Below are 41,266 nucleotides of genomic sequence, written 5' to 3' on the forward strand. Positions count from 1 at the left end.
TGAGGGCTTGACCAAGAAACGCAGGTTAAGAATTGATTCAAGAAGTTTGATTAACCATCAACAAGCATGTATGTAGTTTTGAGAGTACAATGTAAAAGAATTTGTGGCCAACAGCCACTTTTTCTTGTATATAGGGGATTGGTCAAATGGTATGATAGGGGTCTCCAAAACCTTTGGTGGGAGTTCGATTCTCTCATCCCCTGCTATTAATGAGTCGGTAGAACTTTAAAATTAAAGTTTTCCGGCTCTTTTTTCATTATGTTAAAAAATAAAAATTTTTTAAAAATATTAAAACCAAATTCCTTTTTACATCGTCTATAATGTAGAAAGGGGGTAAAAGTAACTATAAGAAGGCACCGAAATAAGTATCGACAGTGAGTAAACAAAAATATGATGAAAAAATTATATCAATAAAACAAAGGAGAGAAAAATTATGTTAAGAGAAAAAGTTACAAAACTGACAAAACTTCTGTTTGCAGGAGCAACAATGGCACTGTGTGTAGCAACTGTCAATCCGGCAGTGCAGGTTCAGGCGGGAATGCTGGAAGAGAGTGAACCGAATAACAGACCTGGAACTGCAAATAGAATTTCTTTAAATACCTGGGTAACGGGAGAAATGACATATTCTGATGAAGACTGGTTTCAGTTTACAATTCCAGCAGGAAGAGGTTATACATGGTTTCAGATAAAACCAACGATGAATAATGTTTATGATGATTCAAACTGGTCTATTACCTTAAAAGATTCGGATAATCATACATTATTAGATGGTGTGTCTGGTCATTCATTCAATACATTAAAATATGGATGGAAACCAGGAAAGTATTATGTACAGATACGACATAGTTATACTAGCGAAAAAGATGATTACATGTTTATAACTCGCTATACAAAATCCAGTGACTGGGAGGCAGAGAACTATTGGGGAAATAAAAAATATGGCGATCCCAATTATATATATGTAAATAAACAATACACAGGAAATATATATTGCAACAATGATACTGACTACTATCGCGTGAAATTAAACGGAACAAATAAAGTTTCATTGAAATTTGATATAGATGACAGTGTTTCTCATCCGGGAAGCTGGAGAATAGCGTTTGCTGAGTGTAAAAGCAGAAAACCATTAGGTGAGTATACGGTTAATTCAAATGATACAGTGACAATTCCCAAATGTACGGGAGATCTGATGATAGAAATTAAAAATGATGGTTATAATTCTGCAACAGGTCAGATCTACCACATTAAGGCATCCGTAAAAACAAACACAATTGTAAAACCAATCGCAACAACAATCTCCTCAATCAAAGCCGGCAAGCGCCAGGCAACAGTTTACTGGAGAAAAGCCAACAATGCAACCGGTTACTATGTATACCGAAGCACAAATTCAAAGAGTGGATACAAAAAAATCGCAACAGTAACAGGAAAGACATATTATACAGACAAGAAATCTTTGACCAGCAAAAAAACATACTATTATAAAGTAGTTTCTATCCGTAAATCCGGTTCCAAGGTTTTGACAGCGAAATCTTCAGCTTGCAAGAGTGTAAAGATTAAATAAAATCGGATAGTGCTGTATAATGCCGGAACTTTTGTAACTGGGTTCCGGCATTATTAGTCAAGCGGATATTTGCAACTCTCGCAGGGGACTTCTTTAATTCGGTTAAACATTAAAATTATCAGAGAAGGAGATTATGAAAATGAATGAAATTAATAATATTTCTTCTGAAAAGAAGAAACTATCTGTTACAGTGAAAAATATAATACGAACACTGACATTTTGTTGCGTAATATTATTTTTTTGTCCGATGTTTATGGTTTCCTGTTCAGATTCAGACTGGGGTGTAGATACAGATCTGATAAAGGTATCAGCAGTAACAGCAATAAAAGGTATCTCAAGTTATGGTGAGACACTTGTATCTCCACAGCCTGTTATTGCATTATGTCTGTTGCTGCCTGTAGCTGTATTAGTGTTTCTTTTTATAAAGAAGTTTACAGATAAACAGACGTCAGCAGCTGTTTGTGGAATGACAGTGCTGGATCTTATTATATGGATCATTTTCAGAACATCTGCAAAGAAGTTTGCGGAGGATGCTCAGTGTCAGTTTAAAACAACAGGATGGTATGTCATCAATATAATAGCATTGCTTTTGATTCTTATATTTACAGTGTTAATACTGATAAATCGTTTACAGATGCAGACAGATTTAATGGATGTTTTTTCAAAAAAGGATATACATAATGCTATGGGGCAAATGTCAGATACAGTAGGGCATTTTTCCAATACAATGTCACAAATGGCGGGAAACGTAGCAGGTAATATTCGAAAAAGAACAATGAAAGAGGATATAATAGGTTATTGTGCAAAGTGCGGAAAACCGATTACATATGGACATAAATTCTGCATTTCATGCGGAACGCCTGTTCCGGAAAGTATGATTGCGGAAGCGGAAGCAGCGAGAAAAGCGGCAGAAGAAGCAAGAAGAGCAGAAGAAGCAAAGCGCGAGGCGGAAGCAGCAAGAAAAGCAGAAGAAACAAAGCGCAAAGAGGAAGCAAGAAGGGAAGAAGCGAAACGTATAGCGGAAGAACAGAGAAAATCCGCGGAATCGGTAGCAAAAACAGAAGAAATTGCAGAAAAGCAGACGAAAATGCAGGAAAAAACAGATGATACACCAGAATCTGCAGAACAGTACATGGAAACAGAGGATAAGGTTGTAAAATGCCCTCAGTGTGGTGCAGAAATAGAAGCAAATGCGAAATTCTGTAAATTTTGCGGGTTCAAACAGTGGTAATTTCGGGTAAGGCAGAAATTATCATAGTGTGCGAAGAAAAATAGAATACAGATGAATGATAGCCCTGTGTATATGTTCAAAACATATCCAGGGCTATTGTGGATTTTTCAACCGAATCAAGTAAGTCCCCTGCCTCTATTGCGGAAAGCAATAAGCTGTGAGTGGGGACTTGATCGTGAATATTCGCCTGATTTTTAAGGCGTTAAAGTTACTGATTTTCCATAAAAATATAAAACCGGCAGTAACTCTGAATCGTCTATAAAGTAGAAAGGGGAGAAAAAGATATGACAGAACATGACATTGGAAAAATGATTACCTGTACGATTGACAGTATGCCGGTTCCCTGGGAAAAACTGTGGACTGTGTTTCGAAAAATCCTTCAGTTGACACAGCGGGAAAATGAGAATAACATCATACCAAAAGAAGAAAACAGTGAAGTGGAAACAACGGGGGAAGAAGAATGAGATGCAGTAAATGTGGAAGTGAAATACCAGATCATGCAAATTTTTGCAGGAACTGTGGAAGTCCTACCAGAAACAATATGACATGGCTGGTTCAGCGGGCGAGGGCAAATGATCAGCAAGCGCTTGCGGAAATATATGAGATCAGCAGTCCGGCAGTGTATAAAGCCATAAGAGTACTTATTAAAGATGAAGATACTGTTTATGATATTTTGCAGGATACCTATGTAAAAGCATTCACCAGACTTGATCAGCTGCAGGATGCAGAGAAACTGATCCCGTGGCTGAAAATGATCGCGAATAATCGGGCAAAAGACTGGCTGAAAAAATCAAAACCCGTATTTTTTACAGATATTTCCGGTACAGAAGAAGAGGACAATGTGTCTTTCGAGGAATCAATAGAAGATGTCCGTTCTGATATGAATCCGGAAATGTCTATGGATGAAAAAGAAGTTCGTCGTCTGGTAATGGAAATCCTGGATCAGCTTCCGGAAGATCAGCGAATCGTGATCGGTATGTTTTACTATGAAGAGATGCCGGTAAAGGATATTGCGGCGGCACTGGAAGTCAGTGAAAATACGGTTAAAAGCAGATTGTCTTATGGTCGTAAAAAAATAAAAGAACAGGTCCTGGATCTGGAAAAGCATGGAACCAAACTTTACAATGTCGCGCCGTTTGTATTCTTCCTGTATCTGCTTCGCAGAGTGGATTCTGTGTCCGCAGAGCCGCTTGATCCAGATGCGTTGCAGGGAATCCTGAATTCCTGTTCTGGAGGAATATCCGGGAAACAACTTACATGGGGAAAACCCGATTCAGACAGTAATTTACAAAATGGCCAAAATGTTCAGGGAGGAACCGGTGCAGAAGGCAGTGCGGGTAACTCCTGGAATCGCACAGATGCATACGGAGATAATGGAAACAGCTGGAGTGATACAGGTATTTCAGAAAACAGAAGGAATCCGCAGAGCAGTACAGATGGATATGGAGATAAAAGAAATAACTGGGGTAATACAGGTGCATCAGGAAATGAGAGAAAAAGATGGAATGGAGCCAACACAGCCGGCAATGACAGAAAAGCAGCCGGGGCTGCTGCAAAGGCTGGGACTGCTAAAACTGCAGGTGGTGCGGCAGCCAAATTTGCGGGAATTAAAATTGCGGCACTGATTCTGGCAGGATCTCTGGGTGCCGGAGGTATTACATATGGTATTGTGAGAAATGCGGATACCTTGCCGTTTGTCCATGAGCAGAAAGTTAAAGATACTTCTGATTCTGCAAAAGGAAAAACGTCTTCCGGTTCAGAGAAGAAATCGGGTACAAAAACGACAACAGGAACTGAAAAAACGACTGACACAAAGAACTCAGCAGATTCAAATACTGCATCCAACGCAGATAAAACTTCAAATACAAAGAAGTCTGCGGATTCAAACGGAACACAGCAGAATGCCCAGAATCCACAGACAGAATCCGCAGTCACACCAGAACCAACGGCCATACCGGAACCAACGGCCACACCAGTGCCGGCAGAAAATCCAAGTAATTATCAGGATATGCCGGAATATGCCAAATATGCATCTTTTATCCAGAATCTCTGTGCAAATACAAATACAGCTGGAACTACAGAGATAGCATTGTACGATATTGATGGGGATGGAATCCGGGAACTGATATTTTCTCATGGAACCTGTGAGGCAGACTGGATCAATGATGTTTACACTTTGGAAAATGATACAAATGTAATTTCTATTGGAAGTATCGGAAGCCATGTAGGACTTTATACGGCACCGGACGGAAATGGAATTTATTCTCAGTTTGGACATATGGGATACGAGAAAATAGATCGTTTTACCAAAAACGGAAATGCACTTAATGAGGAAAACATTGCGACCACAGATGTTGGCTCAGGAGAATACACAACCTTTGACAGAGAAATCAAATTAATTCCTGTTTCGGAACTTGGTGGCAGTCAGCAGGATCAGAGTGGAGATTCGCAGGAAACCGAGGGACTGGATCTGATTGCAGGAACGTGGTATAGCCAGGGCGGAGTGCCGTATCATTATAAAAAAATAATTTCAGGAAATGCAATAGAGGAATATGGACCTGAAGCAACAGAACCTTCAGACGAAGAAACGATCAGTGAGGTTATAAAGACAGATTATGGATATTTCTTCAGACTGGAGAATAATGGTCACGGATTTAATCCTGCTTATCGTTTGGAATTGAGCAATCCGGAAACGTTGATAGCTGTCGATACTGCAGATCCGTATAGTATGGACGGATACAGTGGCACAGACAGCCTTGTCAGGAATAAAGATTTTAACTAAATCAAGTAAGCCCCTGAGGGGATGCAAAAAGCAACAGGCAGCAGTTAAATTCAAAATCAAAAGGCACATATAGGGAAGATTCTCCCCTGATATGTGCTTTTTTCAAAAAATTTCTTTTTTCTTAAAACCAGCACATCATGCGGATCGTCTATAAAGTGAAGGAGGTAAAAAGATAAAATCCGGGAAGATACTTAAAAACCATAACTATAACAGAAAAAGGAGCATTTTTATGAATAAGAAATGGAAAAGAACAACAGTACTTGGCGGGTTAGCAGTGATTGTGATGGTCATTTTGAGGAGAAGAAAAAAACAATTGAAATTGAGCGAAAACAATATTAAAATTGTACGTGAAAAGAAGAAAAAACGACAATAAAACAGAAAAATGAGGCATATTCGACAATATAAACGACATAATTGTAGAAACCCCAATTATGAAAAAAGTAAATTCGTAAGATATTTATAATATCATATAAGACTTGCTTCATTTAACCAAATCAAGTAAGTCCCCTGCGGGGTTGTGAGAAGCAACAAGCAGTGGGTGGGGACTTGTTAAACAGAATTTTTCATATAAAAATGAACGGAAGAACAACGGGAGGAGAAATATGAGGTGCGTGAAATGTGGACAGGAACTTCCCGATGATGCAAATTTTTGCAGAAGATGTGGAAGTCCTACCATAAGAAATATGTCTTACCTGGTTCAGAAGGCGAGGGAGAATGACCAGGAAGCGCTTACAGAAATATATAAGATCAGCAGTCCGGCAGTTTATAAAACGATACGGGTTTTAATCAAAGATGAAGATACAGTTTATGATATCCTGCAGGATACATATGTAAAGGCATTTACCAGGTTGAATCAGCTTCAGAATCCGGATAAACTGATTCCCTGGCTGAAAATGATTGCCAACAATCTTGCAAAAGATTGGCTGAAGAAATCAAAACCGGTGTTTTTTACAGATATATACGGTGGAGAAGAGCTAGAAGATATCCCTTTTGAGGAGTCCATAGAGGATGTCAGGTCAGAGCTGAATCCTGAGATGGCTATGGATCAGCAGGAAGCGAAGCGTCTTGTAATGGAGATTCTGGACCATCTGCCAGAAGATCAGCGAGTGGTTATCGGTATGTTTTACTACGAAGAGATGTCTGTAAAAGATATTGCGCAAACTCTCGGAGTCAGTGAAAATACTGTAAAAAGCCGGCTGTCCTATGGACGAAAAAAAATAAAAGAGCAGGTCATGGATCTGGAAAAACGTGGAACGAAGCTTTACAGTGTTGCACCGTTTGTATTCTTCCTGTATCTGCTTGGAAAAGCCGACAAAGTATCTGCAGAACCAATGGTGCAGAAAGCTCTGCCGGATATTATGCAATCTTATTTCCGGGAGGCATCCGGGCGTACTGCATTCCAGGCAGGGGTTGCAGGAAATAGTTGGGGAAATAATAGCAGAAATCCAAATAACAGGTTATCAGGAGGTGCTGAAAGTTCAGGACAGACCGGACGTAGTTCAACAGGTCCAACGGGATATGATGGATCAACAGGGAGACCACCGGGGATAGGAAGTCCTGGTCCGGGTGCTGCAGGGTCAAATACAAACGGATGGGCATCCAATGCGGCACATACAGCGGCCTCGACATCGTCAAAGGCAACAGGGACCATAGCAGGAACTGCTGCGAAACATGCAGGGGTGAAAATTGCGGCAGTGATCCTGGCTGGTTCTCTGGGGGCAGGCGGTATCACCTATGGAGTTGTAAGAAATATAGATAAACTGCCATTTGTTCATCAACAGGAAGAGGAAACGCAGGAAAAAGAAACAGCAGAGACTCAGAAAGAAAAAACGACGGAAGCTGAAGAAACTCCAAAAGTAACCCAGGCAGTACCCAGGACAGTGAAAGCCACCGGTAAGAAGGAAGAGAAGTCCTCTGAAAAAAAGGAGAAAAAGCTTTCAGAGGAAGAACTTTACCGGACATTTTATGATGGATATGTAGAAGATGAGAATCTTCAGGTGATCCAGGATGGTTATGTGGCGGATTATGATTTCAATACAGGTTATGCAAATGATCTGCTGTTAAGCGCTGCGATGGAAGATTTCGGAGGAAATGGAAATAAAGAACTGCTTCTGATCCGGACCAGGGCGAAGGAAAAAGATGAGAACAGCAGTAATTATACAGATGTAAAACGACCGTTATATATGGAACTTTATGGGATTGATGATCAAAAAGTAACCTTGAGGAAGGAACTGGAGATCCCGGATACAGATCTGAATACCTATGAAGATAGCATTGAAGAGAAACTTGAACTGCGAAAAAAAGAAGGTTCCTATTATTTATACAGATCCGGACGATGGTCACCGGCTCATGGGGCAAGTGATTATCTGGACACTTTTATAAAAATGTCAGAGACCGACATGGTACAGGAGTGTAACCTCAGATGGTGTTTTGGAGCTACTTATGGAACATGCCAGATTAATGGACGGGATTTTTATACCGGTAATAAAGATTCGGATATGCAGCAGATTGAGAATCAGCTTGAAGTTTATGGGATGAATGGCGGGCAGGAATTAACAGGCCCATATTTGCTGGATTTTAACAGAGGAGCAGATCTGGATGCACAGACATACAGCCAGCGAGACAATGTAATATTACAGAACTGTTTCGCCGTACAGCCTGCAGTCATCTCACCGACATTTACCCCGATACCAACCATTGAGATACCGCAGGAAGAGACTGGGGGTACGGAGTATTATTCAACAAATCTGAGTCGTGAAACAGGAGGCCCAGATGGCAATAGTGGTTATTATGTACCAGGAACAACACAGGTAGAATATAATGCGGACAATGATACGCTTACATTTTATGCGTCATTTGTGAAGTCAAATGAAATCCCAATAGATTTTACGCAGGAGAATTTTGTTGAGTACGGGCAGAAAACGTTTCAATTAACAGCGGATACAAAGTATTATGGAAATGAGCAGGATGATTATTTCCCATGGACAAAAGAATCTGCGATACAAACGTGTGTATCTGTAGGTTACCTTGGAGTAGTTCTTAAAGTAACAGACGGAAAAGTTGAAACAATAACTTTTTATTCATAAAAAACAAAAATTTTTTTCATCTCCCTAAAACCTTCCCCTTCCCTGAATCGTCTAATAATCAGAAAGGGGGGAAAACAGGCGGGGAATTGCAGCATACAGGGAAAGCTGCCAGAAGAGGATATGATAAAAAAATCATATACATTAAAAAAGAGAAAAGGAGAGAGAAACTATGGTATGTAAACATTGTGGAACTCAGAATCCGGACAGTTCTACATTCTGCCAGGGATGTGGAGCGAAACTTGGAGGCTCCGGTACAGCCGGAAGCAATGGCGCCGGAGGAAATAATTCTTACGGCGGAAACACAGCAGGCTTTAATGGAAGCACCGGAGGTTATGCAGGAAATAACGGAGGATTCCAGGGAGGCAATTACAATCAGAACAGTAATTTCAACAGATCACAGTTACCGAACACCGCTTCTATCCCGGAAGAATATCAGCCAATTTCCATGTGGGGATATTTTGGATATGAACTTCTGTTTTCTATCCCGCTGGTAGGATTTATCCTTCTTCTGGTATTTTCGTTTGGCGGAACAAAGAATAAGAACCTGAAGAATTTTGCCCGTTCTTATTTCTGCTTTATGATTGTGATCATTGTTCTTTCCATTATTTTCCTGGGAAGTACGATAGGCACTGCATTGAGTTATATGTAATTAATATGAAATAATATAAAATCTGGTGTAATGTCGGTGGTTAACTGGAGGTGGGCGAATTCTCCTGCCTGCAAACCCCCGACATGTGCCAGATAAGATTTCCGTAGACAGAATAAAGGACACATACATATGAACGGTGAATTAAAAGATTTTGTCCTGAGAAAACAGGATGAACATACAAAAAACCTGGCATTATTTAAAACATTTGAAAGAATACGGTATTTTGGAAAAAACGTATTCATCATAGGTGGCATAGACGATCCGGATGACAGTGACTTAAGCGGACCAATTGAAAAGGTCATACATGTGGCTATCCTGCTGGCCTGTCTGTTACTGATCGGTGGAAAGTATTGGATCATAAAGGCACTTATCGTATATGCATTGATTCATTATATTCTGCAGAAACTGGGAAAATATTTCATTGATACTTATAAAGAAAAGCTGGATGAAATTGCAAAAGAATGTCAGGAAAGACTGAACAGTTTCTGTCAGGAACAATATCAGAAATATGAAATTGTATGGGGCAATGAATATGGTGAAATTTTATTTGATGGTCTGATGATAAAAAACGGATGTTTTGAAGCAGACCTGGGAGTGGAATGTGGCCCAATTGATATTTATTGCTTAAGTGATACAGTTGCCGGTGAGCGATATAAAGCAGAAAAAGCACAGAAATATCCAAATGGAAATAATGTGTACATTGATATGAAAAGGAATATTGCATCAACAGAGTTTAATAAAAAAATGGGTGTTCTTACATTACCGGAAAAAGAACATGAATGCATGAAATTTTTATCGACATCCTGTCAGCTTGCTATCGTGCAGGCAGCAGGAAATAATATAGTGAGAGAAATCCATATCTGGCAGGGAAAACTTCATATAACGATGATGCAGGCTTTTGGGCGTGCGGATGCAAATATTGCAGTATATGCAGAAAATGCGATCGTAAATGCATTTGGAGCAGTTGAGTATTCCTGCAGCCAGATACAGCATCAGGAAGAACTGGTACGCTCCTGTTATCAAAGCTTAACTGAATAAACTGCGGAGCAGTTATTTGGCCATGCAGTGAATGCATATGATTTTATCTGCCTGATACAGGAAGTAAATACATGAATACAAAGCGGAATAAGAATAATATCTGCTTTATAAATAAAAGAAAAGGGAGGATCTATGATGTATTTTTTAATTATTGTCGCTGCGATCGCAGTATACGTTATCATGACAAGAAACAAATTTAATGAGCTTCAGCAGATGATCAAAAACGGAGTATCTGATATTGGAGTACAGAGTGAAGCATTGGACAGAACTCTGGATAAACTGATCGATATTGCCAGAAACGGTTATCAGAAAGAAATCGAAGGTATTGCACAGCTGACAGCAAAAGACAAACTTGACAGACTGTTATTCCTCGGACAGAAATATCCGGATCTGAAAAGTATTGGAGAATATTCCGCGATTGCCAGAAAGTCGGAAATGCTGGATAAGAACCTCACCGCAGCCCGTCAGCTGGTAAACGGAAATATCCGTGAATATAATACAGCGATCAATAACTTCCCTGGAACCATTGTTGCATCTATGTTTGGTTTCAAAGAAGAAGCGTTCATTGATGCGGAAAATTACGAAAAGAATAAATCACTTGAAAGAAGAAACCTGGATCTTACAAAATAATTTTGACCGAATCAATCAGTCAGACAGCGAATATGGATGCGTTTATATGTCTGACTGGCACAGGAGAGAAATATGAATTGCAAAAAGTGTGGTGCAGAAAATGTTGATGGCGCAAAATTTTGCTGCAAATGTGGAAGTCCGTTAGACACCCCTGAAAAGAACACAAAGATAAATTTTTCAGATATAAATGTAGAAAAAATATTATCCAATGATAAGATACCGAAACAGGTAAAGGACATTATAAATAAAATCATGCAGCTTCCCAGAAAGGTTCTGATCGGAGCAGTAGCAGGAATTGTTGTTCTGATCGTACTGATCGGAGCTGTTCGCAGTCACGGCAGGACAATAGATCTGAATAAATATCTGACCATTAATACCAGCGGTTATAATGGATATGGATCAGTCACGGCAGAGGTTGACTGGGATTCTTTTGAGGAAAAGTATGACTCTAAAATTTCATACAAAAAGAAAAACCTCCTGAATAAGCTGGAAAGGTTCTTATGGGATGACCGTTCTCCAATGAATTTTCTGGAAGGAAACGTAAGTGTAAGTATCGAGAATGATGGAACTTATTTTTCCAACGGAGATAAGGTGGCATATACATGGAATGTCAGTGATGATCTTCAGGGAGCTCTGAATTATAAGCTCAAATATAAAGATGGTACCATAAAGGTTTCCGGACTTGAAGATGCGAAAAAAGTTGATGTTTTTGACGATGTATCTGTGGATTTTGAAGGACAGGAACCGGAAGGCACGGCTACCATGACTTATCAGGGAAATGAACTGGATGATTCTTATTTTCAGTATGAGCCTTCAGAGGGCCTAAGTAATGGAGATAAAGTTACCGTAACACTGAGCGAGGAAGGAGTTGCAAGCCTGACCCGGGATTATGGTGAAGTGCCGGAGGAGACAGCGAAAGAATATACAGTTTCCGGTCTTGTATGTCCACTTAAGAGCCTGAATCAGATTGACGATGATTCCATGAAAACTTTAAAGAAGCAGGCAGAAGATGTTTACGCTTCTTATATGGGACAAAACTGGGATGAGACATCTACTCTGGAATCTCTTACATATCTTGGAGATTATCTGCTGACAGACAAAAATGACAGTGATGGAAATATTTTGTATCTGGTATATAAGGCAGAGATAAGAAGCCAGTATTCTGACGAAGAAGATGGTGATACAGATACTACTGATGATATTTACTGGTACATCAGCTACAGCAATGTGATGCTAAGTGACGAGGGCTTACAGCTGGATCTTGTGGATTACAGAACGCCAGGCGAAACTACGGAAGTAGAAGGCAAGGGATATAACTGGAGTTATTATGGATATGATTCTCTGGATTCCCTCTATAAAGATGTAGTCACATCAAATATGGATGTATATAATCATGAAGATAACGTAGAAGACAAATAACAGACAAAAATCAGGGGATTGCTTAAATGCAATCCCCTGAAATCGTATATATTGAAAATTATTTCGCTTCTGTCTCAGCGCCTTCAGCATCCTCGTCTTCTTCAGGAGCAGCTTCGTACTCACCGATGTGAACAACAACCGCATCCTCAGGTGTGATGAAATGAACCTGTTTGCCTTCCGGAATCGGGAGATCTTTTACATGGATGTCACGGACATCAGCAGGATAGCCATTGAAGTCGATGACGATGGTATCCAGCAGGTTGGCTGGATCTGCTTTATAGTGGATTTCCTCCATCTCCTGTTCAACAATACCCTGAACCAGTTCTGTATGCTCCAGTTTGACAGCTACGGTTGTGGATACTTTTTCACCGGCAACCAGTGCCTGGAAGTCCAGAGCCATCAGCTGCTTCTCAATTGGATTATAATCGATATTCTTTACCAGGGCATCTACTTTTTCGCCTTCGATGTCCAGATAAATCTGAGTTCCTTCTTTATTTGCTTTAATGAATTTCGCAGCCTCGGCAGCGTCAAACTGAAGTGCTACCGGCTCTTTCATTTCTTTTCCACTAAGAATTCCTGTGACGTAACCCTCACGTCTTAATTTTTTAGCCTTTACATTTGGGTTTCTCTTCTCTGCTTTCAATGTGATCATGTCAAATTCCTCCTCCTGATGCATGGATTCCGGTAATGTTGCTGTTCGCGCTGTTCGCAGTAACACGAATTCTGCATTTCTTTTTTGACTGTGATTATTATAGCATTTCTCGACCGAAGTGGCTAACAAAAAGTTAGAAAATTTAAGAGAAATATTTTGTATTGTTTGACTTATACACGAAACTTCAATAGTAAAATTAGACAAAAACATAGCTGAGATTTGAGATTTTACAGAAAAAATTAAAACAACATGAAAAATTGCACAAATCAAGCGGCGATGAAAGCCCCCAAATTGCCATTTATTTTGTATAGAAATGAGTGATGAATACAAAATCTGATTTATTTTCTGACTCAGGAATGGAAAAATGAGGCGAGAGTCCATGTTTCGGACATGATTGGCGAGAATTGTTCTAATTAATGCAATAGACCAGTACAGATCAGGAACAGGATTCTGAAGAATACGGTCGAAATTTTACCCAGGAGAAAGAATTTAACGGAATTGCATATAATTCCCGAAATAATTTAACACACAATTCACAAACCCTTAGCGCAGCTACGATATCTGAACATCCGGAAAACTTCTATACTAAGAACCATGCGAGCGAGGAGAGAAGAGAAAGGAGATAAGTGATGTCAGAAATTGCACTTAGAAATGTATGTAAGCAATTTGATTCGGAACATTACGGTATAAAGGATTTTAATCTTGATATACATGACAAGGAATTTGTAATCTTCGTAGGTCCGTCCGGATGCGGAAAATCCACAACTTTGCGGATTATTGCAGGCCTGGAGGAAATCACAGACGGTGAACTGTGGATCGACGGAGAACTTTCCAATTATCTGGAACCAAAGGAAAGAGGAATGTCCATGGTGTTCCAGAACTATGCCTTATATCCAAACATGACTGTTTATGGAAATATGGCATACGCCCTGAAGATCCGCAAAATGCCAAAAGATGAGATTGATAAAAAAGTCCATGAGGTGGCAAAGATCCTGGAGATCGAGCAGCTTCTTGACCGGAAACCGGCAGCTCTTTCCGGTGGTCAGAAACAGAGAGTTGCCATCGGAAGTGCCATTATCCGGAAGCCGAAAGCTTTCCTGATGGATGAACCTCTTTCCAACCTGGATGCGAAACTCCGTGCACAGATGCGTGTGGAGCTCGTGAAATTACATAAACAGCTGGATACCACCATTATTTACGTAACACACGACCAGACAGAGGCCATGACTCTTGGGACTAAGATCGTGGTCATGAAAGATGGTCTGATCCAGCAGGTGGGTGCACCACAGAGTATTTATGACAATCCGGTAAATCTTTTTGTAGCAGGCTTCCTTGGTTCCCCATCCATGAACTTTTTCCAGTGTACCGTAAAAGCAGAAGAAAACAACCGCACAGCCCTTCTTCTGGATGACGCAAAAACTGTGAAAAAAGTTTATCTGGATGGCACCAGAGGAAAACAGATCGCAGACAGATATAACGGCAGACACGTGATCCTGGGAATCCGTCCGGAAGATATCTACGAAATTGAAGAGGCGAAAAAACTCGGAATTGAAAATGACAGCGTAGATGTGGACGAACCTGTAGTAAACCGGGAAATGCTTGGAGCGGAAGTGATCCTCTATTTTGATGAGCAGGGCAAAACCCTGGCAGTTCGCCTGAATCCGGAGAACCAGACCAAGGTCGGCGAAAAAGTTTCCTTATATTTTGACATGGATAAAGCCCATGTGTTTGATCCGGAAACCGAAGAGAATCTTTTTTACAGGGAGGAAAAATAATCATGGGAAACAACAGCAAAAGTAAGATCACACCGTACTTATACCTGGTACCCTGTATGCTGATCTTCGGAATTTTCCTGTTTTATCCGTTTGTAAAAACAATCTATTTAAGTCTTTACAAAACAAACAAAATGGGACAGGCAAAACTGTACGTTGGCCTGGACAACTATAAGGAACTGCTTCAGTCCGAATCCTTTATCAACAGTCTGAAAGTGACACTGATCTTTGTTCTGATCGTGGTGATCGGCGGCATGCTTCTTGGCCTGATCGCTGCAGTACTCTGTAACAAAGCATTTCCGGGAATCCGGGTGTTCAGTACTTCCTATGCGCTTCCAATGGCCATCGCATCCAGCTCTGCGGCAATGATCTTCCAGATCATGCTTCATCCGGCAGTTGGTATTGTAAACAAGCTTCTGGGACTTGATATCAACTGGCTGAACGATCCGAAGACCGCACTGATCTGTGTGGCAATTCTTACAGCCTGGCTGAACAGCGGAATCAATTTCCTGTATTTTTCCGCAGGTCTTGGAAACATTGACGAGACCATTTATGAGAGAGCTTCTGTAGATGGAGCCAGCAGTGTGCAGCAGTTTTTCAGCCTGACACTTCCAGGGCTTTCTCCGATCATGTTTTATACACTGGTAGTAAATATTATTCAGGCCTTCCAGTCTTTTGGACAGATCAAGATCCTCACAGAAGGCGGACCTAATGAATCCACCAATGTTATTGTCTATTCCATTTACAGGGACGCATTTTTCAACTACCGGTTCGGAAGTGCGGCAGCCCAGTCTGTAATCCTGTTTATAATCATTATGATCATCACACTGATCATGTTCCGTATTGAAAAGAAGGGAGTAAATTACTGATGAGTCAGATGGAAAATGTGGCAGTTCCCGCTGTGGGAAATCTGTCAAAAGAAGAACTTCTGAAGCTGAAAGAAGCCATGAATGCAAAAGCACTCACAAAGAGAAGAGCAAGAACCGCCCTTCGTGTGGCTGCCAATGTGGTGTTCGCGATTCTGATCCTGCTTCCTTTGCTTTATGCGATCAGTATTGCGATGATGCCTTCCAATGAACTGTTTACAACAGAGTTGAATCTCTTTCCCAAAAATCCGACCTTTTCCAACTTTATCAATGCATTCCGTACCGTTCCGCTTCTCCGTTTCATTTTGAATTCCTTTATCATGGCGGGATGCATTACCATCGGACAGATCATTACCTGTTCTCTTGCTGCTTTTGCGTTTTCTTTCCTGGAATTCAAAGGAAAAGGTATTCTCTTCATGGTTGTGATGGCGACCATGATGGTTCCAGGAGAGGCAACGATCATTTCCAACTATCTGACCGTATCAAGCTGGGGAATGCTGGATACTTACCAGGTGCTGATCGTGCCTTATCTTACATCTGCAATGGGAATTTTCCTGTTCCGTCAGTTTTACATGACTTTCCCGATCTCACTGTATGAATCGGCAAAACTTGACGGCTGCAGCAATCTGAAGTTTATCGTAAAGATTCTGCTTCCGCTGACAAAATCCGCCATCGGAGCCATGGCAGTGTACACCTTCATCAATGCATGGAACATGTACATGTGGCCACTTCTTGTGACAGGTTCCAACAATATGCGAACCGTTCAGATCGGTATCAGTATGCTGGACAGCGTAGATTCCCAGTCCATCACCCTGATGATCGCAGGTGTTGTCATGATCATCATCCCGTCCATTTCCATCTTTATCATTGGACAGAAACAGCTGATCCGTGGAATGTTCTCCGGAGCAGTCAAAGGCTGATACCGGAGAGAACAATAAACCCGGAGCACTTTTTCCACAGGGGAAAAGATATTGCAGTGCTGCAAGGCCTGCAGTTCATCTTATATAGAAAGAAGAAAGAAAAAGAGAAAATTTTTCAAGAGGAGAAAAAAGTTATGAAGAAAAAAATCATCGCAGCATTTCTTACCGCAGCAATGACGATCGGGTCACTTTCCGGAGTGACTGTATTCGCCGCAGATGCCGGCACAGATGAAAACGTGGAGATGGCAGATGCTTCCGATGTAGACGGAACAACCATTACTTTCTGGCATTCCATGGGTGGTGTCAATGGCGAGGCGATTGATACACTGGTAAAAAAATTCAACGATGAGAACAAATATGGAATTACGGTAGATGCTCAGTATCAGGGCGAGTATGATGATTCCCTGAACAAACTGAAAAGTGCACAGATCGGAAACATGGGTGCGGATCTTGTACAGGTATATGAGATCGGAACAAGATTTATGATCGATTCCGGATGGATCGTTCCCATGCAGCAGATGGTAGACGCAGACAATTATGATGTATCTGAGATTGAGCCGAACCTGGCTGCTTACTACACTATCGACAATGAGCTTTATTCCATGCCGTTCAACTCATCCACACCGATCATGTATTACAATAAGGATATGTTTGACAAAGCAGGTATCACAGAAGTTCCGGACAGCCTGGAAGGAATCGGCGAGATCGGACAGGATCTTCTGGACAAAGGCGGCGCAGGTGAAGTAATGTCTCTTGGAATCTACGGATGGTTCTTCGAGCAGTTCATCGGAAAACAGGGCCTTGAATATGCAAACAACGGAAACGGAAGAAAAGACGCAGCTACTGCTGTAGCATTCGATGAGAACGGTGCTGCAAAGAACATCCTTACCGCATGGAAAGACCTTAACGACAAAGGTTTCGCACCGATCGTTGGAAAAGGCGGCGATGCAGGACTTGCAGATTTCTCCGCAGGAAAAGCAGCTATCACACTTGGTTCCACAGCTTCCCTGAAACAGATCCTTCAGGATGTAAACGGAAAATTTGAGGTTGGTACCGCATATTTCCCGAAGATCAAATCCAGCGACGAGGGTGGTGTTTCCATCGGTGGTGCATCTCTCTGGGCATTGAACAACAACGATCCGAAAAAACTTCGTGCAACATGGGAATTTGTAAAATTCCTTATTTCTCCGGAATCTCAGGCTTACTGGAACGCACAGACCGGATACTTCCCTGTAACTGTAAAAGCTCAGGACGAACAGGTATTCAAGGACAATGTTGAGAAATATCCACAGTTCCAGACAGCGATTGACCAGCTTCATGATTCTTCCGCAGACTATGTAGGTGCTCTGTTAAGCGTATTCCCGGAGGCGAGAGCTACTGTGGAATCCGAGATCGAGAGCATGCTCAATGGAAAAGAAGATGTGGATACAGCTGTGAAGAACATGGCAGATTCCATCAACAAATCCATCGAAGAGTATAATCTGGTGAATGAATAATCGCAAAAAGCGCGGAAATTGAAAAAGAAAAATAAATATTAACAGTCAAAAATCCCTGGAAAAATTCCGGGGATTTTTGCCATATTTACAGAGAAAAACGGTGCGAACGGAAAATATCAGAATAAAAATCAGAGGAATCTCTGGACGTAAGAGTATATATTGGCTATAATGGTATGGTTAATAACAACTCCTAAGGAAGGGAGAAAAAATCTGTGAACAGAAGTAAAAGAGAAGATTATAAAAGATTTGTGGTGTTTTGTCTGGCGAGTCTGATCATTATTGCGCAGACAGCAATCTTTGCTTATGTGTGGTATGATTTTTACAGCAGCCTGATCCTGAAACCATTCTGGAGAAAAGGTAACTGGGTGCTGATCCTGATCTATGCACTGATCTATCTGATGTTTGCCAAGCTTTACGGAGGATTGAAGGTAGGCTATCTGAAAAGGATCGACGTGTTTTATTCGCTGACTTTGGCAAGTATCTGTACCAATGTTGTAACGTATTTTCAGATCACTCTGATCAACCGCTGGTTCCTTGCAGCCGGTCCTATCATAGAAATGACGCTGGTCCAGATTGTAGTAACCATCCTCTGGATCTGGGGAAGCCGCTTTATTTATTCCAGACTGTACGGAGCCAGAAGACTTCTGGTTATCTACGGTGACCGTGATCCCGGAGATGTCATCCACAAGATGAACACCCGAAAGGATAAATACGATATCAGCGGCAAGGTACACATCCGCGAAGGAGAAGAGAAGATCCACGCCATGATGGAAGATTATGAAGGCGTGATCATCTGGGATCTTCCGTCCCAGATCCGAAACAAGTATCTGAAATACTGTTTCTCTCATTCCATCCGCTGTTACATGAGCCCGAAGATTTCTGATATCATTCTGTTGGGAACGGACCGGATCCACCTGTTTGATACCCCGCTTCTGATGTGCAGAAACCAGGGACTTTCCATGGAGCAGCGCGCAGCGAAGAGACTTCTGGATATTGTTGTTTCCGGCCTTGGAATTATTGTATCTTCCCCGATCATGCTGATCATTGCCATTGCGGTGAAAGCCTATGATGGCGGCCCGGTATTTTATCTTCAGGATCGTCTCACTTATAGGGGAAAAGAGTTCCGTATCCGGAAATTCCGAAGCATGTGTGTGGATTCCGAGAAGAACGGAGCACGTCTTGCATCCAAACATGACTCCCGTATCACACCGGTGGGACATGTTCTCCGTAACCTGCATCTGGATGAACTTCCGCAGCTGTTTAATGTATTTGCGGGAGATATGTCTCTGGTAGGCCCACGCCCGGAACGAGATGTGATCATGCAGGAATACGAGCAGGAGATCCCGGAATTCCATTACCGTCTTAAGGTAAAAGCAGGACTGACCGGTTATGCACAGGTCTATGGCAAATATAACACCACACCGTACGACAAGCTGAAACTGGACCTGTTCTATATTGAGAATTATTCATTCCTTCTGGACATCAAGCTTCTGTTTATGACTGTGAAGATCTTTTTCCAGAAAGAAGTATCCGAAGGTGTGGATGACGATCAGAAGAATGCCCTGAAAGATTCACAGGATAAATAGGAAATAATACGAAATCAAAAAGTGCGTGTCAGGCTGGTTCTGGCGCGCATTTTGTAAATAAAGAAAAGGGAGGTCGTTTTTATGGAAAAACCACTGGTTTCCGTGATCATGCCGGTTTATAACGGTGAGAAATATATTGGAAAAGCAATCGAGTCCGTACTGGCACAGAACGTTCCAACAGAACTTCTTGTCATTGATGACTGCTCCACAGACAAAACAGAACTTACCGTAATGAAATATATGGACAGCGGAAATATCCGTTATATCCGAAATAAAGAAAATATGGGAGCCGCCCGTTCCAGAAACCGGGGAGTAAAAGCTTCAAAAGGAAAATACATTGCCTTTCTGGATGCGGATGACTGGTGGGAAAAGGGCAAGCTGGAAGCACAGGTAAAGACGATGGAGCTTACCGGATGTGATATCTGTTCTACCGGGAGAGAGCTGATGCAGCCGAATGGACACACCACAGGGAAATACATCCCGGTAAAAGAACGTATTACCTATCATGATCTTCTGAAACATAACAGCATTAACTGCTCGTCTGTGCTTCTTAAGAGAGAAGATGCCCTTGCGTTTCCGATGACTCACGATGACAGTCACGAAGACTATATTACCTGGCTGAAGATACTTCGGAGAGGCGGTTTTGTAGTGGGGATCAATAAACCGTATCTGAAGTACCGGCTCAGCGAAGGGGGAAAATCCAGAAACAAACTGAAATCTGCCGCAATGACTTATCAGGTGTATCGTTATGTCGGATATGGACGTCTGAAAAGCCTGCTCTTTTTTATTTCCTATGCAGTTCACGGAGTATGGAAATACCGTTAAAAACAGGGATTACAGGGAAAAAAATATCGTCCTGTATAGTTTTGGAAATGGAGAATAATTGTGGCAAATATTAATTTTTTATTTCCAAATTCATAAAGGTATGTTATTATTTATTCATACTTTCATCAAAATTAAGTAAGAATCTCTGACCTGATGAAGGAACAGAGGGAATTATCAGTAAGAATATTACAAGGTGGAAACAAATGAAACAGAGAATGGAAAGTCAGGGGGTACCATATTCCTACCTGGTTGATAACATTAAAGTATTATTGATTTTTCTTGTTGTATTTAACCATCTGATCGCTTTTCAGCTGGTTAAAGTGGACGTTGTGGTGCGTTATGTATGGTATGCCATTACTATTTTTCATATGCCTGCATTTGTATTTATGTCCGGATATCTGTCCAAGAAGCCGCAGGATGTGCTGAGGAATGTGAAGAATCTTCTGATTCCTTATATTCTTGGATACAGCCTGACCTGGTATGCATATATCTGGCTCGGCAAGAGTATGGATTATGAGCTGCTTCGCCCGTCTGGCACGGTTATGTGGTATGTGCTGGCATTATTTGCATACAGACTGACTATTGAAGCACTGGGTAAGGTGCGTTTTATTGTGCCGATAAGTATTATTTTTGCGTTATGGGCAGGAACAAGACCGGAATTTACAACATATCTTTCTACTTCAAGGATTGTTGTATTTTTTCCTTTTTTTGTGGCAGGCTATCTGTGGAAGAGTGATTATACCAAGATTGTCCGTAAGTTCAAGGGAAAATGGGTTCTGGTGCCGATTTCGGGACTGCTTCTGTACGGAATCCCGAATTTTATGATCGCCAATGAAATGCCGGTTGATATCCTCAGAGGTAATCACTCTTATCAGGTATCGGGAATGGATGATGTCACTGGAATGCTGATCCGTCTTCTGATGTATCTGGTATCTTTTGTGCTGGTCCTTACTTTTCTGGCACTGATGCCGGACAGGAAGCTGCCGATCACCTTCGTGGGAAGAAATACCATGGGTATTTACTTCTTCCATTATCCGATCATGATCGTGTTAAATGGTCTGCTTCTTCTCAGCATCCCGCAGACATTGAATGTATGGGCACTGTTCGGAATTTCCTGGCTGTTTGTGCTGATTCTCGGAAGTGCGCCGGTTTCCTTCATTTACAATGGCATCCTGAAGCTTCTGACTTTTATCCTGTTTAAGAAAGAAAAACAGGTCCAGGATGAAGGACTGGAGGAAGAATACGACGAAGAAGACGACTATGAGATCATGCGTAAGAGAAAGAAAGCGATCGAAGAGCTGGCTGCAACACTGGAGGAAGAGACAGAGGATGCCGGAGATCCTCAGGAGTTTCAGGAGCTTCAGGATGCACTGGAAGAAGAGAATGACAGTGCGGAAGAGTTTTTTGATGAAGAAGATTTTTATGTGGAAGAGGACATGCTGACGGGAAAGGAAGATCAGAAAGAGCAGGACGTATAATGAAAAGAGTCATTACTTATGGTACTTTTGATCTGTTCCATCAGGGACATTATAATATTCTGAAGAGGGCAAGAGAGCTGGGAGATTATCTGATCGTGGGAGTCACCAGCGAGAGTTATGATATTGAACGCGGTAAGCTGAATGTTCAGGACAGCCTCCTGAAAAGGATTGAGAATGTCCGGAAAACAGGTTTTGCAGATGAGATCATTGTAGAGGAATATCAGGGACAGAAACTCAGCGATATCACCAAGTATAATATTGACCTTCTGGTTGTCGGATCGGACTGGCGCGGGAAGTTTGATTATCTTAAGAACTATTGCCAGGTGGTTTATCTGGAACGGACCAAGAATATTTCCAGCACCAAACTGAGAAGTGAGGGAACCATTTACCGTGTAGGCATTGTAACTGATGATGCGGAAGATAATGGAATGGTTCTGGAATCCAAATTTGTAAGCGGGCTTCATGTGGAGAGTGTTTACTCAGAGGATATTTTTGTTGCCCGGGAGTTCTGTGACAGATATGAACTGGACTCTTATGGTACAGATTACGGGGAATTCCTGAACGGTCTGGATATCATCTATATTAAATCCGGTCTGAAAAACAGGGCGGCTTATATAAGGCATGCACTGGAGCAGAATAAATATGTGATCAGTGACACGCCGATGACGCTGGCTCCGGGGGAAATGGAAGAACTGTTCGCACTTGCGAAAGAACACAGGGTAGTTCTTGTGGAAAGGCTTACCCTTGTTTATCTGCGCGCTTTTACACAGCTTGTATGGCTTACACATGGTGCGCTGGTAGGAGATGTGATCGCTGTAAAGTGTGCGGTTTCCCAGGATGATTTTGAAGGCGGCAAGACATTTAACGAGACAGTAAGCCAGGCGCTCTGTGCATGCATCAAGCTTCTTGGCAGCAATTATCTGGATGTGAATACCAATGCTGTGAAGGGAAATAACGGAGAATTTATTTATGATATGATCACTGTCCGTTATCCGAAATCACTGGCGACCATAGAGATCGGAACAACGGTTGATGTGGAGAATGAGCTTGCGATCATCGGAACCAGAGGCCGCATTACAGTACCCAATGACTGGTGGAATACAGGATATTTTGAAGCGAAAGTGGAAGGTCAGGAGTTTCTGAAACGATACAGCTTTAATTTCGAAGGAAACGGACTTCGTTATCTTCTTCAGGAGCTGATGATCATGATCCGTGACAGACGGACGGAGTGTACGAGATTTTTTTATGAAGAATCCGAGACGCTGGCAGAGCTTTTGAAAATTATTGATCAAAGAGGTTAACAGATGACAGAAAAACAGGAACTTCTTTTGCAGCTCTTCCGGGAGGTTGACGCAATCTGCAAAAAGCACAATCTTAGATATGTAATGGCAGGGGGAACACTGATCGGAGTTCTTCGAAATGAGGGATTTATCCCATGGGATGATGATGTAGATATCTATATGCCAAAGAGTGACTGGGATAAATTTGTAGAGATCTGCAAAACAGAAATGCCGGACAACCGGGCAATTTACTGCTCAGACGTAGACCGCACCTATACCAACAGTTTTCCGCGATATGGAAGTACAGATACCTGTTCCATCCATAAGCATCAGATCATCGGAGACGATAAAGCCGGAGAGATCATAGATGTTCTGACACTGGATCCGATCCCGGATGATGACAGGGAGTATGAGAAGTACAGAACATACATGATGATCTATACGGATCTTATCAATATCAGTATGGTAGTCGGAGCAAGATGGGAAATTTCTGCATGGAAGTATCTGTACTGGCTGTTCCGATATAAATTTTTCGGAAAAGACAGAACACTGAAAAAACTGGAAAAACTCATGTTTTCATATAAAGAGGAAGAGTGCAGCCGCTATGCCATGCGCTGGGGTGGCTGCCCGTTTCTTTTTGATAAGGATATGATGTTTCCGGTGAAATATATGGATTTTGAAGGGGAAAAGGTAATGGTTCCCCACAGGGTCAGTGATTATCTGATCTGGCATTACGGGGACGAATGGTCCTATATACCGCCTCATGGGGAAAGAGAATCCCATGAGTCTATTTATGTACCGGGAGCGAATTATCAGGAAATCCGTGATGAATATATGCCGAGGATATCCAGAGGAAGAATTCGCAGACAGATGACATTCCGTAAATTTTACTGTCTGCTTATGGCAAAAAAAGACCATAAACTGGATGTTGAGCGAAACCGGATCAGAGCAGAAGCAGCGGCGAAGGATCTTGAGGCGAGACTTCTGAGATCTGAGAGATCACTGGAAACTCTGCTGGCAGAGAAGCGCTTTGACGTGCTGAATGAGATTTTTGACAACTATTATAAGATCCAGCTCAGTGCAGAATTTATCGGCCGTGAGGATTATAACGGGATACGGCCATTTTATCATCCTACACTGATCCGTACAGAGGACGGTACTTTTCAGGCTGCCATGCTGACCCTGATCTATACAGAGCGTGTTTCCAAAGCATATCGCATGTATGAAGTACGCAGAAAAATGGATCATATTACTCCAAAAATGGAACAGACGGTGGAAGATATCCGTGCATTCCGGAAAGCTGCCAGTCTGTATGAATTTCACGAGAAGAAAGAAGCAGAAGCGATCGTAGATGACCTTCTGAAAAAATATCCGGATGCGCCTGGCTTTATAAAGTTCAAGTGCAGGTTTGTTATGGAACGCCTTGAAGAGGTGAAGGATTTTTCCGAGGCAGAAAAATTTCTGGCGTATTGTCTGAAGCATTTTCCGCAGGATGGATACTTCATCAAATATAAGGGCGATCTCCTCTGGAAAAAAGGTCTTCAGAATGAAGCCATGGAAAAGTACGCACTTGCAAGAGAAACCACCAACAATGGAATTGTGCATCTTGAGCTGGATAAGTTCCTTCAGGACAAAAAAACACAGGTCATTTCCCAGTGCAGAAAACTTCTGGAAGCACGTCATAAGTCCGAGGCATCTGTTTACATGGAACTCTGGAAAAAATTACTGCCGGAGGATACAGAAATAGACGGAGCATTTTATCTGGCAAAGGTATCTGTTGTGCGCACAAAAGCGGAGCTTGAGGAACTGGTAAAAGAGCTTTATCTGAAAATCGGTATTTCTGGTAAGATAGAAAAGAAGCCGCTTTCGGAGGAAATGCTTTACCGGGAGGCACTTACCCTGGCATGGAAACGGTTTGGATATCCGGAAGTTCTTGCTGACTGCCGTACCAGATTTCTGTGTACAGACGAAGTAAGTGATATGGAATATCTGGCAGAAGAAGTCAGAAGCTATCTGGTTCATAAGCAGTGGCAGGGAGAAACCTGGAAACTTCTTGGCGATATCCGCAGAAAGCAGGGCCAGACAAAGGAAGCTTTCGAAAATTATTTCAAAGCTCTGGAGCATATGCAGCATCCATATCTTAAGACGGAACTTGCCGGAATCTTCCTGCGAGATCTTTACAATGGCAGCAAAAGAAGTGCGTTTTTTGCAAAGAAATCCGATGTATCGGAATTTCTGGATGTCTGGCTGGATAAATACAAAAGCCAGGAAAATATTCAGGAACTTCTGAAAAAGATCATGTAGTTGTACCATACACCAAAACAATAGAAATGAGGCAGAGTGTATTGAACAGAGAACAACAGAAAGTACTGGAACTCCTTAAAGAAATAGATATCATATGCAGAAAAAACAAGATCACATATTTTCTTTCTCCGTATCTTACTCTCTGCGCAGTGACGGAACGGCCTTTTCCACTGAATCCCGAAGCTGGTGTTATATATATGAAAACCGGAGACATGGAAAGGTTCAAGAATGTTTTTGAAGAGGAACCGGTGCTGAGGAGAGCGTTGGAATCCATGGACAGTTATAAATATTTCCCCGGATTTTATCTTCGGTATACAGATAAAGACACATTGTTTTACAAGATGGATGATTACGGAAAATTTCAGTATCCCGGTATGGCAGTAAGAATACTGCCGCTGCAATGTGAATATGGTCCCAGGAGAAAATATCTCTGGAACCGTATGCGGGAAGATGGATGGAGAAGAATCCACGAAAGAAAAGAAAAGTGGAGAAATCAGAGAGCTTTTGCCTGTGTCTGTATGGTACGTCTGCTTATGCTCTGTGGAAGAGGATGGCTCGGTAAGAGGATATTTCGGGATCTGCTCCATCAGCCACAGGAAGATGTACAGAATTATGTGGTGCGTTTTCTGAATAAAAATGTCTATTATCCTGCATATGTTTTTGAGGAACAGAAGGAAGTAGAGATTGAGGGAGAACATTTTTTTATACCGGTTGATGCAGAGAAATATCTTATGACTTCCTACGGAGCGAATTACCGGGATAAAGGACCTGAGAATTACCGTCAGAGTGCCATAGCTGTGTGCAGCACACTGATTCCCTGCGAAGAATTCATGCAGCAGGGAAAAGATCTGAAGAGACTTGCTTCCCGGAGAAAAAGAAGAGCACGCCGGCAGAAATTTGGTCTCAGCTACCGGGAATATTTCAACCAGTGCTGGAATTACGCAAAGCTCTGCGGTAAAAAATATACATGTGCGAGAGCATATCGAAAGAAGTTGGATTATATCCGAAACCTGCATAAGAATCAGGATTATGTGCAGCTGGAAATTGTGTTTGGCAGATATACGGATATGATGAATAAATGCCTGAAATACGATGAGATATTTGAAGCAGATCCGGAATTACTGGATATCTATATTCAGTATCTGGAAAAAACAGGCAGAGTTGGTTTTATGGAAAAGGTAAAAAAATATGTTTAAAATGAAGCTTACAGATTATGTTGTAGAATTTTTACAGAAAAAAGGGATCCGGGATTTCTTTGGATATCAGGGAACCATGATCGCACATCTGGTAGATTCCATTGAAAAGAATCCTCATACAAAAAGTCATTCCAGCTATCATGAGCAGGGAGCTGCTTTTGCGGCCTGCGGTTATGCTCAGGCGAAAGGAGCCTGCGGCTGTGCATATGCCACAAGCGGTCCCGGAGCTGCCAATCTGCTCTCCGGCGTGGCTGATGCATATTTTGATTCGCTTCCGGTGATCTTTATTACCGGACAGCTCAATACCTATGAGTATTCCGGTATTGCAGGACTTCGACAGCAGGGCTTTCAGGAGATCGATATGGTTTCCATGGCGAAGCCGGTAACCAAGTATGCCATACAGGTCCGTGACCCGAAAGATATCGTCCGGGAACTGAACCTGGCATGGCAGATCGCCAACACAGGACGGAAAGGCCCGGTTCTTATCGACCTGCCTATGAATGTACAGAGAAGTGAAGTGGAAGATCCGGTTTATGATATGAAATTTTCTGAAGAAGAGATCGATACAGCCATATATGGAAAAAATGATCCTGAGAATGGAGCCGCTTTTTACAGGGATGCTGTTGCAAAAGCAGATTCTTCTGATGCGGCAGAGGCAGCAGAGTATATTCTGGATAAGATTAAAGGTGCGAAACGTCCGGTATTTATGATCGGCCACGGAGCGAATGGCGAAACAGAAAAAATGCTTACTGATCTCGCACGCGTCCATCATATTCCTATGATCACAAGTGTACTCGCCCGTTCTGTTCTGAAATTTGATGATCCGCTGAACTTCGGATGTATCGGCGGTGCCTACGGACACCGGTATGCAAATATGATCGCCAATGCGAAAAGTGATCTCCTGCTTTGTTTTGGGATTTCGCTCTGCACACGCCAGATCGGAACGAAGGTCCATGAGTTTGCCAAGGGAGCGGAGATCGTCCGTGTGGATATCGATCCTTATAACCTTCAGAGAGAGATCCATGAGGGAAGAAAAGGGGAGAAATGTTTTTGCGTCAGCGCAGAGGATGTAGCGTGTAAACTGACAGAGCAGCAGGCGCAGATCGGCTCTTATGAGGAATGGCTGGCTGTATGCCGGAAGATCCGAAAAGAGCTGGAGCAGGTGGATGATGCAACACCGCAGCGTTATCCGAACCGCATGATCGCATATTTAAGTGACAGGCTTTTCGATACTGGAGCCGTTGCTGTGGATGTGGGACAGCATATGGTCTGGAGCTATCAGTCCTTTCACAACCGACAGGGCCAGAAGACACTTTTTTCCGGTGGACATGGCGCCATGGGATATGCACTTCCGGCAGCGATCGGTGCTTATTATGCAACAGGAAAACCGGTGGCATGTATCTGCGGAGACGGAGCATTCCAGATGAACATTCAGGAACTGCAGTGGGTGAAGCGTGAGAACATCCCGGTAAAAATGATCGTGATGAATAATGAGGCGCTGGGAATGATCCGTCATCTCCAGAGAGACTATTTTGACTGCGTGTATGCGGATACTTCCGATGGCAGCGGATTTTCTTCCTGTAATTTCTCAGACGTGGCGCAGGCTTACAAAATTCCTGCGAAGCGTATCCAGGGAGAAGATGTGGAGAAATATGCCGGTAAGTTTCTGGAACAGAGCGGACCGGAGCTTCTGGAGATCATGCTGGAGCATGGAACTTACGCATACCCGAAGACCTGTCTGGGAGAGCCGATCCATAACCAGCAGCCTTATATACCGAAACCGATATTTGATGAACTGATGGAGTTATAAAATGGGAAAAATAACTGTGATCACAGGCGGTACCTCCGGAATCGGAAGAGGGATCGCCGAAAAGATCCTGGCGGAATCTGCGAAAGAAGACAGGATCTTTGTAACATACGGACATGATGAGAAAAAGGCTGCTGTTTTTCGGGACAGCCTTCCTGAGGAAAAAAAATCTCAGGTGATCCTGATGAAGGCAGATATGTCTTCCTATGATGAAATGATGGCTTTTGTGGAAGAGCTGAAAAAACGGGCTGATCATATTGACTGGCTGGTAAGCAACGCCGGGATCAGCACCTATGCGAAATATGAGGACTATAGTTTTGAGGAATGGACAAGGATCGTAAACACCAATCTTTCCGTGCCGGTATTCATGGTCAAAGAACTGCGGCCCATGATGGTGGAAGGCGGCAGTGTGCTTTTTACCGGTTCCTATGCAGGGCAGCAGGCGTATTCTTCTTCCCTTGTATACGGAGTTACCAAGGCGGCCATTCATTTCCTGACCAAATCTCTGGTAAAGGAATTTGAGCCAAAAGGCATCACCGTTAATGTCATTGCACCGGGATTTATCGAAACTCCCTGGCACAGTGCCCGCACCCAGGAGAGCTACGACCGTATCAACAGAAAGATCGCCCTTCACAGGTTTGGAACTGTGGAGGAAGTGGCGGATATGGCGTACGCGGTGCTGTCTAATGGGTATATGAACGGCAGTGTTGTGGATATCCATGGAGGATATGATTACTTTTAATACCAGTCGAAAGTGTGCAGGAAGACAGAAGAAGACACGTTGTGCCTGCACATAAGAGGCTTCTTATGACTTGCTGCATAGGGGCGACGCCCCGAAAACGAGATGCAGCGAAGCGGAATCGAGTTTGTGCACTTGAGGCGTCTGTATGGAACCGTGAATTTCTTTATATATTAAGCGAAAAAGGCTTGACTTGCACACCTGCTCTGTGATAAAATTGACGAGCGACATGGAAGTTAGGTCTTTTTTTTATGCCCGAAAATGACGACGGATACACGTTCCGGGCGGCGTAAAAGACCGTGCAAATGAAAACACTGGAGGTGGAAGTTGTGCGCGTTAAGATTACATTAGCATGCACCGAGTGCAAGCAGCGTAACTACAATATGACGAAGGAGAAAAAGAACCATCCTGAGAGAATGGAGACCAAGAAATATTGTAAGTTCTGTCATACACACACTCTGCACAAGGAAACAAAGTAATCACAGAGATTTGTGAGGTTATGCTATGGAAAAACAGAAATCTGCGGATAAGCCGCAGAAGAAAAGTTGGTTTCAGGGACTTCAGTCAGAATTTGAGAAGATTGTCTGGACAGACCGTCCCACACTGGCAAAGCAGACTGTTGTGGTCGTGATCATCACGATCATCCTGGCAGCGGTTATCAGTGTAATGGATTCCGGAATCCTGGAATGCATTAATTTCTTAATGAAGTAAGGACAAGGTGATTATATGTCAGAAGCAGCAAAATGGTACGTTGTCCATACCTATTCCGGGTATGAGAACAAGGTAAAAGCCAACATTGAAAAGACGATCGAGAACAGACACCTGGAAGACCAGATCCTGGAGGTACGTGTTCCGCTGCAGGATGTAGTGGAGATGAAGAACGGAACCTCAAGACAGGTTCAGAAAAAGATGTTTCCAGGCTATGTGCTTCTCAATATGGTGATGAATGACGATACCTGGTATGTTGTCCGTAACACCAGAGGTGTTACCGGATTCGTAGGGCCGGGATCGAAGCCTGTGCCTCTTACAGAGGAGGAAATGATGCCGCTTGGTATCCAGAAACCGGATATCGAAGTGGACTTCGCAGAGGGCGACATGGTAGTCGTTACTGGTGGTGCATGGAAAGATACTGCAGGTGTGATCACAGGTATCAACATGCAGAAACAGACAGTAACGATCAATGTTGAGCTTTTCGGTCGTGAAACACCGGTAGAGATAAGTTTCACAGAAATCAAAAAAGCTGAGTAATTAAAAAACAAGGTAACAGCAAGTGGGAGGGACACACCCCCGCCAATACCACATAGGAGGTGCCGAAAATGGCAAAGAAAGTAACAGGATATATCAAATTACAGATTCCGGCTGGTAAAGCAACTCCAGCACCACCTGTAGGTCCGGCTCTTGGACAGCACGGTGTAAACATCGTACAGTTTACTAAGGAGTTCAACGCAAGAACAGCTGATCAGGGAGATCTTATCATCCCGGTTGTCATCACTGTTTACGCTGACAGAAGTTTCAGCTTCATAACCAAGACTCCGCCGGCAGCAGTTCTTCTTAAGAAAGCTGCAAACATCAAATCTGGTTCCGGTACACCGAACAAGACTAAAGTAGCTAAAGTTACTAAGGCACAGGTTCAGGAGATCGCTGAGCTGAAGATGAAAGACCTCAATGCAGCATCCATCGAGGCTGCTATGAGCATGATCGCCGGTACAGCAAGAAGTATGGGAATCGAAGTCGTAGACTAATAAATACCGAAGATTAAGTTCGGGGTTCCCGTAGAAAAAGTGAAATTTTCAAGTGGGAGGGCTTTTCCCCGCAAATACCACAGGAGGTTATAGAAATGAAACGAGGAAAGAAATATGTGGAAGCTGCGAAAGCAGTAGACCGCGCAACATTATATGATGCACCAGAGGCTATCAGCCTTGTTAAAAAAGCAGCTGTAGCTAAGTTCGACGAGACCATCGAAGTTCACATCCGTACAGGCTGCGATGGACGTCACGCAGATCAGCAGATCCGTGGAGCAGTTGTTCTGCCACACGGAACAGGTAAAAAAGTTCGTGTACTTGTATTTGCTAAAGATGCTAAGGCAGAAGAGGCAAAGGCAGCAGGAGCAGACTTCGTAGGAGCTGAGGACCTCATTCCGAAGATCCAGAACGAGGGATGGCTTGACTTTGACGTTGTAGTTGCAACACCGGATATGATGGGCGTTGTAGGTCGTCTTGGTCGTGTACTTGGACCGAAAGGTTTAATGCCAAACCCGAAAGCTGGTACTGTAACAATGGACGTAACAAAAGCTGTTAACGACATTAAAGCAGGTAAGATCGAGTATCGTCTTGACAAATCCAACATCATCCATGTTCCGATCGGAAAGGCTTCCTTTACCGAGGAGCAGTTAAGCGACAACTTCCAGACGCTTATGGGAGCTATCACAAAGGCTAGACCTAGCACACTGAAAGGTCAGTATCTGAAGAGCGTTACAATCGCTCCGACAATGGGACCTGGTGTTAAGCTTAACCCGGTTAAATTAGCTCAGTAATAAATTTTAAATGCCCTGTACAGAGGAGACTTTGTACAGGGTATTTTTTTGTATAGGTATCTTGATTTTTTCTTCAATGCTTTTATAATAAATAAGGCTCAAGCAGATTTGGAAAATTATTAGAGATTTTTCATATAAAGTTTACAGATGAAATTCTGAATTGTGTTAAGATAAAAATGACGGGGAAAACAGGGCAGATAATGTTTTCCACGGGGATATTGTGGATGAGTTGATCTGAATGGGGAGTATAAGTTGAAATCAAAAAAGCGTAAAGCGAAGAAAATAAAAAAAGAAGTAAACAAAGTAAAAATGGCACTCTGCCTTCTGGTGGAGGCGATTGTGATCCTGACACTTGTAGTGATCATAGGCTGGAATAAAGGTGTAGGAGACTGGATGGAGTCGTTGCAGAGACCTGTTGTCCGTAAGCTTGAAATGAGCGGTATCAACAGCCCGTATGCAGTTCTGATGCAGGTAAAAGGTGGAAAGATCATCGGAAATATGAAGGGCGATGAGAAAATCTATCCAGCTTCCATGACGAAGATCATGACTGTGATCGTGGCCATTGAGAACCTGGATGATCTGGATGAGGAGATCACCCTGACTCAGGAGATGTTTGCCGGACTTTACGAGCAGGATGCCACACAGGCCGGTTTTCAGCCCGGTGAGACCGTGCGAGCCATTGATCTTCTTTATGGTGCCATGCTGCCATCTGGCGCGGAGTGCTGTATCGCACTGGCGGATACCGTAGGCGGTTCCAGGGATGGATTTGTGGAAATGATGAATAAAAAAGCGCAGAAGCTTGGAATGAATGGAACGCATTTCTGTGATACTACCGGACTGCATGATCCGGATCATTACAGTACGGTGAGGGATATTGCAGTGCTGCTCAGATATGCACTTCGGAACGATACGTTCAGAGAGATCATTGAGAGTCCGCGGCATTCTACCGGAGTTACCAACATCCACCCCAGTGGAATTACATATTACAGTACCATGTTCAAGAACCTTTCGGATACTTCTGTTACTGGGGGCAAGATCCTGGGAGGCAAGACGGGATATACCAGTGAGGCGGGCCTGTGCCTGGCCAGCTTTGCGGAAATTTATGACCGGGAATATATTCTGGTAACTGCCGGCGCTGCGGGGAATACGGGAAGCCCGCTGCATGTGCAGGATGCGGTAACGATCTATAACCGGCTTGGAAAGGCTATTGAAGCACAGATGACAGAGAGTGATGGATCGGAGTCCTGAAGACAGATAAGGGATATATTATTCCGGGTAAACTTTTTTGTGCCATGTTGTAAAATATTGACACGATTGGTATGAAAACGTATAATCATAACATAGTATTGCGACAGAGAAAACGGGTTCTGTGTATAATACACAGGATCCATTTTTTGTATTCAAAAATGGGAAAAAGTTGCAGGAGAAGGAGGAAATATCTATGAAAAAGAAAGTGGTTTCATTACTGATCGCAGGTCTTATGATGCTGGAACCATGCACGATGGCAGATGCGGCAGATCTTTCTGACACGGAAGTGATCGAGCAGAGCGTGGAAAGCGCAGGGGATTCTGTGGAGACAGAAGCAATGGGGGAGACTCCAGAGGAGACAGGAGATATTGCAGAATCCGGGGCACAGGAGCTGTTCCGGATATGCCGGATGGGCTTTTTACGCAGCCGTGGGCAGCATTCGACATTACCAGGGTAAAAGTCAGTGATGGAATCTCCACATTGGGTGCAAATACGTTTGCGAGTATGTTGTATCTGGAAGAAGTGGAACTAGGAAAAAATGTCAAAAAGATCGGAACAGAGGCATTTTACAATGACACCGTACTGAAAAAGATCAATTTTCCAGATGGCCTTACATCTGTAGGTGATGGAGCTTTCTGGTTCTGTGGAGGTCTGGAAGGAGAACTGAAACTTCCCAAAAGTATTACCAGCATAGGAAAAAAGGCTTTTAACGGCTGTGACAGCCTGAAAAGTATCGTATTGCCGGAGAGCCTGAGAGAAATTCCGGCGGGCGCATTTCAGTATGATTACAATGTTAAAAGAATATTCATTCCTGCAAGTATCACAAAAATCGACAAGACTGCGTTTGAAGGCTGTGATCCATCAGTGATCCAGTATACAGGAACACAGGCACAGTGGAAAAAGCTGCAGCTTGATACAGTTTTTAATCCGGATTTTATGAATATTGAGTATAATTTTGCATCAGATAAAGTAGATGAACATATCTGGAGCCAGGAAAGAGAATGGGACGGAGAAGATCCTTACGACTGCACGGTTGCAAGAACTAAAAGCTATCACTGCATCGTTTGCGGCGCAATCGACGAAAGAAGTACGGTTACCGTGCCAGGTAAGGAACATACCTGGAGTGCAGAGAAGATCTATGATGAAAAAAATGATATGGATTTTTATGACTGTACAAAGGGTGGAACCAAGAGTTATCATTGCAAAGAATGCGGTGCGATTGATAAAGATTCCACAGAACCGATCCTGCCGAGAAGTGCACATTCTTACGGACCATGGGAAGTGACGCAGGAAGCTACCATAAGCCAGCCGGAAAAAAAGATGCGTACATGTAAAGTATGCTATTACACAAGTAGGGTAACCGGAAATAAGCTTACCCCAACCATAAAAGTTTCCAGAACAGCAGTAACTCTGAACCCACAGCAGAAGCTGACATCCCTTTATGTGACTTATAAAAAAGGTGATTCCGTGGTTTCCTGGAAATCCAGCAATACGAAGGTTGCCACAGTTACAAAACAGTCAAACGGAAAGTGTGTGGTTGTTGCTGGCAAAACTCCAGGCAGGGCAACTCTGACCGTTACACTCAAGAGTAACAAAAAAGCATATGTGACGGTGACTGTTCGTTCTGTTAAAACGACAAAGATTACAGGGGTAAAATCTTCCCTTGTCCTTCGGGTGAAGAAAACTGCCACATTGAAACCGGTTCTTACACCGAGAACCAGTACGGAGAAGATTACTTATAAATCAAGTAATACAAAAGTTGCGACTGTTACTTCTGCTGGTAAGATCATAGCGAAGAAAAAGGGTACGGCTTATATTTATGTGAAGTCCGGAAGTAAGACTGTGAAATGTAAGGTTGTAGTGAAATGATTTTTGGCTTTTGTGAAAAGTGGGGGGAAAACCGTGGGGAAGGGAAGCATTCGAAGTTGCGAAGGCCATTTCCCTTCCCCACACCCCAACCCTCCGGCCACGCCGCTGTGATGCGTTGTAGAGGGTGATAATTTATCGGCTCAGTCCTGTATGCTGCTGTATTGGCAGCGACAGGCTGAGTCGATTTTTTGTTTTACCGTACGGGAAAGCGGCCCGCATAGCGGGCCTGTTCCCTGAGATTCATTGGAAGAGTTGGCGGGCCTGTTCCCTGAGAGCGTCTTAAACATAATTGCGGTATGAAAGTCAAGCGGATATTTGCAATCCGCTTCGCTACGTAGCTCTACACCAAATAACTGCTCCGCAGTTTATCAGGAGGAGCTTGCACTCCTCATGATACAAGCAAGTCCCCACCCATTGCTTATTGCTTTTCGCAACCCCGCAGGGGACTTACTTGATTTGGTTAAAATTAATTACAAACAGAACAGGTCCCAGGAAACAACAGAAACAGGCCTGCCAAGCAGGCCGCATTTCGTCCAAAGCGAATAAAAATCGGCACAACGAACCACACTCAATACCGTAGAATCCATCGCCCCTCCGATAAACATACACATTCCCACAACCTGCAGCAAATTGCGTGGCCGGAGGGGAGGAGCGCGAGGAGGGGAAATGGCCTTCGCAACTAGGAATGCTTCCCCTCCTCGCAAAAACGCCCGCAGCGAAAGCGCCCCGCCCGGGCAGGGCAAAACCCACTGCGAAGTGCGTCTCCAGACGCGCCCACAATGTACAATATCTAGTACAATTTTATCATTAATTTTATCAATAGTACAATCTCTTGTATATTATAAAAAACATACATCCAATCTGTTGACTTTAAAATCTGAATCTGGTATCTTATGGTCGTCATGAGAAATGTTATATATTACTAACTGCGCGGGCAGTGAACGAATAATCATTGAAACAGAACAAAGAAAGGATGTGCAACAAATTGGCAAAAGTTAATTTCGAGCAGTGGAACGGATTCAAAGGCGATCGTTGGAAAGAGAAGATCGACGTTCGTAACTTCATCAGCATGAACTACACACCATACGACGGAGATGCTTCCTTCCTGGAAGGACCTACAGAGGCTACAGATAAACTCTGGGGTAAACTTCAGCAGCTTCAGAAAGAGGAACGTGCAAAAGGCGGCGTTCTCGATATGGAGACAGAGGTAGTTACAGGTATCACAGCATATGGACCTGGATACATTGACGAAGATATGAAAGATCTCGAGCAGGTTGTAGGTCTTCAGACAGACAAACCTCTGAAACGTGCTTTCATGCCATACGGCGGAATCAAGATGGCAGAGCAGGCATGCGAGACTTACGGATACCACGTAAGCGACAAGATCAAAGACATCTTCAATAACTACGAGTTCAAGACACACAACCAGGGTGTATTCGACATCTACACACCAGAGATGAAGAGAGCACGTCACAATAAGATCCTTACAGGACTTCCGGATACTTACGGACGTGGACGTATCGTAGGTGATTACAGACGAGTAGCTCTTTACGGAATCGACTTCCTGATCGCAGGTAAAGAGAAAGACTTCGCAGCATGCGATCGTCAGGGTATGAGACGTTATGATTTCCAGCTTCGTGAGGAGATCGCAGACCAGATCCGCGCTCTGAAGAAGATGAAAGAAATGGCTCAGATCTATGGCTTTGATATTTCCCAGCCGGCCAAGAACGCAAAAGAAGCATTCCAGTGGCTGTACTTTGGATATCTTGCAGCGATCAAAACTCAGAACGGAGCTGCAATGAGTGTTGGACGTATCTCCACATTCCTTGATATCTATATTGAGAGAGACCTTGAGAACGGAACTCTTACAGAGAAAGAGGCACAGGAGCTTGTTGACCATATCGTAATGAAATTCCGTATGGTTAAATTCGCTCGTATCCCGTCTTACAACCAGCTCTTCTCCGGTGACCCGGTATGGGCAACTCTGGAAGTAGCAGGTATGGGACAGGACGGACGTTCCATGGTAACAAAGAACGACTATCGTTTCCTTCATACACTTGAGGATATGGGACCGGCTCCGGAGCCAAACCTTACTGTTCTCTATTCTTCAAGACTGCCTGAGAACTTCAAGAAATATGCAGCAGACATCTCTGTTACAACAAGTTCCATCCAGTACGAGAACGATGATGTTATGCGTCCGGTATGGGGCGATGACTACAGCATCTGCTGCTGTGTATCTGCTACAGAGACAGGTAAAGAGATGCAGTTCTTCGGCGCTCGTGCAAACCTTGCAAAATGCCTTCTTTATGCGATCAACGGTGGTGTTGACGAGAAGACAAAACAGCAGGTAGGACCACAGTACCAGCCGATCACTTCCGAGTACCTTGACTATGATGAAGTAATCCAGAAATACGACCAGATGATGGACTGGCTTGCACATCTGTATGTTGGAACACTGAACATGATCCACTACATGCATGATAAATACTACTATGAGGCAGCTGAGATGGCACTCATTGATACAAAGGTTGACCGTTCTTTTGCAACTGGTATCGCCGGATTCTCACATGTAGTAGATTCCCTTTCCGCTATCAAATATGCAAAAGTAAAAGCAATCCGTGACGAGGACGGAATCACAACAGACTTCCAGGTTGAGGGTGACTTCCCACGCTATGGTAACGATGATGACAGAGCAGATGAGATCGCAACAACACTGCTTTCCACATTCCTTGAGAAACTGAAACACATCCATACCTATCGTGATTCCAAGCCAACCACATCCATCCTTACCATCACATCCAACGTTGTATATGGTAAAGCTACAGGATCTCTTCCGGACGGAAGAAAAGCCGGTGAGCCTCTGGCACCGGGAGCTAACCCGTCTTACGGCGCAGAGCAGAACGGACTTCTTGCTTCCCTGAACTCTGTTGCAAAACTTGACTATGAGGATGCCCTTGACGGAATCTCCAATACTCAGACCATCAACCCGGATGCCCTTGGACATTCTGAGGAAGAGCGTACAGAGAACCTTGTAAACGTACTTGACGGATACTTTGACCGTGGTGCACATCACCTCAATGTAAACGTATTCGGTAAAGAAAAACTCATCGATGCTATGGAGCATCCGGAAAAAGAGGAGTATGCAAACTTCACGATCCGTGTTTCCGGATATGCTGTTAAGTTCATCGACCTTACAAGAGAGCAGCAGCTTGACGTTATCGCAAGAACCTGCCACGAAAGGATGTAATAAAAAATATGGACGACCAGAAAAAAATCACTGGCTACGTCCACTCACTGGAGAGCTTCGGCTCTGTTGACGGACCAGGAGTCCGGTATGTGATCTTTTTGAGCGGCTGTGCCATGCGCTGCCAGTTCTGCCACAATCCGGACACCTGGCAAATGAAAACAGGAACGGAGTACACAGCAGATGAGCTGCTTGAAAAAGCATGTCGATACCGCTCTTACTGGGGAAGTAAGGGCGGTATTACTGTGAGTGGAGGCGAGCCACTGTTACAGATCGATTTCCTCACTGAGCTTTTTAAGAAAGCCAAGAAACTTGGAATCCACACAACACTTGATACCAGCGGCAATCCTTACACAGAAGAGGGCCCATGGCATGAAAAATGGGAAGAGCTGATGAAATATACAGATCTTGTCATGCTGGATATCAAACATATTGATGAGGAACAGCACAAGATCCTCACAGGATGTACCAACAAAAATATCCTTGCCATGGCGAAGAAACTTTCCGATATGGGCATAGCCATGTGGATTCGCCATGTACTGGTACCGGAGCGCAATGATCGTGACGATTACCTTCATCGCCTGGCTGATTTTATCGGTACGCTGAAAACTGTAGAGAGAGTGGAAGTTCTTCCGTATCATACGCTCGGAATTTTCAAATGGGAAAACCTTCATCTTGACTATCCGTTGAAAGGTATTAATCCTCCAACAAAAGAACGGATTGAAAATGCGGAGAAAATCTTGGGAGCAGGTACACATTAACGCACATATCTGAGGCAGGCTTCGGGTCAAGCGGATATTCGCAATCCACTTCGCTACTTGCTCATAACCATATCACATGTCTAAAAATCGACATGGATATGGTTTTTTTATATTTCTCACTATACTTTAAAAAAAATTAATGATATCATAGATATAATAGGTAATAAAAATGAAATGGAATACTATGGACAGGTAAAGCAAAGGAAGAAGAATGGGGACAAAAGATATCATGACAATGCAGGAAGTACAGGAGATGAAGCAGCAGCTGGAGCAGGTTTTTTCTATTGTACGTCTGCTGGATGGAGAAATACTGGAAACAGGAGAGGGAATAGAGCCCCCATGTCAGTGCTATTCCATATGGGGTAAGGACGAAAGATGTACTAACTGTATTTCCAGAAAAGCACTGAAAGAAAAACGCCAGAAAACAAAAATAGAAATAGTAGACTCTAAAGTTTATCAGGTAATTTCCAAATATCTGAATATTGATGGCAAACCATATATCATGGAAATGATCAATAATCTGGAAGATGACGATATCATTGATTCAGAAGACAGAGAGAATCTTCTTGCAGAACTCAGTGGATATGCGGATGAATTGTATAAAGACGCTCTTACAGGTGTTTTTAATCGAAGATATTATGAGGATAAGGTCAGAAATCTGGAGAGTTCTGCCGGCGTGGCTATGGTGGATCTGGATGATTTTAAACTTTATAACGATACCTATGGACATGATGCAGGTGATAAAGCATTAAAGGTAGTTGTGGAGGTTATCCGTCGACATGTACGTAAGACAGACAAGGTTGTTCGTTTCGGAGGAGATGAATTTCTGCTTCTGATCCCGGATATCAATGTAGATAATTTTACAAAGAAGATGAAGGAGATTCAGGAGGAAGTTCATGCAGCCAGAGTTCCTGGATATTCTCAGCTGAAGTTGTCAGTAAGTATTGGCGGAGTACTTTCTACCGGAGAAAAACTGGGAGAAGCAGTACTTCGTGCGGATAAGTTTATGTATCGTGCGAAACAGCGCAAAAATATGGTCGTGATCAGTGAAAATGAGATTGCAGGAAGAAACAGCGCACAGGAGATCCTTCTGCAGGATAAAACAAGGCTGACGATCCTGATCGTAGATGATTCCGAGATGAACCGCTGCATTTTGTCGGAAATGCTTGGAGCAGATTATGATATTCTGGAAGCGACCAATGGCGAGGAAGCCATCAAGCTTCTGAGACAGTATGAAACCGGAATCTCGCTTGTACTTCTTGACCTGGTAATGCCCGTAATGGATGGATTCGGTGTACTGAGTTATATGAACGAAAGAAACTGGATCGAGGATATTCCGGTTATCATGATTTCCGGGGAGGACTCTGTTTCTTATGTAAGACGGGCCTTTGATCTGGGAGTTGCAGATTATATCAAGAAACCGTTTGATGCGCAGGTTGTATACAAGCGTGTTTATAATACCATTACTCTGTATGCGAAACAGAGAAGACTTCTGGTTCTTGTCACAGATCAGATTTACGAGAAAGAAAAGAATAATCGTATGATGATCAGCATCTTAAGCCAGATCGTAGAATTCAGAAATGGTGAGAGTGGAGCTCATGTTTTGCATATCAACATTATCACGGAACTGATCTTGGAGAGACTGATACAGAAAACGGACAAGTATGATCTGTCCAGTTCTGTAAGAAGAATGATCGTTACAGCATCTGCTCTTCATGATATCGGAAAGATTGGTATTGATGACAAGATCCTGAATAAACCAGGCAAACTGACAAAAGAGGAATTCGAGGTTATCAAGACACACAGTGCCATCGGTGCCTCCATGCTGGAGAACCTGGAATATTATAAAAACGAACCGCTGGTTCGGATTGCCCATGACATCTGCAGATGGCATCACGAACGCTACGATGGAAAAGGCTACCCGGATGGCCTGAAGGGAGAAGAAATCCCGATTTCCGCACAGGTAGTTGCACTGGCTGATGTATATGATGCGCTGATCAGTGATCGTGTATATAAGAAAGCTTATTCCCATGAGAAAGCGGTTGAGATGATCCTGAATGGAGAATGTGGAACTTTTAATCCGCTCCTCCTGGAATGTCTGAAAGATATTCAGGGCCGTCTGAAAGAAGAAATGACTACAATGTCAGAAGAACGTGCAGAAACTGAAGACAGCGGAAGCGCCACTTCAGAATTTGAAGGCTACGAAAAGACAAAAGAAGAGCTTTTTAAATCTATGTCAGAAGATATTCGAAAAGAATATATAGATACTATCCCAACAATCGGGGGGGGGG

34 protein-coding genes and 1 tRNA gene are annotated in these 41,266 nt (G+C 43.0%); 34 read left to right on the top strand and 1 reads right to left on the bottom strand.

Annotated features, from left to right (window positions below; genetic code table 11):
• The first annotated feature begins 132 nt into the window (after positions 1–132).
• From GPK81_RS15780 to GPK81_RS15830, 11 genes are all read left to right on the top strand, one after another.
• A tRNA-Trp gene (locus GPK81_RS15780) sits at positions 133–203 on the top strand.
• Positions 204–433: 230 nt separating this feature from the next.
• Complete coding sequence (locus tag GPK81_RS15785; RefSeq protein ID WP_215707326.1) at positions 434–1,564, top strand: hypothetical protein; 1,131 nt, start codon at positions 434–436, stop codon at positions 1,562–1,564.
• A 139-nt stretch (positions 1,565–1,703) separates the two neighbouring features.
• A complete protein-coding gene (locus GPK81_RS15790; RefSeq protein ID WP_215707327.1) occupies positions 1,704–2,795 on the top strand; it encodes a zinc ribbon domain-containing protein in 1,092 nt (363 codons plus the stop codon).
• 284 nt (positions 2,796–3,079) lie between these two features.
• On the top strand, positions 3,080–3,259 hold the full coding sequence (locus tag GPK81_RS15795) for a hypothetical protein (protein ID WP_215707328.1): 180 nt from the start codon (positions 3,080–3,082) through the stop codon (positions 3,257–3,259).
• A complete protein-coding gene (locus tag GPK81_RS15800; RefSeq protein WP_215707329.1) occupies positions 3,256–5,577 on the top strand; it encodes a sigma-70 family RNA polymerase sigma factor in 2,322 nt (773 codons plus the stop codon). Before GPK81_RS15795 ends, GPK81_RS15800 begins: the two co-directional genes overlap by 4 nt.
• A 229-nt stretch (positions 5,578–5,806) precedes the next feature.
• A complete protein-coding gene (locus GPK81_RS15805) occupies positions 5,807–5,950 on the top strand; it encodes a hypothetical protein (protein WP_021976375.1) in 144 nt (47 codons plus the stop codon).
• A 229-nt stretch (positions 5,951–6,179) separates the two neighbouring features.
• A complete protein-coding gene (locus GPK81_RS15810) occupies positions 6,180–8,663 on the top strand; it encodes a sigma-70 family RNA polymerase sigma factor (RefSeq protein WP_215707330.1) in 2,484 nt (827 codons plus the stop codon).
• 169 nt (positions 8,664–8,832) lie between these two features.
• A complete protein-coding gene (locus GPK81_RS15815) occupies positions 8,833–9,312 on the top strand; it encodes a zinc-ribbon domain-containing protein (RefSeq protein ID WP_215707331.1) in 480 nt (159 codons plus the stop codon).
• Positions 9,313–9,441: 129 nt separating this feature from the next.
• Positions 9,442–10,350 (top strand): hypothetical protein, encoded by a 909-nt coding sequence (locus tag GPK81_RS15820; protein ID WP_215707332.1) that lies wholly within the window; start codon positions 9,442–9,444, stop codon positions 10,348–10,350.
• A gap of 132 nt (positions 10,351–10,482) precedes the next feature.
• Positions 10,483–10,980, top strand: coding sequence for a LemA family protein (locus GPK81_RS15825; RefSeq protein WP_118062520.1), 498 nt, complete (start codon positions 10,483–10,485; stop codon positions 10,978–10,980).
• Between the two features lie 72 nt (positions 10,981–11,052).
• Positions 11,053–12,399, top strand: a complete 1,347-nt coding sequence (locus GPK81_RS15830) for a zinc ribbon domain-containing protein (protein WP_215707333.1) — start codon at positions 11,053–11,055, stop codon at positions 12,397–12,399.
• A gap of 58 nt (positions 12,400–12,457) precedes the next feature.
• On the opposite strand, the gene GPK81_RS15835 is transcribed toward GPK81_RS15830, so the two are convergent.
• On the bottom strand, positions 12,458–13,051 hold the full coding sequence (locus GPK81_RS15835; protein WP_021975997.1) for a 50S ribosomal protein L25: 594 nt from the start codon (positions 13,049–13,051) through the stop codon (positions 12,458–12,460).
• Between the two features lie 629 nt (positions 13,052–13,680).
• Between GPK81_RS15835 and GPK81_RS15840 the strand changes: the two genes are divergently transcribed.
• The 23 genes from GPK81_RS15840 to GPK81_RS15950 all read left to right on the top strand — a co-directional run.
• Positions 13,681–14,826, top strand: coding sequence for an ABC transporter ATP-binding protein (locus GPK81_RS15840; protein ID WP_021975998.1), 1,146 nt, complete (start codon positions 13,681–13,683; stop codon positions 14,824–14,826).
• A gap of 2 nt (positions 14,827–14,828) precedes the next feature.
• Complete coding sequence (locus tag GPK81_RS15845) at positions 14,829–15,692, top strand: carbohydrate ABC transporter permease (RefSeq protein ID WP_215707334.1); 864 nt, start codon at positions 14,829–14,831, stop codon at positions 15,690–15,692.
• Positions 15,692–16,609: a carbohydrate ABC transporter permease gene (locus tag GPK81_RS15850; RefSeq protein ID WP_215707335.1), complete on the top strand. Its 918-nt coding sequence runs from the start codon at positions 15,692–15,694 to the stop codon at positions 16,607–16,609. The genes GPK81_RS15845 and GPK81_RS15850 overlap by 1 nt, the downstream gene beginning before the upstream one ends.
• A gap of 134 nt (positions 16,610–16,743) precedes the next feature.
• Entirely contained in the window at positions 16,744–18,105 is a 1,362-nt protein-coding gene (locus GPK81_RS15855) for an ABC transporter substrate-binding protein (RefSeq protein WP_118062578.1), read from the top strand.
• 212 nt (positions 18,106–18,317) lie between these two features.
• Complete coding sequence (locus GPK81_RS15860) at positions 18,318–19,691, top strand: sugar transferase (protein ID WP_021976002.1); 1,374 nt, start codon at positions 18,318–18,320, stop codon at positions 19,689–19,691.
• Positions 19,692–19,772: 81 nt separating this feature from the next.
• Complete coding sequence (locus GPK81_RS15865; protein ID WP_178745439.1) at positions 19,773–20,516, top strand: glycosyltransferase family 2 protein; 744 nt, start codon at positions 19,773–19,775, stop codon at positions 20,514–20,516.
• Positions 20,517–20,719: 203 nt separating this feature from the next.
• Positions 20,720–21,994: an acyltransferase family protein gene (locus GPK81_RS15870; RefSeq protein WP_178745436.1), complete on the top strand. Its 1,275-nt coding sequence runs from the start codon at positions 20,720–20,722 to the stop codon at positions 21,992–21,994.
• Positions 21,994–23,295: an adenylyltransferase/cytidyltransferase family protein gene (locus GPK81_RS15875; protein WP_021976005.1), complete on the top strand. Its 1,302-nt coding sequence runs from the start codon at positions 21,994–21,996 to the stop codon at positions 23,293–23,295. The genes GPK81_RS15870 and GPK81_RS15875 overlap by 1 nt, the downstream gene beginning before the upstream one ends.
• Before the next feature lie 3 nt (positions 23,296–23,298).
• On the top strand, positions 23,299–25,578 hold the full coding sequence (locus tag GPK81_RS15880) for a LicD family protein (protein WP_178745433.1): 2,280 nt from the start codon (positions 23,299–23,301) through the stop codon (positions 25,576–25,578).
• Between the two features lie 41 nt (positions 25,579–25,619).
• Entirely contained in the window at positions 25,620–26,774 is a 1,155-nt protein-coding gene (locus tag GPK81_RS15885) for a hypothetical protein (protein WP_215707336.1), read from the top strand.
• Between the two features lies 1 nt (position 26,775).
• The gene (locus GPK81_RS15890) at positions 26,776–28,584 is read left to right on the top strand and encodes a thiamine pyrophosphate-binding protein (RefSeq protein ID WP_442860750.1); all 1,809 of its coding nucleotides are present in this window, start codon (positions 26,776–26,778) and stop codon (positions 28,582–28,584) included.
• A gap of 1 nt (position 28,585) precedes the next feature.
• Positions 28,586–29,323 (top strand): SDR family NAD(P)-dependent oxidoreductase, encoded by a 738-nt coding sequence (locus tag GPK81_RS15895; protein ID WP_215707337.1) that lies wholly within the window; start codon positions 28,586–28,588, stop codon positions 29,321–29,323.
• Positions 29,324–29,649: 326 nt separating this feature from the next.
• Complete coding sequence (gene rpmG, locus GPK81_RS15900; protein WP_044961412.1) at positions 29,650–29,799, top strand: 50S ribosomal protein L33; 150 nt, start codon at positions 29,650–29,652, stop codon at positions 29,797–29,799.
• A 25-nt stretch (positions 29,800–29,824) separates the two neighbouring features.
• Positions 29,825–30,031, top strand: coding sequence for a preprotein translocase subunit SecE (gene secE / locus GPK81_RS15905; protein WP_021976010.1), 207 nt, complete (start codon positions 29,825–29,827; stop codon positions 30,029–30,031).
• Positions 30,032–30,046: 15 nt separating this feature from the next.
• Complete coding sequence (nusG, locus tag GPK81_RS15910; RefSeq protein ID WP_015525332.1) at positions 30,047–30,568, top strand: transcription termination/antitermination protein NusG; 522 nt, start codon at positions 30,047–30,049, stop codon at positions 30,566–30,568.
• 68 nt (positions 30,569–30,636) lie between these two features.
• A complete protein-coding gene (rplK, locus tag GPK81_RS15915; protein WP_015525333.1) occupies positions 30,637–31,062 on the top strand; it encodes a 50S ribosomal protein L11 in 426 nt (141 codons plus the stop codon).
• 95 nt (positions 31,063–31,157) lie between these two features.
• Complete coding sequence (rplA, locus tag GPK81_RS15920) at positions 31,158–31,853, top strand: 50S ribosomal protein L1 (protein WP_021976011.1); 696 nt, start codon at positions 31,158–31,160, stop codon at positions 31,851–31,853.
• A 252-nt stretch (positions 31,854–32,105) separates the two neighbouring features.
• Complete coding sequence (locus GPK81_RS15925) at positions 32,106–33,101, top strand: D-alanyl-D-alanine carboxypeptidase family protein (RefSeq protein WP_021976012.1); 996 nt, start codon at positions 32,106–32,108, stop codon at positions 33,099–33,101.
• 193 nt (positions 33,102–33,294) lie between these two features.
• Complete coding sequence (locus GPK81_RS15930; RefSeq protein ID WP_215707338.1) at positions 33,295–33,558, top strand: hypothetical protein; 264 nt, start codon at positions 33,295–33,297, stop codon at positions 33,556–33,558.
• On the top strand, positions 33,504–34,970 hold the full coding sequence (locus GPK81_RS15935; protein ID WP_215707339.1) for a leucine-rich repeat protein: 1,467 nt from the start codon (positions 33,504–33,506) through the stop codon (positions 34,968–34,970). Before GPK81_RS15930 ends, GPK81_RS15935 begins: the two co-directional genes overlap by 55 nt.
• 985 nt (positions 34,971–35,955) lie before the next feature.
• Entirely contained in the window at positions 35,956–38,217 is a 2,262-nt protein-coding gene (gene pflB, locus GPK81_RS15940) for a formate C-acetyltransferase (RefSeq protein WP_252196679.1), read from the top strand.
• Between the two features lie 8 nt (positions 38,218–38,225).
• The gene (pflA, locus tag GPK81_RS15945; protein WP_118071711.1) at positions 38,226–38,975 is read left to right on the top strand and encodes a pyruvate formate-lyase-activating protein; all 750 of its coding nucleotides are present in this window, start codon (positions 38,226–38,228) and stop codon (positions 38,973–38,975) included.
• A gap of 211 nt (positions 38,976–39,186) precedes the next feature.
• The coding region (locus GPK81_RS15950) for a diguanylate cyclase (RefSeq protein WP_215707341.1) at positions 39,187–41,266 on the top strand (2,080 nt) is incomplete at its 3' end.

Source organism: Blautia sp. MCC283 (assembly GCF_018785565.1).
Classification (GTDB): Bacteria; Bacillota; Clostridia; order Lachnospirales; family Lachnospiraceae; genus Blautia_A.

Excerpts from the sequence above, each read along its gene's own strand:
- GPK81_RS15825 (WP_118062520.1), top strand. The coding sequence starts at position 10,483 with ATGATGTATTTTTTAATTATTGTCGCTGCGATCGCAGTATACGTTATC.
- GPK81_RS15815 (WP_215707331.1), top strand. The coding sequence starts at position 8,833 with ATGGTATGTAAACATTGTGGAACTCAGAATCCGGACAGTTCTACATTC.
- GPK81_RS15805 (WP_021976375.1), top strand. The coding sequence starts at position 5,807 with ATGAATAAGAAATGGAAAAGAACAACAGTACTTGGCGGGTTAGCAGTG.
- GPK81_RS15810 (WP_215707330.1), top strand. The coding sequence starts at position 6,180 with ATGAGGTGCGTGAAATGTGGACAGGAACTTCCCGATGATGCAAATTTT.
- nusG (WP_015525332.1), top strand. The coding sequence starts at position 30,047 with ATGTCAGAAGCAGCAAAATGGTACGTTGTCCATACCTATTCCGGGTAT.
- GPK81_RS15890 (WP_442860750.1), top strand. The coding sequence starts at position 26,776 with ATGAAGCTTACAGATTATGTTGTAGAATTTTTACAGAAAAAAGGGATC.
- secE (WP_021976010.1), top strand. The coding sequence starts at position 29,825 with ATGGAAAAACAGAAATCTGCGGATAAGCCGCAGAAGAAAAGTTGGTTT.
- GPK81_RS15895 (WP_215707337.1), top strand. The coding sequence starts at position 28,586 with ATGGGAAAAATAACTGTGATCACAGGCGGTACCTCCGGAATCGGAAGA.
- GPK81_RS15875 (WP_021976005.1), top strand. The coding sequence starts at position 21,994 with ATGAAAAGAGTCATTACTTATGGTACTTTTGATCTGTTCCATCAGGGA.
- GPK81_RS15935 (WP_215707339.1), top strand. The coding sequence starts at position 33,504 with ATGCCGGATGGGCTTTTTACGCAGCCGTGGGCAGCATTCGACATTACC.
- GPK81_RS15795 (WP_215707328.1), top strand. The coding sequence starts at position 3,080 with ATGACAGAACATGACATTGGAAAAATGATTACCTGTACGATTGACAGT.
- GPK81_RS15855 (WP_118062578.1), top strand. The coding sequence starts at position 16,744 with ATGAAGAAAAAAATCATCGCAGCATTTCTTACCGCAGCAATGACGATC.
- GPK81_RS15870 (WP_178745436.1), top strand. The coding sequence starts at position 20,720 with ATGAAACAGAGAATGGAAAGTCAGGGGGTACCATATTCCTACCTGGTT.
- GPK81_RS15820 (WP_215707332.1), top strand. The coding sequence starts at position 9,442 with ATGAACGGTGAATTAAAAGATTTTGTCCTGAGAAAACAGGATGAACAT.
- GPK81_RS15835 (WP_021975997.1), bottom strand. The coding sequence starts at position 13,051 with ATGATCACATTGAAAGCAGAGAAGAGAAACCCAAATGTAAAGGCTAAA.
- GPK81_RS15930 (WP_215707338.1), top strand. The coding sequence starts at position 33,295 with ATGAAAAAGAAAGTGGTTTCATTACTGATCGCAGGTCTTATGATGCTG.
- GPK81_RS15880 (WP_178745433.1), top strand. The coding sequence starts at position 23,299 with ATGACAGAAAAACAGGAACTTCTTTTGCAGCTCTTCCGGGAGGTTGAC.
- GPK81_RS15785 (WP_215707326.1), top strand. The coding sequence starts at position 434 with ATGTTAAGAGAAAAAGTTACAAAACTGACAAAACTTCTGTTTGCAGGA.
- GPK81_RS15865 (WP_178745439.1), top strand. The coding sequence starts at position 19,773 with ATGGAAAAACCACTGGTTTCCGTGATCATGCCGGTTTATAACGGTGAG.
- GPK81_RS15790 (WP_215707327.1), top strand. The coding sequence starts at position 1,704 with ATGAATGAAATTAATAATATTTCTTCTGAAAAGAAGAAACTATCTGTT.
- GPK81_RS15840 (WP_021975998.1), top strand. The coding sequence starts at position 13,681 with ATGTCAGAAATTGCACTTAGAAATGTATGTAAGCAATTTGATTCGGAA.
- GPK81_RS15830 (WP_215707333.1), top strand. The coding sequence starts at position 11,053 with ATGAATTGCAAAAAGTGTGGTGCAGAAAATGTTGATGGCGCAAAATTT.
- pflA (WP_118071711.1), top strand. The coding sequence starts at position 38,226 with ATGGACGACCAGAAAAAAATCACTGGCTACGTCCACTCACTGGAGAGC.
- GPK81_RS15850 (WP_215707335.1), top strand. The coding sequence starts at position 15,692 with ATGAGTCAGATGGAAAATGTGGCAGTTCCCGCTGTGGGAAATCTGTCA.
- rplK (WP_015525333.1), top strand. The coding sequence starts at position 30,637 with ATGGCAAAGAAAGTAACAGGATATATCAAATTACAGATTCCGGCTGGT.
- GPK81_RS15800 (WP_215707329.1), top strand. The coding sequence starts at position 3,256 with ATGAGATGCAGTAAATGTGGAAGTGAAATACCAGATCATGCAAATTTT.
- rplA (WP_021976011.1), top strand. The coding sequence starts at position 31,158 with ATGAAACGAGGAAAGAAATATGTGGAAGCTGCGAAAGCAGTAGACCGC.
- GPK81_RS15845 (WP_215707334.1), top strand. The coding sequence starts at position 14,829 with ATGGGAAACAACAGCAAAAGTAAGATCACACCGTACTTATACCTGGTA.